The organism is Streptomyces sp. NPDC051582, assembly GCF_040681715.1.
GTDB lineage: Bacteria > Actinomycetota > Actinomycetes > Streptomycetales > Streptomycetaceae > Streptomyces.
On the sequence record NZ_JBFAZJ010000044.1, the window covers coordinates 1 to 46,667 of the forward strand.

A 46,667-nucleotide genomic window follows, 5' to 3' on the forward strand; every position below is an offset into this window, starting at 1 on the left:
TCGTCAAACTGCTCCTCGACGCACCCGACCAGGCAGCCGGCCTGACCGCCGTCAAGGCACTCGCCGGCGAACTCGCCGAAGGCATCCGCAGGGGCCGGGGGGACGCCCTCTAGCGCGCCATGATCAGGCTCATGGCCTCGTTGCGGGTCGCGGGGTCGCGCAGCTGGCCCCGGACCGCCGAGGTGATCGTCTTCGCGCCGGGCTTGCGGACCCCGCGCATGGTCATGCACATGTGCTCGCACTCGACGACCACGATGACCCCGCGCGGCTCCAGGATCTCCATCAGGGAATCCGCTATCTGCGTGGTCAGCCGCTCCTGCACCTGAGGGCGGCGGGCGAACACGTCCACGAGGCGGGCCAGCTTCGACAGCCCGGTGATCTTGCCGTCGATGGACGGGATGTAGCCGACGTGGGCCACGCCGTGGAAGGGCACCAGATGGTGCTCACAGTTGCTCATGACCTCGATGTCCTTCACCAGGACCATCTCGTCGTGTCCCAGGTCGAAGGTGGTCGTGAGGACCTCTTCGGGCTTCTGGTAGAGGCCGGCGAATATCTCCTTGTACGCGCGGGCCACGCGGGCCGGGGTTTCCAGGAGGCCTTCGCGGTCCGGGTCCTCGCCGACCGCGATCAGGAGCTCGCGGACCGCCGCCTGGGCGCGCTTCTCGTCGAACTCTCCGATCGTGCCCTCGTCACCGGTCAGGGTCACTGGGTCGGTCATCTCTTCCTCGTTCCTGTGTGCACTGGCGCCTCACGGGCACGCAAAAGTGCCGCGCCCCCCAGGCTAGAACCTGGGGGGCGCGGCATCCATTCCGGGACGGTCCGGCCGAGGGCTACTCGGCGCGGTCCTCCGGCGCGGGGTCCTTCTCCACGGACACGGCCGGCGTCGCCGCCGAGGTGCCGTTCGCCGAGTTCGTCAGCTGGAGCTCCTTGGGAGAGAGCACCGGCGGGCGGGTCGACGGGGTGCGGTGCGAGGAACCGGTCCACGCCGGGCGAGCCGGGCGCTTCACGATCGTCGAGAAGACCTCGGCGATCTCCTCCTTGCCCAGCGTCTCCTTCTCAAGGAGGGCCAGGACCAGGTTGTCGAGGACGTCGCGGTTCTCGACCAGGATCTCCCAGGCCTCGTTGTGCGCCGTCTCGATGAGCTTCTTGACCTCTTCGTCGACGAGCGCCGCGACCTCTTCCGAGTAGTCCCGCGGGTGCGACATCTCGCGGCCCAGGAACGGCTCGGTGTTGTCCCCGCCGAACTTGATCGCGCCGAGGCGCTCGGTCATGCCGTACTGGGTCACCATCGCGCGGGCCGTCGCCGTGGCCTTCTCGATGTCGTTCGCCGCACCGGTGGTCGGGTCGTGGAAGACCAGCTCCTCGGCCGCGCGCCCGCCCAGCATGTACGCCAGCTGGTCGAGCATCTCGTTGCGCGTGGTCGAGTACTTGTCCTCGTCGGGCAGGACCATGGTGTAACCCAGGGCCCGGCCGCGGGACAGGATCGTGATCTTGTGGACCGGGTCGGAGTTCGGGGAGGCCGCCGCGACCAGGGCGTGGCCGCCCTCGTGGTACGCGGTGATCTTCTTTTCCCGGTCCGACATGATCCGGGTCCGCTTCTGCGGGCCCGCCACGACGCGGTCGATGGCCTCGTCCAGCATGTAATTGTCGATCAGCTTGCGGTCCGAGCGGGCGGTGAGCAGCGCCGCCTCGTTCAGGACGTTGGACAGATCGGCACCGGTGAAGCCGGGGGTGCGGCGGGCGACGGCCGAGAGGTCGACGTCCGGAGCGACCGGCTTGCCCTTCTGGTGGACCTTGAGGATCTCCAGACGGCCCTGCATGTCCGGACGGTCGACCGCGATCTGCCGGTCGAAGCGGCCCGGGCGCAGCAGCGCCGGGTCGAGGATGTCCGGACGGTTCGTGGCGGCGATCAGGATGACGCCGCCCTTCACGTCGAAGCCGTCCATCTCGACGAGCAGCTGGTTCAGGGTCTGCTCGCGCTCGTCGTGGCCACCGCCCAGACCCGCACCGCGGTGCCGGCCGACGGCGTCGATCTCGTCGACGAAGACGATCGCCGGTGCGTTGGCCTTGGCCTGCTCGAACAGGTCGCGGACACGCGAGGCGCCGACACCGACGAACATCTCGACGAAGTCGGAACCGGAGATCGAGTAGAACGGGACTCCGGCCTCGCCCGCGACGGCGCGGGCCAGCAGGGTCTTGCCCGTTCCGGGCGGGCCGTACAGCAGCACGCCCTTGGGGATCTTGGCCCCGACGGCCTGGAACTTGGCCGGCTCCTGCAGGAACTCCTTGATCTCGTGGAGTTCCTCGACGGCCTCGTCCGAGCCCGCGACGTCGGCGAACGTCGTCTTCGGGGTGTCCTTGGTGATGAGCTTGGCCTTGGACTTCCCGAAGTTCATCACCCGGGAGCCGCCGCCCTGCATCTGATTCATCAGGAACAGGAAGACGACGACGATGAGGACGAAGGGCAGCAGGGAGAGCAGCACGCTGAGGAACGGGCTGGTCTTGTCCGGAGAGACGGTGTACCCGTCCGGGATCTGACCGGCTTCGAACTTGGTCTGGAGGTTCTGGGCGAGCTGGACGCCCTGGTCTCCGATGTAGTTGGCCTGGAACTTGGTGCCGTCGTTGTCGCCGAGCTTCTGGTCCTTCTTCAGCTCGATCTTGATCATCTGGCTGTCACCGGTGGTGAGCTTGGCGCTCTCCACCTGGCCACTGTTGATCGCCTTGATGACCTCGCTGGTCTCCACCGACTTGTAGCCGCCGCCGGAGCCGACGACGTTCATCAACACGACCACGGCGAGGACGGCCAGCACGATCCACATGACCGGCCCACGGAAGTATCGCTTCACGTCCATCCATACGGGGCGCCAGGCGCCCCGTCCCTCCTGCCCGTAGGTAAATGCTGCTGTGAGTAAAGACTGTTCTTCGGAATGTACCCCTGTATTGTCACCCGCGGCCTCGTGGGACGGCTGACAGAACTGCTTTCCCCTGCTCCAACGGCAGGAATCGTTCCAGGGTTCCCCTGGGCGGGCCCCGGTCCGGGGCCCGATCCCGGTCCCGGCGTCAGCCGCCGTAGACGTGCGGGGCGAGCGTGCCGACGAACGGCAGGTTGCGGTACTTCTCCGCGTAGTCGAGGCCGTAGCCGACGACGAACTCGTTCGGGATGTCGAAGCCGACCCACTTCACGTCGATCGCGACCTTGGCGGCGTCGGGCTTGCGCAGCAGCGTGACGACCTCCAGGGAGGCCGGCTGGCGGGAGCCCAGGTTCGACAGCAGCCAGGACAGGGTCAGACCCGAGTCGATGATGTCCTCGACGATCAGGACGTGCTTGTCCTTGATGTCGGTGTCCAGGTCCTTGAGGATCCGGACCACACCGGAGGACTGGGTCCCGGCGCCGTACGAGGACACCGCCATCCAGTCCATGGTGAGCGGAGTGGACAAGGCACGCGCCAGGTCCGCCATCACCATCACGGCGCCCTTGAGCACACCGACGATGAGCAGGTCCTTGCCCGCGTACTCCGCGTCGATCTTCGCGGCCAGCTCGGCCAGCTTCGCGTCGATCTCTTCCTTGGTGATGAGCACCGACTGGAGGTCGCTGCCCATGTCCTTCTCGTCCACCCGCATCACTTTCGTTTGCGGCCGGGGCTCCGGGGGTGCCCCCGGAGGACTCAGCCGTGTTTCAGCACCAATCAGCCCTGCCGGATGACAAGTCTGCCACCCTGCCGCTGGGCCTCGACCCGGCCGGGCAGGTTGATGGCGCCCTGGCCCCGCCATCCGGTGATGAGCCGGTCCACTTCCTCGATGTGGCGGGCGAAGAGCGAGCCCGCGGGGGAACCGGCCGCGACCACGGCCCTGCGCAGCACACGGCGGCGGACGGCCGGGGGCAGGGCGTACAGCTTGGCGCACTCCAGCTTGCCGTCCTCGTCCCGTACGCCCGCCTCGGCATCGGCGGCCCAGGAGTCGAGGGCGTCGGCGTCGTCGCGCGACAGCTGGGCGGTGCGGGCCAGCGCCTCGACCACTCCCTTGCCCAGCGCCTTTTCGAGGGCGGGCAGTCCCTCGTGGCGGAGCCGGGAGCGCGTGTAGGCCGGGTCGATGTTGTGCGGGTCGTCCCAGACCGGCAGGGACTGGACCATGCAGGCCTTGCGGGCGGTCTGCCGGTCGATCTGGAGGAAGGGGCGGCGGTAGCGGTGGCTGCGGCCCGGTCCGCCCGACACCTCGGCCATGCCGGACAGCGAGCGGATGCCGGAGCCGCGGGCGAGGCCCAGCAGGACGGTTTCGGCTTGATCGTCCCGGGTGTGGCCCAGCAGCACGGCGGCGGCGCCCAGGCGGTCGGCGGCCTCGTCGAGGGCGGCGTAGCGGGCGTCGCGCGCCGCGGCCTCGGGTCCGCCGTCGCGGCCGACGCGCACGGCGACGGACTCCACCGGGTCGAGGCGGAGCGCGGTCATGCGGGTGACGACCTCGGCGGCTCGCAGGTCGGAGCCGGCCTGGAGGCCGTGGTCGACGGTGATGCCCCCGGCCCGGATGCCCAGCTTGGGCGCCTCGAAGGCCAGGGCCGAGGCGAGGGCCATGGAGTCGGCGCCACCGGAGCAGGCGACGAGTACGAGTGGCAGGGTGGCGGCCGCCGCGACGGGTGTCCCCCCGGACGGGGTAGGGGAGTGGCCGGCGGGACGGTCGGTGAGGTCGGTGAGGACGTCGTGGAGTACGCGGCGGACCGCCAGGCGTATCGCCGCGACCGCAGGATGGGGACCCATGTCCGGTGCCCTTCGGTGGAGTTCGGATGCCTCGAAGGCTGGGGTGTGATGCTGGAACGGCTGCTGTTCGGTGCTGTTCGACGCTGCCCGGTGCCCCGGCCCCCCGTGAGGAGCCCCCCGCCGGGAGCCCCCGCGGAACGCGGGTTGTCACTCAGAGTGCGTCGATGGTGACAGAACCGAGCCGTTCCCTGAGCATCGCACGCCCTTCCACGCCTCACGGTCCCTCGGACGGGTGACGCTTCTTCCCCCAGTGGGACATGTTTACGCCCCCTGAGTCACTCCCCTTCGCTTCTATTCGCCCTTGCGGTGCACCCGCGCGACCCAGTCCGCGGGCTTGGCGATCTCCGCCTTCGTCGGCAGTGTGTTCGGTGAGGTCCAGACCCGGTTGAAGCCGTCCATGCCGACCTGGCCGACGACGGCCCGTACGAAGCGCTCGCCGTCGCGGTACTGGCGCAGCTTCGCGTCGAGCCCCAGCAGCTTGCGCAGCGCCGCGTCGAGGCGGCCCGCGCCGCTGGCCCGGCGCTGCTGGAACTTCTCGCGGATCTCGGCGACCGAGGGCACCACGGCGGGGCCGACGCCGTCCATGACGTAGTCGGCGTGGCCCTCCAGCAGGGACATGACGGCGGTCAGGCGGCCGAGCACCTCGCGCTGCTCGGGAGTCTGGACGAGCTCGACCAGGGAGCGGCCCTCGTCGCCCTGCTCGGAGTCGGGGCGGGCGCCGGCGAAGGACTGGGCGGCCTCGCGCACCCGCTCCAGGATGGTCGCCGGGTCCACCTCGGTGGCGCCGAGGAAGGTCTGGATCTCGCCCTCCAGGTGGTCGCGCAGCCACGGGACGGCCGTGAACTGCGTACGGTGCGTCTCCTCGTGCAGGCAGACCCAGAGCCGGAAGTCGTGCGGGCGCACGTCCAGCTCGCGCTCGACGTGGACGATGTTCGGGGCGACGAGCAGCAGCCGGCCGCCGCCCGGGGCCGAGCCCGGCAGATCGCGTCCGGCCGGGGCGAAGGTCTCGTACTGGCCGAGCACGCGCGAGGCCAGGAAGCTGAGCAGCATCCCCAGCTCCACGCCGGTGACCTTGCCGCCGACCGCACCGAGGACGGCGCCGCCGGGGGCGCCGGCGCGGCGGTCCTGCATCTTGCCGAGCAGCGGGGCGAGGAGCTCGCGGAAGCCGGCCACGTTGGCCCGGACCCAGCCGGACCGGTCGACGACGAGGACGGGGGTGTCGGGGACGGTGATCCCCTCGGGGATCATCCGGGTGAACTCGCGGACGTGGCGTTCGGAGGTCTTCGCATGCCCGCGCAGCTCCGCCACCACGGCGCGGGCCTCGTCGCGGCTGACCTCGGGACCCGGCCGCACCAGCCGGGTCGCGGTCGCCACCGCGAGATTCCAGTCGACCATCTCGGCACCACCGATGCTCGTCATGCGTCAACGGTACGTGGACCGGCGCCGCGGCGGAGCCCCTCGGATGCGCCCGGAGGCGGCCGGGAGGGCGCTAGGAGGCGCGGGCGACGGCCGCCGCGAGCTTGTCCAGGCCCTTCTCCGCGGCCCCGGGCTCGGGGGCGTTCGCGGTCAGGAACGCGAAGGCGAGCAGTCGCCCGGAGGAGTCGACGACCGTCCCGGCGAGGGAGTTCACGCCGGTCAGGGTGCCCGTCTTGGCGCGTACGAGCCCGGCCGCCGGGGAGGTGCCGGCGTTGCGGCCGCGCAGGGTTCCGGTGAACCCGGCGACGGGCAGTCCGGTGAGTACGGGCCGCAGCTCCGGGCGCTGCGGGTCGGCGGCCTTGGCCAGGAGTCCGGCGAGCAGCCCCGTGCTGAGCTTGTCGGCCCGGTTGAGACCGCTGCCGTCGGCGAAGCGGGAGCCGGCGGTGTCGACGCCGAGGGCGGCGAGCCGGGCGGTGACGGCCTTCTCGGCCCCCTCGAAGCCGGCCGGCTGGCCGGAGGCGAGGGCGGTCTGGCGGGCGAGGACCTCGGCGATGTCGTTGTCGCTGTTGGTCAGCATCCGCTCGACGAGTCCGGCGAGCGGGGTGGAGAGGGTGGTGGCGAGCGGCTGGGCCCCGGCGGGCGCCTTGGCCTTGGCCGGGTCGGCGGTGACCTTGATGCCGCGGTCCCCCAGCATGGCCGCGAAGGAACGGGCGGTCTCCCTGGCGGGGTCGTCGACCCGGTCGGCGGGCCCGGAGGTGGACTCGTCGGGGCGGCCCTCGTCGGCCGCGAGGGCGGTGACCGGAGCGATGTTGGGGTTCTCGCCGATCGGGTGGCGGGCCGGCCCGGTGAAGAGGGTGTCGTCGTAGCCGAGGCGCACGGAGTCGGTGCCGGCGGCCTTGAGGGCCTGGGCCGTGTCGGCGGCGAGGGCGAGCAGGCTGCCGCCGGAGCCGGCGGGACTCTTCTTCCTGGCGGTGAGGGAGGGGTCCCCGCCGCCGACCAGGACGATCTCCCCGGGGCCCGCTCCGGGGGTCACGGTGGTCCGGATGCGGTGCTCGGGGCCGAGCGCGGAGAGGGCCGCCACCGCCGTGGCGATCTTGGTGGTGGAGGCGGGGGTCATGGCTTCGCGCGCTCCGGACTCGAAGAGGACCCGGCCGGTGGCGGTGTCGATCACCGCGGCCGTACGGACGGTCCCGAGCGCGGGGTCGGCCAGCAGCGGCCGCAGCGCCTCGGCCAGCTGCCCGGAATCGGCGGCCGCGATCCCGCTGCCGGTCGTGCGCGGGGAGCCCGGGCCGATCCCGGAGAGCACCCCGGGGGCGCTGGGCGCGGCCTGGGGCAGTAGCCCGGCGGCGCGGCCGGCACCGTGATCTGCGCCACCCGCAAGGCCCCGGGAGGCGGCCCTGTCGCGCTCGGCCTTACGCTGGCCGGAGTCCCAAGGACCGGCCGCGGCCACCGCGGCCACCGACAGGGCGAGGCCGGCGACGGCCGACACCGCGATGAGCTGCCACGTCTTGACGTATGGCACCTCGGACCAGCCCCTTTCGCGATCACACATATGCGTGAGGGACACTTAACCACTGCGTCTTGCCGCGAGCATGGCACCCACCCCGCGGGGCTGGGCACGGCCCGCGTGCAGATGGACCAATTGCAGTCTCGAAGCAATGAAGCTGATCATGGAGGAGCAGGACGTGGAGTTCGACGTCACCATCGAGATCCCCAAGGGTTCGCGGAACAAGTACGAGGTGGACCACGAGACCGGCCGGATCCGTCTGGACCGTCGCCTCTTCACCTCCACCAGCTACCCGGCGGACTACGGCTTCGTCGAGAACACCCTCGGCGAGGACGGCGACCCGCTGGACGCGCTGGTCATCCTTGACGAGCCGACCTTCCCGGGCTGCCTGATCAAGTGCCGCGCGATCGGCATGTTCCGCATGACCGACGAGGCGGGCGGCGACGACAAGCTGCTCTGCGTGCCGGCCTCGGACCCGCGCGTGGAGCACCTGCGCGACATCCACCACGTGTCGGAGTTCGACCGCCTGGAGATCCAGCACTTCTTCGAGGTCTACAAGGACCTGGAGCCGGGCAAGTCGGTCGAGGGCGCCAACTGGGTCGGCCGCACCGAGGCCGAGGCCGAGATCGAGGCCTCGTACAAGCGCCTGGAGGCCCAGGGCGGCCACCACTGAGTCCTCCCGCCCCGCTGAGTGCGCTCGGCAGGTGACAGGCTCGAACGCGACGGGCGGTACCCCTTCACCGAGGGGGTGCCGCCCGTTCGTCGTCTGGTTTCGCCGAGGACGAAACGGTTCCGCATACTGATACCCGGGCTGGTCGGGGACTGGAGGACGTGTGGCGGAGGGCGAGGGATCCGGGGGCGCGGAGGACCGGAAGCCGAAATCCGACGAGGCGCGCAGCGCCTTCGCACCGCCCGCCGGCATCGATCCGGAACCGGTCGACGAGGACCAGCCGACCTCGGAGTTCGCCGTACCGGAAGGGGTTCCGGAGCCGAGCGCCGAGCCCGGGCCGGAGGGCTCCGCCTTCGCGCCCCCGGCCACGTACAGCGCCCAGCACTCGCCGCCCGCCTACACCCCCGGCGCGGGGTTCCCCGTCTCCCTGATGAAGGAATCCCCCTGGCAGGACCGCATGCGCACCATGCTGCGCATGCCGGTCGACGTCCGGCCCGTCCCGGAGGCCGTGCACAAGCACGCCGAGCACGGACCCGCCGTCGGGCGCGTACTCGACCTCACCCTGCGCATCGGCGAGCTGCTGCTCGCGGGCGGCGAGGGCGCCGAGGACGTGGAGGCGGCGATGTTCGCGGTGGCCCGCTCGTACGGGCTGGACCGCTGCGAGCCCACGGTGACCTTCACCCTGCTGTCGATCACCCACCAGCCCTCGCTCATCGACGATCCGATCTCGGCGAACCGGACCGTACGCCGCCGCGGCACCGACTACACCCGGCTGGCCGCCGTCTACCAGCTGGTGGACGACATCAGCGCGCACGAGTTCGAGCTCTCGCTGGAGGAGGCCTACCGGCGCCTCGCCGAGATCCGCCGCAACCGGCACCCGTACCCCTCCTGGGTCCTGACGGCCGCCGCCGGGCTGCTCGCCGGGGCCGCCTCCACCCTGGTCGGCGGTGGCGTGGTCGTGTTCTTCGCGGCTGCGATCGGGGCGATGCTCGGCGACCGGTTCGCCTGGCTGTGCGCCGGGCGCGGGCTGCCGGAGTTCTACCAGTTCGTGGTCGCCGCGATGCCGCCGGCCGCCATAGGCGTGGCCCTGAAGCTGACCGAGATCGACGTGCGCGCCTCCGCGGTGATCACCGGTGGGCTCTTCGCGCTGCTTCCCGGGCGGGCCCTGGTAGCGGCCGTGCAGGACGGTCTGACCGGCTTCTACATCACCGCCTCCGCCCGGCTGCTGGAGGTCATGTACCTCTTCATCGGCATCATCATGGGCGTGCTGGTCGTGCTGTACCTCGGGCTCCAGCTGGGCCCCTCGCCGAAGCCGGAGGAGGTCCTGCAGATCACCCAGCGGCCGCCGATCCAGATCGCGGCCTCGATGGTTCTGGTGTTCACGTTCGCGATCCTGCTCCAGCAGGAACGGTCCACCGTGTGGATCGTGACGCTGAACGGCGGGGTCGCCTGGGTGACCTTCGGGGCCCTGCACTACGCGGGCGGCATCCCTCCCGTGCCCTCCACGGCCATCGCCGCCGGACTGGTCGGACTCTTCGGCCAGCTCTTCTCGCGCTACCGCTTCGCCTCGGCCCTGCCGTACACGACGGCGGCCATCGGCCCGCTGCTGCCGGGCTCGGCGACGTACTACGGGCTGCTGCTGATCGCCGAGAACCGGCTGAACGAAGGCCTCGGCTCGCTCGTGAACGCCGCCGCCATCGCGCTGGCCATCGCGATCGGGGTCAACCTGGGGTCGGAGACCTCGCGGCTGTTCATGCGGATCCCGGGCGCCGCGAGCGCCGCCAAACGGCGCGCGGCGAAGCGAACCCGCGGGTTCTAGGCGGGCACCCCGCTGGCGCCCGTCTGCCCGCACCACGCGAAAGCCCCGGCCGGACCCTCTCGGGTCGCCGGGGCTTTCGGACGGGCCGTGGCGGGCCTGGAGGCCCTGGCGCGCCTGGAGGCCGGTACGGGCTCAGCGCTTGGCGTGGCGGCCGCTGCGCCGGCCCGGGGCCTGCGCGTCCTCGTCGCTCGCGGACTGCCCGCCGGAGGCGGCCAGCGCCTTCTTCTCCTTGCGGGACTTCAGCACCTCGAAGATCACCGGGATGACGGAGATCAGGACGATGACGATGAAGATCGGCTCGACGTTCTTCTTGATGACCTCGAACTGGCCGAGCTGGTAGCCCAGGATCGTGACGCCCGCGCCCCACAGGATGCCGCCGATGACGTTGAACGTCAGGAAGGTGCGGTACTTCATCGCCGTCGCGCCCGCGACCATCGGCGCGAAGGTGCGGATGATCGGCACGAAGCGCGCGAGCACGATGGCCTTGGGGCCGTGCTTCTCCATGAAGTCGTGCGCCGAGTCGAGGTTCTCCCGCTTGAAGAGCTTGGAGTTCGGCCGGTTGAAGATCTTCGGACCGAAAACCTTGCCGATCATGTAGCCGACCTGGTCACCGAGGATGGCGGAGGCCGAGATCAGGGTGCAGACCAGCCACAGCGGCTCCTTGATCGTGCCGCTCGCGGTGAACAGGCCCGCCGTGAACAGCAGCGAGTCCCCGGGCAGGAACGCGAAGAGGCCCGACTCCGCGAAAACGATGACCAGGATGCCGATCAGACCGAATTGCCCGATCAGATACTCCGGGGACAGCCACTCTGGGCCGAGCGCAAGCGTGTACACGAGTTCCGGGCTCTCCTGGATCGGGGTATCGCGAGTATCGCGGCGGGGCGTCCGAGGGGGGCTTCGGACAGGACTGCGGTTTCAATTATCAACGCACAAGACCCCCTCCCGGTTCCAGGTACCGGGAGGGGGCCGTGCGGGGAACATCCGGCGATCTAGACGCTGCGGACGGCGTTCGCGAGGATCGCGTCCCGTACGAACACCGCCAGGCCGGTCCGGATCCCGTCGTAGTAGGCGGTGAAGCGCTCGTCCGCGACGTACATCTCACCCAGGCACGTGTGCATCTCGTGCGAGCAGGTGTAGCAGTTGCGGTCGATCCACCCGCGGTGCTCCTCGGCCACGTCCATGGCCTCCTCGGACTCCGCGGCGACGCCGGATCCCAGCAGCGCGGCGAACCGCCGGTTGATCTCGTCCGCCTCGTCCTGGAAGCGCTTCCAGTCCTCCTTGGTGAAGGCGGCCGACCGACGGCCGGACTCCTTGTACGCGTCCGTGTCGCCCCAGCGCCGGTGCGCCTCGTCCGCGTACTGGTCGGGGTCGAAGTCCCCGAAGACCTCGAACTTCTCCTCGGGCGTGAGGTTGATGCCCATTCTCTCTGCCTCCATGGCGTGCTCCACGGCCTCGGCCATCTGCTGGAGCCGGGCGATCCGGTCGGACAGGAGGGCGTGCTGCCGGCGCAGGTGCTCCCTCGGGTTCGACTCCGGATCGTCCAGCAGGACCGCGACCTCTTCGAGCGGGAAGCCGAGCTCCCGGTAGAACAGGATCCGCTGCAGCCGGTCGAGGTCGGCGTCGTCGTAACGCCGGTGACCCGCGCCGCTGCGGGTGCTCGGGGAGAGCAGGCCGATCTCGTCGTAGTGGTGCAGCGTGCGCACCGTCACTCCGGCGAATCCGGCGACCTGTCCCACGGAGTAGCCCATCTTTCCCGCTCCTCTGGTCGGTACGCCCTTCACTGTGGGTCCTCACGCCACGTGAGGTGCAAGTCCGCCACGGAGGTGTCCGGCAGGGGGCGCGGCTAGCCCATGGCCTTGGTGCCGTCCAGGGACTCCCGGATCACGTCCGCGTGGCCCGCGTGCCGGGCGAACTCCTCCACCAGGTGCAGCAGCATCCATCGCATCGAGACCTTGGTGTTCTCGGGGAACCAGGGAGCCGGCGGCAGCGGGAAGGTCTCGTCCAGGCTGGGCAGCTCCCGTACGAAGGCCGCCAGCTCGGCCGTGACCTGGTCCCAGAAGGCCTGGACCGACTCGATGGTCTCGTCACCGGTGAGGCGGAAGGCATCGGCCCACGACTCGGGGCTCTGCTCCGTCTCGGCCGCCCGCCCCTGCGCCATGCGCAGCCAGCTCAGCTCGACCCCGGCGACGTGCTTGACCAGTCCGGACAGCGACAGCTCACTGGCGCTGGGCCGGCTCGCCGCCTGCTCCCCGGTCAGCCCGGCCAGCGATTCGCGGATCGCCGTGCGCTGGGATTCGACGAAGAGCAGGAGCGTGCCGCGCTCGTCGCCCAGGACCTCTTCGGAGATGTGAGCCATGACCAACCGCCTTTTCGTGGTTCTCGCTGCTGACAAGGAACACGTTATGAAGGGTTGCGGTCAGGTTCTGTCCTCGATGCGGTCCGGGTGTGGCGAAGACCCGGCCTTTAGTTGCCGGCGCCCTCGGGGCGGATCGCCGGGAGCTCCGTCTGCGGCTTGGGGAGCAGGGCCTTGGTCAGGTCCTGGCTGCCCTTCTCGTCGAGCCCGTACATCGCCTCGTAGATCTTGCGGACCGCCGGCCCGGAAGCCCCGGAGCCCGTACCGCCTTGGGAGATCGTCATGACGATCGCGTAGTCGTCGGTGTACGAGGCGAACCAGGAGGTGGTCTGCTTGCCCTGGACCTCCGCCGTACCGGTCTTCGCGTGCATCGGGATCTGCTTCTGCGGCCAGCCGCCGAACCGCCAGGCCGCGCTGCCCGTGGTGGCCACCGACGCGAGCGCGCCGTCGATGTCGTCGCGCAGCTCCTCGTCCATCGGCAGCCGGCCCTGCTCCTTCGGAGCGATCTCCTTGACCGAGGTGCCGTCGGCGCTGACGACCGCCTTGCCGATGCTCGGCTGGTGCATCATGCCCCCGTTGGCGATGCCCGCGTAGATCGACGCCATCTGGATCGGGGTGACGAGGGTGTCGCCCTGGCCGATCGAGTAGTTGATCGCGTCGCCCTCGCGCAGCTGGCTGCCCTGGCGGCAGTTCTCGTACGCGATCTTCTCGGCGTACGAGCCGTCCTTCTTGCCGTCCCGGCACCAGGCGGCCTTGTTCGCCTCGGAGAAGTCCTTCTTCCACTGGCGGTCGGGGACCCGGCCGTTCACCTCGTTCGGCAGGTCGACGCCGGTCGCCTTGCCCAGCCCGAACTCGTGCGCCGTCTTGTAGAACCAGTCGCTCGGGTCCTTCTTGGGGTTGATCCCGCCGTCCTTCTTCCACTCCTTGTCCGCGATGCCGTAGTAGACGGTGTCACAGGAGACTTCCAGGGCCCGGCCGATGGTGATGTCGCCGTAGCCCTGCGACTCGAAGTTGGTGAACGTCTGGCTGCCGACCGAGTACGAGCTGGGGCAGCCGTACCGCCCGTTGAAGGGGTACCCGGCGTTCACCGCGGCGGTCGAGGAGACCACCTTGAAGATCGAGCCGGGGGCCGCCTGCCCCTGGATCGCCCGGTTGAGCAGCGGGTAGTTGGATTCCTTGTCGGTGAGGGACGCGTAGTCCTTCGCGGAGATGCCGCCGACCCACGCGTTCGGGTCGTACGTCGGGTTGGAGGCCATCGCGACGATGCGGCCGGTCTTGGCCTCCATCACGACGACCGCGCCCGAGTCCGCCTCGTAGTTCTTGTGCGTGATCTTGTCGTAGGTCTTGCGGGCTTCGACCATCGCGTTGTTCAGCTCGCGCTCCGCGACCGCCTGCACGCGCGAGTCGATCGAGGTGACGACGTTGGAGCCGGGCGTCGGCTTGTCGGCCTGCGCCTGCCCGATGACGCGCCCGAGGTTGTCCACCTCGTAGCGGGTGACGCCCGCCTTGCCGCGCAGCTCCTTGTCGTACGTGCGCTCCAGGCCCGAGCGGCCGACCTGGTCGGAGCGCAGGTACGGGGAGTCGGTCTTCCTGGCCTTGGTGATCTCCGCGTCGGTGACGGGCGAGAGGTAGCCGAGCACCTGCGAGGTGTTGGCCCCGTCGGGTCCGGCGTAGCGGCGCAGGGCGGTCGGCTCGGCGGTGATGCCGGGGAACTGCTCGGCGTGCTCCCTTATCTCCAGCACCTGGTCCGTCGTCGCCTCGTCGGTGACGGGGATCGGCTGGTACGGGGAGCCGTTCCAGCACGGCTTGGGCGTCTTCGCGTCGCACAGCCGGACGCTGTTGACCACGTCGTCGGGGTTGAGCCCCAGGACACCGGCGAGCCGGGTCAGGACGTCCTTGCCCCGGTCCTTCATCTTGGTGAGGTCGGTACGGCTGGCGGAGACGACCATCCGCGTCTCGTTGTCGGCGAGCGGCACCCCTCGGGAGTCCAGGATCGAGCCGCGCACGGCGGGCTGGACGACCTGCTGGGTGTGGTTGTTCTTCGCCTCGTCGGTGTACTCCTGGCCATTGCGCACCTGGAGGTACCAGAGGCGCCCGCCCAGCGTGAGCAGCAAGGAGAAGACGACCACCTGGATCACGACCAGGCGGTTCTGGACCCGGGGTGTGCGCCCCGTCTCCGGAATGTTGCTCAACTCAGGTCTCCCCCGGAACGCTGCCCGCTGCCCGCCTCTGACTCGCCCGAGTCTAGAGCGACCCCGGATGGAGAACCGAGGCCGGAAGGAGAAACGAGATCAGAACGGGAAAGTCGTGCGCCCGTGCTGGACCGAGATCCACTTCTGGGTGGTGAACGCCTCGATCGTGGCGTCGCCGTTCAGCCGGCCCAGTCCCGAGGCCTTCTCCCCGCCGAACGCGGCGAGCGGCTCGTCCCCGATCGTCGAGTCGTTGACGTGGATCATCCCCGTCTCGATCCGCTGGGCGAAGCGCACGCCGCGCTCCACGTCCCGGGTGTGGACGGCGCCGCTGAGCCCGTACGGGGTCGCGTTGGTCAGGCGCACGGCCTCGTCCTCGCCGTCGAAGACCACCAGCAGGGCCACCGGACCGAAGATCTCCTGGCCGAGCAGCGGGGAGTCCTCGGGGAGGCCGGCCAGCACGGTCGGCTCGACCAGGTTGCCGCGCGTAGACCCGCGGACGAGGGCCTGCGCGCCGGAAGCGACGGCCTGGTCGACGAGCGCGGTCAGGGCATCCGCCTGGAAGGAGTTGATCAGCGGGCCGATGTGGGTGTCGGCCTCGTGGGGGTCGCCGGTCTTCAGACCCCGCACGCGGGTGGTGAACTTCTCGGTGAACTCCTCGGCGATCGAGGCGTCCACGAGGATGCGGTTGGCGGCCATGCAGACCTGGCCCTGGTAGACGAAGCGGCTGAAGACGGCCGCGTCCACCGCGTAGTCGAGGTCGGCGTCGTCGAGGACGACGAGCGCGCTGTTGCCGCTGAGCTCCAGCACGGTCCGCTTGAAGTGGCGGGCGGCCACCGAGCCCACGTGCCGGCCGACCCGGTCGGAGCCGGCGAAGGAGATGACCTTCGGGACGGGGTGGGTCAGGAGCGCGTCGCCTATCTCGGCGATGTCGGTGACCAGCACGTTGAGGAGCCCGGCCGGCAGGCCCGCGTCCTCGAAGACCTTGGCGATGAGCCCGCCGCCGACCACGGGTGCGTTCTGGTTCGGCTTGATCACCACCGCGTTGCCCAGGGCCAGGGCCGGGGCGACCGACTTCATGGTGACCAGGAACGGGAAGTTGAAGGGGCTGATCACGGTGACGACGCCGACCGGGAGGCGCTGGACCCGGTTCTCCTTGCCCTCGACCGGGGAGGCGAGGATGCGGCCCTCGGGGCGGATGGCCAGCTGGATCGACTCGCGGATGAACTCCTTGGCGAGGTGGACCTCGTACTCGGCCTTGGGACGGGTCCCGCCGAGCTCGTCGATCATCGCCTCGACGATTTCCTTCTCGCGCTCCTCGGTGATGCGCAGGGCGCGTTCCAGGACGGCGCGTCTGGCGTACGGGCTGGTGGCGGCCCACTCTCTCTGGGCGCGCTCGGCGCCGCGGTAGGCCAGGTCCACCTGCTCGACGGTGGCCACGGTGATGGCCGCGAGCTTCTCCCCGTTGTACGGGTTGACGTCGATGATGTCCCACGAACCGGTGCCGGCCAGCCATTCGCCGTCGATGTACTGGTGAGCCAGGTCGTCGAATATGGACATGCCATCCCTTACTGCGAGCGCGCACCCGTGCGCTGCACCGGAGACCGATCGGTCATCATGCACTGATCAGACGTCATACTACGTGCAAATCAAGACAGTTGGAGCAGGCCGCGGAGAAGATCCCGCGTCCGGTCGGGGTCGGGGCAGTCGGCCTGGAGTCGCTCCATCGCCCTTTCGTACTGCGCCACTTCCTCGTCTTTGTCCAGGTAGAGGGCGCTGGTGAGCTGTTCCAGATAGACGATGTCCTGGAGGTCGGACTCCGGGAAGCGCAGCAGGGTGAAGGCTCCGCTCTCGCCCGCGTGACCGCCGAAGGAGAAGGGCATCACCTGGAGCTGCACGTTGGGCCGCTGGGAGACCTCGATGAGGTGCTCCAGCTGGCCGCGCATGACGTCGCGGTCGCCGTACGGGCGGCGCAGCGCGGCCTCGTCGAGGACGGCGTGGAAGACGGGGGCGCTCTCGGAGACGAGCACCTTCTGGCGCTCCAGTCGCAGCGCGACGCGGCGGTCGATCTCGGCCTTGGTGGCGCCGGGCATGCCGCGGCTGACGACGGCCTGGGCGTACGCCTCGGTCTGCAACAGGCCGTGGACGAACTGGACTTCGTAGATACGGATGAGCGAGGCGGCGCCCTCCAGGCCGATGTACGTCTGGAACCACCCGGGCAGCACGTCGCCGTAGCTGTGCCACCAGCCGGCCGCGTTCGCCTCGCGGACGAGCCCCAGCAGGGACTCCCGCTCCGCGCCGTCCGTGACTCCGTAGAGCGTGAGGAGGTCCTCCACGTCCCTTGCCTTGAAGCTCACCCTTCCCAACTCCAAGCGGCTGATCTTCGATTCGGATGCGCGGATCGAGTAGCCGGCCGCCTCACGGGTGATGCCGCGGGATTCTCGGAGTCGCCTGAGCTGAGAGCCCAGGAGTATGCGGCGCACCACAGAACCGCTTGCTTCTGCGGTCACTAGTCCAGCCCTCCCCATCGCCATGTGTACGCGTGGTCTGCGCGTGATGTGCGTCGCCGGAGCCCCCGAACCCCAGGCCCCGCAGTCTGCCACCAAAACGCATCGGTCCGTACTCGTTCTGTAACGGAATCCCACCTGCCGTAAAAGAAGTCCGTAAGTATGCGTAGGAAGAAATGAGCAAGAACCATCACGGGAGTGGACAGGTCCGGCGCGTGCACGTGCATCTGCCCTTGCATCCAGCTTCTGCATTCGGAACGATGGTGCCGCGCACCTGCGTGCTCTTTCGCGCCGGCGCCGGACCCACCCCGCAGTTCTTTCTGGCCGGAGCGCGCCGCTCCGCCCGCGAATCCCGGGAGTGCCTCGCATGGGGACGAATGGATCGACCATGCTCGAGCCGTTACGGCAGGGGCTGCCCCCGGTCGACCCCACGGCTGTCTCCGGGTCCGCCTCCTGCGCTCTGCCCGCCCGCTTCGAGGCGGTGCGGGGCGCCCGTTCGTTCACCCGGTCGACCTTGTCGCAGTGGGGCCTCGACGAGCGCTTCGACGACGTGGCCCTGGTGGTCTCCGAGCTCGTCACGAACGCGCTGCGCCATGCCCTGCCGGGGGACGCGGGGGCGGGTGCCGGCGCGGGGGCCGGGGCGGGATCGGGTTCGGGTTCGGGTTCGGGTTCGGGTGAGCCTGAACCGACGGTCCGGCTGCACCTGATGCGGTGGAGCACCCGGCTGGTGTGCGCGGTACGGGATCCCAGCGAGGACCGGCCCGGCGGATCGTTCGCGCCGGAGCGCACCCAGGAGAACTGCGACCTGGAGTCGGGGCGCGGGCTGTTCCTCGTGGACGCCTACAGCGACAGCTGGGGCTGGCACCCGCTCGCGGGCCGGCTGACCGGCAAGGTCGTCTGGGCCCTGTTCATGCTGCACGAGTAGGACTGCGCGGGCGCCGGACACCGGCGGGATCGTCGGTGAATGACGAAAACTGGCCGGGGTTGATCATTGCGATCAGTCCCGGCCAGTGCACGTGCATGGCTTGATCGGTGCGCCGTTCCTCCGGCCGTCCCTACCGGCCGATCAGGCGATCAGGTGGTCGAACTCGCCGTCCTTGACGCCCAGCAGCAGCGCCTCTATCTCGGCCGGCGTGTAGACGAGCGCCGGCCCGTCCGGGAAGCGCGAGTTGCGCACGGCGACAGCGCCACCCGGCAGCTTGGCGAACTCCACACAGGAACCTTGCGAGTTGCTGTGTCTGCTCTTCTGCCAGGTCACTCCGTCGAGTTCTGCAGCTGCCATCCCGTTGTACGCGTGGTCCACAGGAAGCCCCCGATAGTGCAGATGTCAACTGCACCGGATCATAGCTGTGTTCATAAGCGCATGCATGGGCAGATGCACGTGCACGCGGAGGGTGCTGCCCCGATCACTGTCAGGGAAGAACTCGGGTGGATCAGGGGTGAATCGGACCCATGTAAAGCCTGGATCAAGCTTTGACCAAGGCCGGGCACCGACCCGCCCTTCAGGCCTTCTTCAGATTTGTCCGTACGTGAACGGCCCTGTTCGATGGTCGGGACCGCACCGGAATTCCCGTCACCCATAGGGGGAACGCGCATGCTCCGCAATGCCCTTGAGCCCTGGCACCTGATCCTGCTCCTCATGGTCTGCGTGCTGGTCTTCGGCTCGAAGAAGCTGCCCGACATGGCCCGCTCGGTGGGCAGGTCGATGCGCATCCTGAAGTCGGAGACGCAGGCCCTGCGCGGCGAGGGCGAGGGCGAGGGCCGGCGGGGCTGACGACACGGCCGCCCGGACCGGCGCGACCTATCGCGGGAGGGGCGGCCGCCTGGTGGCCACGTGGGCCCGATCGGCAGCGGCGGTGCCGTCCTCCCAGCCCGCGTGGTCCGTGGCACCGCGCAGCCGGGTGGTGGTGGTCCGGGGGAACATCTCGTCGGCCCGCGAGGTGACGGCGACGTCGCGGGCCACCAGGGCGGGCAGGTTGTCGGGGGCCTCGGCGACGGTGTGCTCGGCGGTCTCGGCGAGGCGCTGGCCGAGGCGGCTGGCGTACGCGAGCAGGAAGGACTGCCGGAAGGTCTTGGTCCGCTTGCGCCCGCCGGAACGCTGCGCGGCCTCGGCGCGGGTCATGGCGGCCGTGCCCTGCACGAGCAGGGAGGTGTAGAGGAGCTCGACGGCCTCCAGATCGCTCTCGAACCCCACCACGGTGGAGAACTCGAAGGCGCTGTTCCACACGGCCCGGCACCGGTTGGCCGTGGCGACGGCGTCCAGCAGCACGGCCTTGGCCTCCTCGTACGGAGCCTCGACCCCGATCCGGCAGGCGGCGGGCACCTGGGCGGGTCCCTTCCCGCTCGCCGCGAGCAGCGCCTCGTCGACGGTGTGCCGGGCCATCAGCTCCTGCGCCTTGGCGCTGAGCGCTTCCGCCTCCTCCGGGAAGTTGGTCGCCTCGGCCTTGGCCAGCAGCGCGCGGATGCGCCCGAGCATGCGGGGCTCGATGTGCGCGTGCTCCAGGGCGTCGCCGACGGGGTCCCCGGGCAGCGGCCCGACGGCCTCGATGGAGGGCAGCCGGATGAGCAGCCGGAACACTTCGAGCACGGCCGTGGCGAGGCTGAACCGATCGCTCTTCTCCCGCAGCACGAGGGCTTCCCCGTACTCCGCGTCCGCTCCCCACCACGCCTCGGCGTCGGTCCACCGCTCGGGCAGCCGGGCGTACCGGCGCGCCTCGGCGGCGATCAGGTCCCGGGTGATCCGCAGATGCCGTTCGCCGAGATCCCGCCCGACCAGCCGGAGCACGTCGGCGGGCCGCCACCCCCGCTCCCAGGCCTGGCGTACGTACGCCTCCCCGCGCCCGAGCAGCTCCCGCCCGACCCCGCCCCACTGCCCGCCGTCCCCGACGAGCACCGAAGCCCCGGCGTCCAACCCCGCGTCGCCCTGGCCGTGCAGCGCGGCCTCACAAGCCCGATCGACGATCTCTCTCACCACCCCAGCTTGCCACGCCCCCCGAACCCCACCGCGGCTCGGGGCGCGTGGGCCGGGGGCCGGGGGCCCGGCGGCCCGGCCCCGCCGGCGTGAGAGGCGCTGGGGTCCGGGGGCGAGCCCCCGACGGGGTCCGGGCTGCGCCCGGTGAACGGGAGGAGGGCGGGGCGGGGAGAAAGCCCCGCGCAGCGGCACCGCCACGCCGTCCCACCCCCCGCGCGCCGACCAACCGGCACTGTCAGCCCCCGGTGGGACACTCGCACCCATGAGCGACCGCATCCCCCACTGGGCCCTGGCCGAAGCCCCCGACGGCCTCTGGCACGCAATGCCGCTCACCCCCACCACCCCCGGCACTCCTGCACCCGCCCCCGGCACCCCCACCACCCCCACCCCCCTCACCTTCAAAGACCCCGCGGAAGCGATCCGCTCCGCTCCCGCCCCCACCCGCTGGATCTGGCGCAACACCGCCGCCGTCTACCCCCGCCTGCTCGCCGCGGGCGCCCGCGTGGAGCGCTGCCACGACATCGAAGACACCGAGCTCCTCCTCCTCGCCCACGAGGGCCGCTCCGGCGAACCCCGCTCGGCGGCAGCCGCCTGGGCCCGCCTCACCGGCGCCCCCGTACCCCCCGATCCCCCACAGCCACACCGCACCACCACCCCCACCACCCAGGACTCCCTCTTCCTCTTCGACCCCCGGCCCGCCTCCACGCCGCTCCCCCTCGACGCCCTCGTCGCCATCCACCGCGACCAGGCGGACCGCACCGCCGCCACTGCCCACCCCGACCGCATGCGCCTGCTCACCACCTCCGAGTCGGCCGCCTTCCTCATCGCCGCCGAAATGCAGCGCGCCGGCCTCCCCTGGCGCGCCGACGTCCACCGCGCCCTGCTCACCGAGCTCCTCGGCGAGCGCTACGCCGGCGGAGGCGAACCCCGCCGCCTCGCCGAGCTGGCGGAGGAGGTCTCCGCCGCGTTCGGCCGCCGCGTACGCCCCGACCTGCCGGCCGACGTCATCAAGGCCTTCGCCGAGGCCGGGATCCGGCTCAAGTCCACCCGCCGCTGGGAGATCCAGGAGCTCGACCACCCCGCCGTCGAGCCCCTCATCGCGTACAAGAAGCTGTACCGGATCTACACCGCCCACGGCTGGAGCTGGCTCCAGGACTGGGTGCGCGACGGCCGCTTCCGCGCCGAGTTCGTCCCCGGCGGCACCCTCACCGGCCGCTGGGTCACCAACGGGGGCGGCGCCCTGCAGATCCCCAAGGTGATCCGCAGAGCCGTCATCGCCGACCCCGGGTGGCGGCTCGTCGTCGCCGACGCCGACCAGATGGAGCCCCGCGTCCTGGCCGCGATCTCCCGCGACCCCGCCTTCATGGACGTCGCCGGACGCCCCGAGGACCTCTACACGGCCATCTCCCGTCAGGGCTTCTCCGGTGACCGGGACATGGCCAAACTGGCCGTCCTCGGCGCCGTGTACGGGCAGACCTCCGGCGACGGCCTGAAGAACCTGGCCGCGCTGCGCCGCCGCTTCCCGCAGGCCGTGGCGTACGTGGACGACGCCGCCAGAGCGGGCGAGGAGGGCCGCCTCGTACGGACCTGGCTGGGCCGGACCTGCCCGCCGCCGGTCGGCGCCGACGAGGACGGCGAAGCGGGCATCCCGCAGGACCGGGAGGACGGCTGGACCCCGAGCTACGCCTCCACCAACACCCGGGCCCGCGGCCGCTTCACCCGTAACTTCGTCGTCCAGGGCAGCGCCGCCGACTGGGCCCTGCTGCTCCTCGCGGCCCTGCGCCAGGCCATCGCGGCCGCCGGGATGCGGGCCGAGCTGGTGTTCTTCCAGCACGACGAGGTGATCGTGCACTGCCCGGCCGAGGAAGCCGAGGCGGTCGCCGAGGCGATCCGCACCGCCGGCGACCGCGCCGGCCGCATCGCCTTCGGCGAGACCCCGGTCCGCTTCCCGTTCACGACGGCGATCGTGGAGTGCTACGCGGAAGCGAAATGAAGAGGAAGGGGTGAAGAGGAGTCGGGGCTACCCGAGGGGGTGGAAGTAGACGTGGAACGCGTCCCGCTCGAAGCCCTCCGCCTCGTACAGCGCCTGCGCGACCTGGTTGTCGTACGCCGTCTCCAGCTGCACCCCGGACACCCCGGCCTCGCGCGCCCGGCGCAGCACCTCGCGCAGGAGCGCCCGCCCGGCGCCGGTGCGGCGGCCGGAGGGGTCGACGTACAGGTCGCTCAGGATCCACATCGGCCGCAGCGCGAGGGAGGAGAAGGTCCGGTAGACCTGCGCGAACCCGACCGTTCCGGCCCCGGGCACGTCGGCCAGGAGCACCAGCGACTCACCACCCCGGAGCCGCTGCGCGAGGTACGCCCTCGGCGCGTCCGGATCCTCGACCTTCACCTCGTAGAAGTCGAGGTAGCCCCTGAACAGCGCACCCGCGACGTCGAGATCGCCGTGACCGGCGACGCGCAGCACCACACCTTGATCGCTCATTCCCTCAGTGTGCGGTAACGGACTGGGCGGGCAGGCTGAAAACGTGGTCCGGCGTGACGACCTTGGTGATCGCCTCACCGAAGAGGGTGCTGGGCTCGGAACCCTCGTACGAGATGTCCGTGTTCAGCATCACCGTCAGCGTGGCCTTGGCCTCCGGCAGGTACACGGCCAGCGCCTGGTAGCCGGGCAGGGACCCGTTGTGGCCGATCCAGCCCTGGACGTTGAAGATGCCCAGGCCGTAGCCGGTGCCGGGCAACGCCTCGACGACCTTCAGGCGCTCGGCCTGGGTGGCGGGCTTCAGCAGCGTGCCCGTGGCCATGACCTTCGTCCAGGTCTTCAGGTCTTCGAGGTCGGAGATCATCGCTCCGGCGGCCCAGCCCCAGGAGGGGTTCCAGTCGGCCGAGTCCTCGGTCTTCCCGGAGGCGGTCTGGTCCGTGTAGCCCTGGGAGTGCGGCTTCGGGAACTCCGCGCCGACGGGGAAGAGCGTGTGGTGCAGCCCGGCCGGGCGGACGACCTTCTGGTTGATGTAGTCGTTGAGCCGCTGTCCGCTCTGCTTCTCGACCACCAGCCCGAGCAGGATCAGGTTGGTGTTGCAGTAGTAGAACTTGGCGCCGGGCTGGAACAGCACCGGGTGCTTGAAGGAGTACGCGAGCAACTCCTGCGGGGTGAAGGGCCGTCGGGGATCGCTCGTGAGGGCCTTGAAGAAACCTTCGTCCTCGGAGTAGTTGAACAGGCCGCTCCGCATATCGGCGAGCTGGCGCAGCGTGATCCGGTCCCCGTTGGGCACGCCGGCCACGTACTTGCCGATGGGGTCGTCCAGCCGGGCCTTGCCCTGGTCGACGAGCTGGAGCAGGGCGGTCACGGTGAAGGTCTTCGTGACGCTGCCGATGCGCATGTTCATGTCCGTACGGATCGGCGCACCGGTCGCCTTGTCGGCGACGCCGAAGGCCCGGACGTACGAGCCCTTGCCGGGCGCCGAGAGCGACACCATCACCCCGGGCACCTTCGCCTCGCTCATCACCTTCCGGACGGCATCGTCCAACTGCCGCGCCACGGCGGGCGTGAGCTGCGGAAACTCCTGATCGGCGGCAACGGGGGCCGAGGCCGAGGAAACGGTCCCCACCGGCATGTCCACCGCATGTCCGAGCCCGAGCGGCACCAGGACCAGCCCCACCGCGGCCACCCCCACCGCCGCTCTACGCAACCGTGTAGTCATGCCGCCCTCCTACCACGCGCAGCCCGAGGTCCAGCCTTCCCAAAGTAGCCCCACCCCCACCGCCCAGCGACCCGACGGGAATCCACCGAGAAGGGCGGTTACGGGCGGTCAGCACCCACATGCGTCGATCACTCTTCGTAGCGGACCACCTCTCGGGACAGAACCCAGAAGCGGCCCCCGGCACTCCGACCGGCAGGGGACACCAACGGGCACCACTCTCGCCCCGGCGGCCGCGCCGGTGTCGCGGAGTAGCACCCCCGCGCAGACGGGACCTGCGCACTGCGGGGCCCTCAGCTCGTCGGACCGCTGAACAGCGCGTCTTACGGTCCCTCCGGCTTGGGAAGGCCGAGCTCCTCCAGGTAGGTCAGACGCGCGTTTATGGCTGCCGAGAAATGTCGCCAGTCGAGGCTGGAGACGGGCTCGGTCGGCTTGGGGTCAGCTGCCGACGACGTCACGTAGCACACCGAGTCGTAGAGCTGCTCGGCCATGAGGCGCTCGCAGAAGATGCCGAAGCGGTCCTGATAAGAGGTGCCATGCCAGATCTCTTCAACCGGCAGGGCGCCCTTGGCAGTCCGCACAGGACGACGCGAACCTTCCTCGTCCTGCATGATGAAGAAGTAGCCGAGCCAGGGCTTCTCACCCGGATAGAGACTGGCGAGTGCCGCTCTGCGCAGATCGACGGCGCTGCCAAGCGCTTCTTCCACACGGTTGTTGTAGTTGTTGCCGAACGACGGTCCGCCGAGCGCCTTCAACTCGAAGGCCGCCACGAGGGTGTTCTCGTAGGCCACGACGACGTCCCACTGCTTCTGCGGCCTGTAGTAACCCGGCAGCTCCAGGCCCTGCGGCTTCGTGATCCGGATGCTCTCGGGCGGGTAGCCGGCGTCGAGGAAGAACTTCGCCAGGAGAGCGGCGATGGGATCGAAGTGCTTGCCGCCCCGCACGGAGCCCGCCGTACCGGCTCCGACAGCGGCCCTGATCGCAGACTGATCGATCTGTGTCTGCTTGGCGCCCCAGTACGCGGCGACGGCGTCCTCGAAGTCTTGGCGGGTGACCGTCAAGATCCGTTCCTCCTAGTCAGGCAGCTCAGCGAGCCCGTAGACGCGCAGCGCAGCCTCGGTGGCCGCCCGCACGTCGCGCTGGTCGAAGGCTTCTGCCAGAGCGACCCGATCGCTCTCGCAGATCGCTTCCGGGTCGGGCACACGAATCTTGCGGAGGTACTGCGCCTGGAAGCGAAGGGTCCCCCCACGCATCTTCACCGCGTACGCCTCCACGAATGCCTCCGCGACCTTGGACAACAACAGGCCACCGAGTACGCGCATGTCCCAGACGTCCGAGACGATGAAGTACAGGTTGTGGTGAGGGTACAGGCCGCCTTCATCGAGGACCGGATGGATCCTCAGCTTCATGTCCGGAAACAGCAGCTTCTGCCTGCGCGTCAGGCGGTGATCGACCTTGTCGATGGTCTTGTACCAGCGCTCGGGCTGCTTGACCGCGACGTACCGCTTGCGCAGGGCTTCGCCGTGTTCCTCGAAGTACGCGGAGAGGCGGGGGTACGCGTCGAGGTCGACCAGATCGCCACTGGCCGTCCAGGGGTTGACCAAGCGCATGCCGTTCCAGCTGAGCGTGCCGCTGGTGGTGTCGCGGACCATGGCCATGGGCAGCAGCCGGTCCTCCTCGACCAGATCCGCGTCCTTGGTGAGGAAGACCTTGTCGGCACCCGTGGCGATGCCGATGCCCACCTTCGTACCGGTTTCGGCGTCCTCCAGGAGCCGGAAGCGCTCGGTGAGATCTTCGAGGACCGCCAGCCTCGCGGGGGAGGCCGCGGGCCACGAGTCCTCTTCCGGGAACCAATGGGGCATGCGGGCGGCTTGGAACGAGTCCCCGTCGATCGACGTCGACCCGCCATCCGAATACCAGACGGCGAACGCCCGCGCTTGCTCGGCTCCGAAGGACCGCGTGGTGTCCGCGGCGACAGCTCCGCCCTGGGCACGGTTCGAGATGATGGTGATCGCGGGATAGGCCGACACTTGATCGTCGAACGCGTCGACGTCATGCATCACGAGGGCCAGGTCCATGCTGAACCGCTCGGTCACCAGCTGCCGGAGCTTACGGCCGTACTGGTTTCGCATCCAACGGTCGGCGCAGATGAAGCCCAGGCGTCCGTCGGGGTTGAGGCTCCGCAGCGCGACTTCGTAGAAGCCGACGTAGATGTCGGCGCGCCCGCCCATGGTGGGACAGACGCTGCGGTAGGCGGCCATGCGGTCGTCGGGTACGTCTTCGAGACGGATGTACGGAGGATTGCCGACGACGTAGTCGCCACGATGCTCCGTGTCCGGCTGCAGCAGGTAGTCGCCCTGTCCGATCCAGGCTTCCGCCACCTTCCGGACCTCCTCCGGGAGCTCTCCCGCGTCGAGCAGCTCGTTCTCGACCAGCGCACGGCTGTCACGCACGTTGCGGTCCAGGAGATCGAAGGCGCGCACGGCATCGACCGCGTCCGTGATCGGGCGCTCGTGCGCACGGCACGAGGCGCTGATCCGCGAAGCGATCGCGCCGAGGAAGGCGCCACCGCCGCAGGCGGGCTCAACGATCTTCAGGCCACAAAGGTCTTTGTCGGCCGTGTAGCCGAGGAGATCGAGAAGGAGATCGACCACCCACCGCCGCGTGAAGACCTCGCCGTGCTCGACCGCCTCGGTCGGGAGGTCCGCAAGATGCCGCAGGTCGTCGGGAAGGGGAAGAGTGGCCACCTTCCGACCTTACAAGGGTGAATTCGCAGGTCGCCCTCATCCACGAACGGGTGGGCCGGCAGACCGCCCGACTCCGCAGTCGGACCGCAAGTCCGCCGAGAAGGACTGACGGCCCCTCCGCTCACGCATCGGTATCCGGCCGCCCCGGCCACCCCTTGCGCCGAACGACCCCGGAAATAGCAAAACCCCCAGGTCACGGCGAGTGAGTCCTGGGGGTTCTACAGAGCCGCCTTCGGGATTCGAACCCGAGACCTACGCATTACGAGTGCGTTGCTCTGGCCAGCTGAGCTAAGGCGGCACCGCTGGATAGACAAGGGTTCCCTTGGAGAGGAGCTCTCATCAGCAGCGGCGCCAAGTCTACAGGCTCAATCGGGGTGCCCAGAACCGCATTGCGCGGGGGTGGGACATACCCCCCACATCGGGCTCATGTGCACTTCTTGCCGTCCTTCGGCGGGGTGCCCTGGAGGAGGTACGTGTTGATCGTCGTGTCGATGCAGGTGCTGCCGCGGCCGTATGCCGTGTGGCCGTCGCCGTCGTACGTGAGCAGGACGCCCGAGTCGAGCTGCTCGGCCAGGCCCTGGGCCCACTTGTACGGGGTCGCCGGGTCGCGGACCGTGCCGACCACCATGATCGGCGGGGCGCCCTTCGCCGTCAGGGCGCCGGCCGCGCCGGTGGCCTTGACCGGCCAGTACGCGCAGTTCAACGAGGCCCAGGCCAGGCCCGCGCCGAAGACCGGGGACGCCTTCTCGAAGGAGGGCAGGGCCGCGTCGACCGCCTCCGGGCCGACGAAGGCGGGCGGCTGGTCGAGGCAGTTCACGGCGGCGTTCGCGAACATCAGGTTCGCGTACTTCCCGTCCGGCTCGCGCTCGTAGTAGCTGTCGGCGAGACCGAGCAGGCCGGATCCGTCGCCGCTCATCGCCGACGCCAGCGCCTCGCGCAGCTGCGGCCACGCGCTCTCGTCGTACAGCGCCGCGATCACGCCGGTCGTGGCGAGGGACTCGCCCAGCGGGCGGGCCGGATCGCCGCTGGGCACCGGCTGGGCGTCGACCTTGCGGAAGAACTCCTGGAGCCGCTCCGCCACCGCCTCCGGACCGCCCTTGCCGAGCGGGCAGTCGGACTGCTTCGCGCAGTCCTTGGCGAAGGAGCGCAGCGCCGTCTCGAAGCCGCCGGTCTGGTCCCGGTTCATTTCGAGCGCCGGACGGGAGGGGTCCATCGCGCCGTCCAGGACGAGTCGGCCGACCCGGCCGGGGAAGAGGTTCGCGTACGTCGCCCCGAGCAGGGTCCCGTACGAGGCGCCGACGTACGTCAGCTTCTCGTCGCCCAGCACCGCGCGCAGCATGTCCATGTCACGGGCCGCCTCGACGGTGGAGACGTGCGGCAGGATCCGCTGCGAGCGCGTCTTGCAGCCGGCGGCGAACTCCTTGAACGCGGTCACCAGCTCGGCCCGCTCCGCCGCGTTGTCCGGCGTCTGGTCCACCTGCGTGAACTTGTCCATCTCCGGTCCGGTCAGGCACTGCACCGGGCTGCTGCGGTCCACCCCGCGCGGGTCGAAGGAGACCATGTCGTACTGGGCGCGGACGGGAGCCGGGTAGCCGACGCCCGCGTACGCCTGGAGGTACCCGATGCCGGAACCGCCCGGGCCGCCCGGGTTGACCAGGAGCGAGCCCAGCCGCTTGCCGGGGCCGGTGGCCTGGCGGCGGGCCACCGCGATGTCCACGTCCTGCCCGGATTCGGGGTGCGCGTAGTCCAGCGGAGCCTTCATCGTGGCGCACTGGAACCCCGGGACACCGCAGTCGCGCCAGCTCAGCTTCTGTTCGTAGTACGTGCGCAGCGCGGCCGGGACCGCGTCCGGAGCCGCCAACCGCGCGATGCCCCCGGCGGCGGAGGCGGCCGCTCGCGGGCCCCCCGATCCGGCCGAGGTGCACCCGGAGAGCAGCAGCCCGGCGGCTGCGATCGCGATTCCGGTGGTACGCAGCAGGCGACTGGTGTCCATCCTCGGAGCCTACGGCCTGCGGGGCGCCCCGGCCGGGCGAGCGCACGCCGACCGGCCGACCGCCGCCCGGGGGCCCGCCGCAGGCCCGCCCGGAGCCCGCACCGCCCGGCCCGGCCTTCCCGGATCGCTCATACGGGTGAGGCGGTCAACGCGCGCGGGTCACCGGGGTGCTCAGCCCGCGCGCAGGGACATCGTCATCGCCTCGACGGCGAGGAGCGGGGCCACGTTGCGGTCCAGGGCATCGCGGCAGGCGATGATCGCCTCGATCCGGCGCAGCGTGCGCTCCGGTCCGGACGCGCGGGCGATCCGTTCCAGGTCGCCCCGTATCTCCTCGTTCGCGATCGCCAGCGAAGTGCCGAGCTGGAGGGCCAGCACGTCCCGGTAGAAGCCGGTGAGATCGGTCAGCGCGAGGTCGAGGGTGTCGCGCTGGGTACGGGTGCGGCGGCGCTTCTGCCGGTCTTCGAGCTCCTTCATCACGCCCGCGGTACCACGCGGCATCCGCCCGCCCGTCCCGGCTCCGGCGCCGAGCGCGGCCCGCAGGTCCTCGGTCTCCTTCGTGTCGACCTCCTCCGCGACCTGCTTGGCGTCCTCGGCGGCGGCGTCGACCAGCTCCTGGGCGGCCTTGAGGCAGCCGCCCACGTCGTCGACGCGGAGCGGGAGCTTCAGCACGGCGGCCCGGCGGGTGCGGGCGGATTCGTCGGTGGCGAGCCGGCGGGCCCGGCCGATGTGCCCCTGCGTCGCGCGCGCGGCGGCCGCGGCGACGGCGGGCTCGATGCCGTCGCGCCGGACCAGCACATCGGCGACGGCGGCGACCGGCGGGGTGCGCAGCGTCAGATGGCGGCAGCGGGAGCGGATGGTGGGCAGCACATCCTCCAGGGAGGGAGCGCACAGCAGCCACACGGTCCGCGGCGCGGGCTCCTCCACGGCCTTGAGGAGCACGTTGCCCGCGCCCTCGGTCAGCCGGTCGGCGTCTTCCAGGACGATGACCTGCCAGCGGCCCACTGCCGGGGAGAGCTGCGCCCGGCGGACCAGGTCGCGCGTCTCCTTCACGCCGATGGACAGCAGGTCCGTGCGGACGATCTCCACATCGGCGTGCGTGCCGATCAGGGTGGTGTGGCAGCCGTCGCAGAAACCGCAGCCCGGTTCGCCCCCGAGGGCCCGGTCGGGGCTGGTGCACTGGAGGGCTGCCGCGAAGGCCCGGGCGGCGGTGGCCCGGCCGGAGCCGGGCGGGCCGGTGAACAGCCAGGCGTGGGTCATCTTGGACGCGGCGGGCTGCGCGGTCCCGGCCCCGACGGCGGTGACCAGGGCGTCGGCGTCACGGGCGGCGGCGGCCAGCTGCGCCTGCACCCGCTCCTGCCCCACCAGGTCGTCCCATACGGGCATCCCGCCCACCGCCTTTCACCGGCCGTCATCGCCTCGGCCGTCCGTACCGCTCGTCCTGCCCCTGCCCGCCCCCAGTGTGGCGTGCGCCACTGACAATCCCCGTCAGCGGCGGCGGCGCGGACCGCCTTCTTCGCCCTCGTCGTCCCGGCGCGATCCGAGCAGCTCGTCCGCGAGGGTCGGCAGGTCGTCCAGCGGGGTCTCCTCGGCCCAGGCGGGCCGCTGCCGACCCGGCCGTTCCGACCGACCAGGCCCGTCCTCCTGGCGCTGCTCGGCCGGGCGGCCGTCGGCGCCGAAGACCGGGAGCTCACGGGTCGCGTCCTCGCCGGCGTCCCGGAAGATGCCCGGCGGCACCCGGTCGGCCGGGCTCTCCTCCGGACGCCGGGCGGTCGGCCGCGTGGCGGACCGGGCCGGGCCGGACGGACCCTGACCGGCCGGAGGGCTCGTACGGGACGGCCGTACGGGCGGCAGGACCGCCGTCTCGTCGGTCGGGCCGGAAGCCGGTACGGGCGGCAGGACCGCCGTCTCGTCCGCCGGACGGGCCGGCGCAACGGCGGGCAGGACCGAGGTCTGCGCCGCCGGGTCGATCTTCGGTACCGGGACCGTCTGCGTCACGTCGTCCGGCTGGACGACCCGCTTGACCATCGGGGTCTCCACCGTCACGTCGTCCGCCAACGGCTCCTTGGTCATGGGCACCTTGGGGGCGGGAGCCGCAGGAGCCGGAGCTGCCGGTTCCGCAGTGGGCACAGGGGTCGCAGCCGGTGCCGAAGCAGCCGCCGCAGCCGAAGCCGCCGCAGCGGCCTGAGCCGCCGCCGCTGCCGCCGAGGCCTCCGCCAGCCGGCGCGCCTCCTCGGCCCTCAACAGGGCTTCCTCGGCCCGCCGCTGCTTCTCCAGCCGCCGCTCCTCGGCCTCGGCGCGCAGCCGGGCCTCCTCCTCGGCCTGCTTGCGCAGGCGCTCCTGCTCCACCGCGCGGGCCTTCTCCTCGGCCTCCGCGCGCAGCCGCTCGGCCTCGGCCCGGGCACGGGCCTCCTCCTCGGCGCGCAGCCGCTCCTCTTCCGCCCTGCGGGCGGCCTCGGCCTCGGCCCTGATCCGGGCGGCTTCCGCCTCGGCCTTCAGCCGGGCTTCCTCCTCCGCGCGCAGCCGCTCTTCCTCCGCCTTGCGCGCCGCCTCTTCCTCGGCCCTGCGCCGGGCGTCCTCCTCGGCCTTGCGCCGGGCCTCGGCCTGAGCCGCCACCTCGGCCTCCGAGAGCGGGAGCATCCGGTCCAGGCGGTGGCGCACGATGGTGGTCACGGACTGCGGGTCCTGGCCCGCGTCGACCACCAGGTAGCGCCCGGGGTCGGCCGCGGCCAGCGTCAGGAACCCGGCCCGCACCCGCTGGTGGAACTCGGCCGGCTCCGACTCCAGCCGGTCCGGGGCCTCCGTGAACCGCTCGCGCGCCGTCTCCGGCGATACGTCCAGCAGCACGGTCAGGTTCGGTACGAGCCCGTCGGTGGCCCAGCGCGAGATCCTGGCGATCTCGGTCGGGGACAGGTCGCGCCCGGCGCCCTGGTACGCGACCGAGGAGTCGACGTAGCGGTCGGAGATGACCACCGCGCCGCGCTCCAGGGCGGGTCGCACGACGGTGTCCACGTGCTCCGCGCGGTCGGCGGCGTACAGCAGCGCCTCGGCGCGGTTCGACAGTCCGGCCGAGGAGACGTCGAGCAGGATGGAACGCAGCCGCTTGCCGACCGGGGTGGCCCCCGGCTCGCGGGTCACGACGACCTCGTGGCCCTTGCCGCGTATCCAGTCCGCCAGTGCCTCGACCTGCGTGGACTTTCCGGCGCCGTCGCCGCCCTCCAGGGCGATGAAGAACCCGGCGTCGGACGCCGCCTGCACCGGCTCCCCGCCGCGCAGCGCCTCGCGCAGATCGCGGCGCAGCGGTACGCCGCTGCGGTCGTCGGCCTTGGCGAGCACCACGACGGCGACGGGCAGCAGCAGGGCGCCGACCAGCATCAGGGTGAAGGCGGCCCCGCCGTGCGCGAAGACGACGTCCCCGGCGGCCAGCCGGTGCGGGCCGATGGCCGCGGCCAGGACCGGCGCGAGGACCGCGCCGATGCCCACGGCCACGCGTACGACGGCCTGCAGGTGCTCGGTGACCCGGGCCCGGCGGAACTCCTCGGTCTCCTGGTCGAGCAGGGTGTGCCCGGTGTTGGCGGCCACGCCCGCGGCGGTGCCGGCGAGCAGCGACAGGAACAGCACGGTCGCGGTGTCCGGCACCAGCCCGGTCAGCAGCAGCGCGAGCCCGGCCACCGCGATGGCCAGGGCCAGCAGCCGGCGCCGGGACAGCGCGGGCAGCACCTTGCCGGCCTGCGCGGCGCGGATGCCGATCGCGGTGCCGCCGAGCAGCGCCAGGACGAGCAGCGAGAACGTGGCGGGACCGCCGCCCAGGTCGAAGGCGTGCAGCACCGCCACGGCCGCGGCACCGGCCACGGCTCCGGCGACGGCGGCGCAGGCGAGGACGAGCAGCGGAATGGCCCCCGTACGCCCCTTCTCCGGCCGGTCCCCCGCCTTGGGGGCGCGCAGGCCCTCCAGCGGGGACCGCGGGCGCGGGGTCTTCGCCGCGGGCAGCACCAGCGGGAGCAGCAGCGAGATGGACGCCGCGAAGAGGCCGGCGGCCACGTACGAACCCAGGGCGGCCTGGTTCTCCGCGAACCAGTCGACGCCCAGCCCGAGGGCCTTGCCGACCAGGGTCGCGACGAGCAGGACGGCGGCGGCGACGGGCAGCGCGGCGAAGGACGTGCGCAGGTTCAGCCGGCGCAGGGCGTCGAGGTGGTCCGGCAGCGGGCGTACGGTCGCGCCCTCCGGCGGCGGCGAGGGCAGCAGGGCGGGCGCCGCGCTGTCCTTGGCCAGGGTCCACAGCCGCTCGGCGACGCCGGAGACGAAGACGGTGGCCAGCAGCGCGGTCAGCGCGTGGGCCGGGATCCAGTCGAGCCAGAGCGGGGCGACGACGAACAGGCCGAGCCGGATCCCGTCGGCGCCGATCATCGTCCAGCGGCGGTCCAGCTTGCCGCCGCCCTCCTTCGGGGCGAGGAGCTTGGCCAGCGGACCGAGCAGGACGGCGCCGAAGATCAGGGTCGCGAGGATCCGGACCCCGAAGACGGCGGCGATGGTGAGGGCCCAGCCCTGGTAGCCGCTGCCGAAGGTCTCTTCGGAGACGGCGCTCTGGAAGGCCAGCAGCACCAGCACCAGCAGGGCGAGGGCGTCTCCGATGCCGCTCACCAGCTGGGCGCTCCACAACCGACGCAGTCTGGGGGTGCGCAGCAAGGCGCGCACCGCGCGCTCGCGGGAATCCGCGGCGAGGGCTTCGTCGTAGGTGGGGTTCGCGGGGGCGGTCACGACCGTTGGCTGCTCGGCTCGCGTCATCCGCCCAGCCTATCCGCTGTGCTCGGCAGCTGCGGAGCCCTGTGGACAACCATCGGGTGTGACCCCGGCCCCACCGCGTCGCGCAGGCCTCGGGCCCCACCCGTCGCGCAGGCCTCGGGCCCCACCTCGATGCGCAGGCCTCGGGCCCCACCGCCACGCCCCCCTGCCCCACCGCCGCGCAAAAACCCCGGGCCCGTGCGATCCGCACGGGCCCGGGGGGTGGTGGTGTCAGTCGTCCGACGAGGGAGCCGACGCGGCCGCCTTCTTGGCGACCGTCTTCTTCGCCGTCGCCGTCGTCTTCTTCGCGGCGGTCTTCTTGGCCGTCGTCGTCTTCTTCGCCGCGGCCTTCGTCGCCGTGGCCTTCTTCGCGGGCGCCTTCTTGGCCGGTGCCTTCTTCGCCGTCTTCTTGGCCGGGCCCTTCGCGCGCTTCTCCGCCAGCAGCTCGTAGCCGCGCTCCGGCGTGATCGTCTCGACGTCGTCGTCCCGCCGCAGCGTCGCGTTCGTCTCGCCGTCCGTCACGTACGGCCCGAAGCGGCCGTCCTTGACGACCACCGGCTTCTCGCTGACCGGGTCCGTGCCCAGCTCCTTCAGCGGCGGCTTCGCCGCGGCGCGCCCGCGCTGCTTCGGCTGGGCGTAGATCGCGAGGGCCTCGTCCAGGGTGATCGAGAACAGCTGGTCCTCGGTCTCCAGCGACCGCGAGTCCGTGCCCTTCTTCAGGTACGGGCCGTAGCGGCCGTTCTGGGCCGTGATCTCCACGCCCTCCGCGTCCGCGCCGACCACGCGCGGCAGCGACATCAGCTTCAGCGCCTCGTCCAGCGTGACCGTGTCGAGGCTCATCGACTTGAACAGCGAGGCCGTCCGCGGCTTCACCGCGTTCTTGCCCGTCTTCGGGGTGCCCTCGGGGAGGATCTCCGTCACGTACGGCCCGTAACGACCGTCCTTCGCGACGATTTCGTTCCCGCTCACCGGGTCCTTGCCCAGCTCGAACTCGCCGCTCGGCTTCGCGAAGAGCTCCTCCGCGTACTCGGTCGTCAGCTCGTCCGGCGCCAGGTCGTCCGGCACGTCGGCCCGCTGGTGGCCTTCCGCGTCCTTCTCGCCGCGCTCCACGTACGGCCCGTAGCGGCCGACGCGCAGCACGATGCCCTCGCCGACCGGGAAGGAGGAGATCTCCCGGGCGTCGATCGCACCGAGGTCCGTGACCAGCTCCTTCAGGCCGCCGAGGTGGTCGCCGTCGGCCGGTACGACCTCCGACGCGTCCTCGGAGCCGAAGTAGAAACGCTTCAGCCACGGCACGGACTGGGCCTCGCCCCGCGCGATGCGGTCGAGGTCGTCCTCCATCTTGGCCGTGAAGTCGTAGTCGACGAGCCGCCCGAAGTGCGTCTCCAGCAGGTTGACCACGGCGAAGGACAGGAAGGACGGCACGAGCGCCGTGCCCTTCTTGAAGACGTACCCGCGGTCCAGGATCGTGCCGATGATCGACGCGTACGTCGACGGGCGGCCGATCTCCCGCTCCTCCAGCTCCTTGACCAGCGAGGCCTCGGTGTAGCGGGCCGGCGGCTTGGTCGAGTGGCCGTCCGACGTGATCTCCACGGCCGACAGCGCGTCGCCCTCCGCGACCTGCGGCAGCCGCTTCTCGCGGTCGTCGAGCTCGGCGTTCGGGTCGTCCGCGCCCTCGACGTACGCCTTCATGAAGCCGTGGAAGGTGATCGTCTTGCCGGAGGCGGAGAACTCGGCGTCCCGGCCGTCCGACGCGCGGCCGCCGATCTTGACGGTGACCGAGTTGCCGACCGCGTCCTTCATCTGGGAGGCGACGGTCCGCTTCCAGATGAGCTCGTACAGGCGGAACTGGTCGCCGGTCAGACCCGTCTCGGCCGGGGTGCGGAAACGATCACCCGAAGGGCGAATCGCCTCGTGCGCCTCCTGCGCGTTCTTGACCTTGCCCGCGTAGACGCGCGGCTTCTCCGGCAGGTAGTCGGCCCCGTAGAGCTGCGTGACCTGCGCCCGCGCCGCCGACACCGCGGTGTCGGAGAGCGTGGTGGAGTCCGTACGCATGTAGGTGATGAAGCCGTTCTCGTACAGCTTCTGCGCCACCTGCATCGTCGCCTTCGCGCCGAAGCCCAGCTTGCGCGAGGCCTCCTGCTGGAGCGTCGTCGTACGGAACGGGGCGTACGGGGAGCGGCGGTACGGCTTCGACTCGACCGAGCGGACGGCGAACGAGGTGTCCGCCAGCGCAGCGGCCAGCGCCCGTGCGTTCGCCTCGTCGAGGTGCAGCACCTCGCTCTTGAGCTGCCCGTTCGAGCCGAAGTCGCGGCCCTGCGCGACGCGCTTGCCGTCCACCGTGTTCAGGCGGGCGACCAGGGTCGAGGGGTCGGAGGCGTCACCGGCGCGGCCGGTGGAGAAGGTTCCGGTCAGGTCCCAGTACTCGGCGGAGCGGAAGGCGATGCGCTCGCGCTCCCGCTCGACGACGAGGCGGGTGGCCACCGACTGGACGCGGCCCGCCGACAGCTTCGGCATGACCTTCTTCCACAGGACCGGCGAGACCTCGTAGCCGTAGAGGCGGTCGAGGATGCGGCGGGTCTCCTGGGCGTCGACCATGCGCTGGTTCAGCTCGCGCGGGTTGGCGACGGCGTCGCGGATCGCGTCCTTGGTGATCTCGTGGAAGACCATCCGGTGGACGGGGACCTTGGGCTTGAGCACTTCCTGCAGGTGCCACGCGATGGCTTCGCCCTCGCGGTCCTCATCGGTGGCGAGGAAGAGTTCGTCGGACTCGGCCAGCAGCTCCTTGAGCTTCCTGACCTGGGCCTTCTTATCGGCATTGACGACGTAGATCGGCGCGAAGTCGTGTTCGACGTCCACGCCGAGACGGCGGACCTCGCCGGTGTACTTGTCGGGAACCTCGGCCGCGCCGCTGGGGAGGTCGCGGATGTGCCCGACGCTCGCCTCGACGACGTATCCCGGGCCGAGGTAGCCCTTGATCGTCTTCGCCTTGGCAGGGGACTCGACGATGACGAGTCGGCGGCCGCCCTTTGCGGTCTCGCTAGTCGGGGACAACTTGGCTCTTCTCTCCGGTCGGCACTCGGTCGCGGTACGGCGACGCTGCGGAGTGTGACGGTACAACCCGCCCCCGTGTCAAACGGCGGAAGCCCGCAACGGCCACTCGAACGGTAACCCGACAAGTGCCATTTCTGCCGCCCGGATACCGCGCCGGACCCGTAGCGATCACCGGGCCGGGTGGCCAGGGGGCCGTCTGGCCCCGCCCCCGCACCCCGTCCGGCGTCCCGTTCACGACGCGGATCCGGGCGGGTCGGCGCGCCGGTGACCGGGTCGGGAGGAGTCGGGACCGAGTCGGTCCCCGGGCCGCGACCGGGCCGGGACCGGGCCGGTGATCAGGCTCCGATCAGGCGCACACCCTCGGCCACCGGCGCCCGGCGCGCCGCGAACGCCCCCGTGCAGCCCGGCAGATCCGCTGCGGACAGCGGGAACCCGGCCGCCGAGAGGATCTCCGGACCGCTCTCCATGCCGTTCCCCCCTTACTCCCACCTGCTCCCGGACCGCTCGGCGGGCCCCGTACGGATCCCCCCGGATCCCGCCGGCCGCGGCGCGTGCGCACCCCTGGGCGGGAGCCCGCCGCGCGCCCTGCGGCGGCCCGCGAACCCCGGGTTACCCGATGGTTTCGGCCACGCTCGCCACGGCCCCGTCAGCCCTCGGCCGGCTCCAGGAACCCCTGCTCGACCAGGACCCTGATCGCCTCCGGAGTCCGGTCCCGCAGCACCACGGGATCCTCCTGCACCAGGTGCGCGATCGCGTCCAGGATCCGGCCCGCCGTGAGTGAGCCGTCGCACACTCCCGCGAAGCCCGCCCCGACCGTGTCGACCTTGGTCGCCCGCCGCATCCCGCGGTTCTGCCGCAGGACCACGTGCTCCGGATCCTCCGCGCCGGGCGCGCCGACCTGCTCCTGTACGACCTCCGCCGCCAGCACGAAGCGCGCCTCCAGCAGGGCCGCGTCGTCGTGGTCGCGCAGGTAGTCCTGGCGGACGAAGTGGGCCACGACGGCGTCGCCGAGCGGCTGCTCCACCGAGTGCGGCCACTCCTCGACCACGATCGACGGCTCGGCCGCGCCGCTGCGCCGCAGGGTGATCCAGCCGAAGCCGACGGCCTTGGTCTTGCGCGCCTCGAACTCGTCCAGCCAGTCCTCGTACCGCCGCGCGTACTCGGCCGGGTCGGTGCGGTGGTCGCCCGCGTCGCGCAGCCACAGCTCCGCGTACTGCGTGACGTCCTGCACGTCACGCTGCACGATCCACGCGTCACAGCCGCGCGGCACCCAGGCGCGGACCCGGTCGTGCCAGTCCTCGCCCTCCACGTGCTGCCAGTTGCCGAGGAACTGCGCGTACCCGCCCGGGTTGAGGTGCTCGCCCGCCTCCTGGACGAGGGTCCGGCACAGGTCGTCGCCGCCCATCCCGCCGTCGCGGTACGTCAGCCGGGCGCCGGGGGAGATCACGAACGGCGGGTTCGACACGATCAGGTCGTACGTGGCCCCGCCGACCGGCTCGAACAGCGACCCCTGGAGCAGCTCGGCCTCCTGGGCGCCGGACAGCGCCAGGGTCAGCCGGGTGAAGTCCAGGGCCCGGGGGTTGACGTCGGTCGCGGTGACCCGGGTGGCGTGCTGGGCGGCGTGCAGGGCCTGGATGCCGGATCCGGTACCGAGGTCGAGGGCGCTGCCGACCGGGGTGCGGACGGTGATCCCGGCCAGGGTGGTGGAGGCCCCGCCGACTCCGAGGACGACGCCCTCCTCGCGGCTGCCGATCCCGCCGGCCCCGCCGACGGCGCAGCCGAGGTCGGAGACGATGAACCAGTCCTCGCCGTCCGGGCCGCCGTACGGGCGCACGTCGACGGTGGCGTGCACCTCATCGCCCTCGCGGCGCAGCCAGCCGTCCGCCAGCGCGGTCTCGACGGGCAGCGCCCGGGCGGCGTTCACGTACGGCTCCGGCTGCTGGAGCAGGAACAGCCGGACCAGGCTCGCGAGCGGGCCGTCGCCGCCGCCGCGCGTGGCGCGCAGGGCGGGGACCGTCTCACTGCGGGCCAGCGCGGCGTAGGCGGGGGCGCCGAGCAGGTCGAGCAGGCCGTCGGCGGTGAAGCCGGCGGCGAGCAGGGCCGTGCGGAGTTCGGCGGCGCGGTCGGGCGAGGGAAGGCTGGTGGTACTCACCGGTCCATTGTGTCGGCTGCCGCCCCCGATGCGTATGCCGCGCGGCCGCTGACGCCGCTGATGCCGACGATGCGTGCGCCGGCGGCCGCGGGCCACCTCACTTCGGCGACGCCGCGGGAGCCGCGACCTGGCAGCCCTTCTGGCCGTTCATCGCCTTGTCCAGACCGCCCGCCTTGAGCGTGCTGAGCGCGTTCTTGCCGCCCTGGGTGGCCGCGTCGAGTCCGCCCGCCACCTCCTTGAGGCCGTCGGCGAACTTCGTCTGGTCCTTCGGGTCCAGACCCTCCATCTTCGTCTTCAGGTCGGCGTAGCCCTTGGAGGACTCCTCGAAGCCCTTGATCGCCGTGGCCTGCGTCGTCTGACCGTCCTTGACCGGCGGAACTCCGGCCCCCTGCAGGGCGGTTCCCATCGCCTGGTACGACGCGGACATGGTCCCGAACGCCGCCGAGTCGGTCGTCTGCACCTCTTCGGGCTTGCTGCTCTCGGTCGCCACCCGCTTGATGTCCGCGTTGGCGGTCTCGATCTTCTTCAGCTCGGGCTGCCACTTGTCGCAGACCTTCTTGGCCCAGGCGTTGGCCTTCTCGTCCCCGTCGTCGCCGCCGCAACCGGACAGCACGAGCATCAGTACCGCACCGCCGGACACCGCGGCCGCAAACTTCTTGTTCACCGGATTGGTCCCTTCGAAGGCTCTCGGCCCGGAAGATACACGCCCGCCATCCGAGCACGCAGAAAGGCGGACAGACGGCGCGTCAGTCCGCGCCGCCTGTCCGCCGTTCGGTCGTATCTTCGAGTCCTTGGGCCGACCGGGCCCGCGGACCCCTCCGAGGGTCACCGCTCGGGTCAGGAAACCACCGCGGGATCGGCCTGCTGGGCCGTCCGCTCGGCGGGCGCGCCGTCACCCTCGGCGTCGTCCCCGACCGCGATGCCGCGGCGCTTGGAGACGTACACCGCGCCGATGATGACGGCGATGGCCAGGACCGCGACGATCGCGCGCACGGTCGCGCTCGTGTCGGGGCCGTAGCTGAACTGCACGACCGCCGGGGCGATCAGCAGCGCCACCAGGTTCATGACCTTGAGCAGCGGGTTGATCGCGGGACCCGCGGTGTCCTTGAACGGGTCGCCGACCGTGTCGCCGATGACGGTCGCGGCGTGGGCCTCGCTGCCCTTGCCGCCGTGGTGGCCGTCCTCGACGAGCTTCTTCGCGTTGTCCCACGCGCCACCGGAGTTGGCGAGGAAGACGGCCATCAGGGTGCCGGTGCCGATGGCGCCCGCGAGGAACGAGCCGAGCGCACCGACGCCGAGCGAGAACCCGACCGCGATCGGGGTGAGGACGGCGAGCAGGCCGGGCGTGGCGAGCTCGCGCAGCGCGTCCTTGGTGCAGATGTCCACGACGCGCCCGTACTCGGGCTTCTCGGAGTAGTCCATGATCCCGGGGTGCTCGCGGAACTGGCGGCGCACCTCGTAGACGACGGCGCCCGCGGAGCGGGAGACGGCGTTGATGGCGAGGCCGGAGAACAGGAACACGACCGCCGCGCCCAGGATCAGGCCGACCAGGTTGTTGGGCTGGGCGATGTCCAGGCTGAGGTTCATCTCCCCGGCCTTGGCTCCGACCTCCTTGATCGCGCCCGCGATGGCGTCGCTGTACGAGCCGAACAGCGCGGCAGCGGCCAGCACGGCGGTGGCGATCGCGATGCCCTTGGTGATGGCCTTGGTGGTGTTGCCGACGGCGTCCAGGTCGGTCAGGACCTGTGCACCGGCGCCCTCGACGTCGCCGGACATCTCGGCGATGCCCTGGGCGTTGTCGGAGACGGGCCCGAAGGTGTCCATGGCGACGATGACGCCGACGGTGGTGAGCAGGCCGGTGCCGGCCAGGGCCACCGCGAAGAGCGCGAGCATGATCGACGTACCGCCGAGCAGGAACGCCCCGTACACGCCGAGGCCGATGAGCAGCGCCGTGTAGACGGCGGACTCCAGGCCGATGGAGATGCCGGCGAGGATGACGGTGGCCGCGCCGGTCAGGGAGGACTTGCCGATGTCCCGGACGGGACGGCGGCTGGTCTCGGTGAAGTAGCCGGTCAGCTGCTGGATCAGGGCCGCGAGCACGATGCCGATCGCCACGGCGACGAGGGCCAGGATGCGCGGGTCGCCCTCGTGGTTGGTGATCGTGGCGTTCTCGACGCCGACCAGGTCCTTGTAGCTGGAGGGGAGGTAGACGAAGACGGCGATCGCGACCAGGACCATCGAGATCACGGCGGAGATGAAGAAGCCGCGGTTGATGGCGGTCATTCCGCTGCGGTCGGAGCGGCGCGGGGAGACCGCGAAGATGCCGATCATGGCGGTGACCACGCCGATCGCGGGGACGATCAGCGGGAAGGCCAGGCCGAGGTCGCCGAAGGCCGCCTTGCCGAGGATCAGCGCGGCCACGAGGGTGACGGCGTACGACTCGAAGAGGTCGGCCGCCATGCCGGCGCAGTCGCCGACGTTGTCGCCCACGTTGTCGGCGATGGTCGCGGCATTGCGCGGGTCGTCCTCCGGAATGCCCTGCTCGACCTTGCCGACCAGGTCGGCGCCGACGTCGGCGGCCTTGGTGAAGATGCCGCCGCCGACGCGCATGAACATCGCGATCAGGGCGGCGCCGAGGCCGAAGCCCTCCAGGACCTTGGGGGCGTCGGCGGCGTAGACCAGGACGACGCAGGAGGCGCCGAGCAGGCCCAGGCCGACGGTGAACATCCCGACGACGCCGCCGGTGCGGAATGCGATCCGCATGGCCTTGTGCGAGACGTCGGTGAGGTCCTTGGCGGGCTCGCCCTCGGCGGGGGTGGCCTCGCGCGCGGCGGCGGCGACGCGCACGTTGGCGCGGACCGCGAGGCGCATGCCGATGTAGCCGGTGGCCGCCGAGAAGAGGGCGCCCACGAGGAAGAAGGCGGAACGCCCCGCCCGCTGGCTCCAGTCGTCGGCGGGGAGCAGGAAGAGCAGGAAGAACACGACGACGGCGAAGATCCCGAGGGTGCGCAGCTGCCGGCCGAGGTAGGCGTTGGCGCCTTCCTGGACGGCGGCGGCGATTTTCTTCATGCTGTCGGTTCCCTCGTCGGCGGCGAGTACCTGGCGGACCAGGATCTGCGCGACGACGAGTGCGGCAAGTGCCACGGCCGCGATCACCATGACGATGAGCCGATTGTCATCGGTGAGTACGGCTGCTGCCAGATCGGAGTTTCCGACCGGCGCGTTGGGGGTGAAGAGCCCCGTCATTCGTCCTCCTTGACGTGATGAGCTCAAGATGTGGACGGATTGTAGGGAGGTCTCCGCGATCAAAACAGTGCGCAGGAAACGGAATTGGCCTGCTCTTGCTCCTCAGCAATAGATCGCGTCACTCCATTACCCCCGAAAGAGGTAATGGGACAAAGGCATTGACGCCTGATCATCGATCTAGGAAATACCGTGAGATATGAAAAAAGGCCCTGCTCAGCAGGGCCTTGATGAAGATCGGAAGAATCTCCGGAGCATGGGATTCGCGGGACCGGCGGGATGTGCGCAGCCGATGGGAGTGCCCGGCCGGGCGAGACCGGCGGGAACGGCGAGACCGGCCGGACTGCGAGACCGGCCGGACTGCGGGACGGCGGGGCTACGGGTGATCCGACGCGCCGGACACGGGCCAGCTCATCCGGATGGTCCCGCCCCCCTCGCCGCTCGTCACCTCGACGTCGTCGACGAGCCCGCTGATCACCGCGAGGCCCATCTCGTCCTCGGTCTCGGTGTCCGGGTCCAGGGTGGCGTCGATGCCGGACACGGCGCCCTCCGGGCCGCCGGCCGGTCCGGGCACCTCGTCGCCGACCTCGATGGAGAACAGCTTCTCCTCCTCGGTCAGGACCACCCGGACGGGCGCGGTCAGCCCGTTGCTGAGGTGCAGACCGACGGCGCGCGAGCAGGCCTCGCCCACGGCGAGGCGGACCTCGTCGAGCACGGCTTCGTCCACGCCGGCCCGGCGCGCCACGGCGGCCGCGACGAGGCGGGCCGTCCGGACGTGTTCGGGCTGGGCGCTGAAGCGCAGTTCAACGGTGGCCATGCGCGTCCCCCTCGGACTACGGGCGTGCCTTACAGGGACCCGGACCGCTGTCGGCCCGCGCCCCCGCTCCTCTTCGGCTCCCCCCGCGGCGCCTTACGGCGCCGGGAGGGGGAGACCGTCAGTCGGTGGCTGCGACGGCGTCTTCCACGGTCGTGTGGATCGGGAACACCTTCGTCAGGCCGGTGATGCGGAAAATCTTCAGGATGCGCTCCTGGTTGCACACCAGACGCAGCGAGCCCTCGTGCGCACGGACGCGCTTGAGACCTCCCACCAGCACACCAAGCCCGGTGGAGTCGAGGAAGTCCACTCGCTCCATGTCGACAACCAGGTGGTAGCTGCCGTCATTCACCAACTCGACCAACTGCTCGCGCAGCTTGGGCGCGGTATACACATCAATCTCGCCACCGACCTCCACGACCGTACGGTCGCCGACAGTGCGAGTCGACAGGGACAGGTCCACGGATCCTCCAGCACCTTGCTATCGAGCGGCGCCCCCCAGGGGCCTCCCCACCCGTAGGCAGGGGAGGGATTGGCTGCCGCGATGGCATTCAATCACTTACCGGCAGGCGCGCACGACGCCTTCCGACCATTGTCCCGCACGCCGGTGACACACTCGGTTCCAATGGCCAATACTCACCGTCCCGGTCGGCCCACGGCACCCGAGGACCCTCGACCCACTCCCGGCACGGTCCTGGACCGGCTCTCACGGGGGCCTTCTAGAGCTGCGCGCATCACCCATACGGAGCACTTGCCCCCTCGGGAGGGTCGTCATGCAGTCTGGCCCGACCGCATCCGAACGGATGTCGTGGCCGCGATCCAGGCAGCGGGCATCGAACATCCGTGGGAGCACCAGGCGGCGGCCGCCGAGCACGCCCTGGACGGCGAGTCGGTGGTCGTCGCCACCGGCACCGCCTCCGGCAAGTCGCTGGCCTACCTCGCTCCCGTCCTCTCCGCGCTCGCGGACGGCGCCGAGGCCGCGAACGGGCGGGGTGCGACCGCGCTCTACCTGGCTCCGACCAAGGCCCTGGCCGCCGACCAGCGGCGCGCCGTACGGGAGCTGGCAGCTCCCCTCGGCAACGCGGTCCGGCCCGCCGTCTACGACGGCGACACGCCGGTCGAGGAACGCGAATGGGTGCGCCAGTACGCGAACTACGTGCTCACCAACCCCGACATGCTGCACCGGGGGATCCTGCCCGCCCACCCCCGCTGGTCCTCCTTCCTGCGCGCGCTGCGCTATGTGGTCATCGACGAGTGCCACACCTACCGGGGCGTATTCGGCTCCCACGTGGCCCAAGTGCTGCGCCGCCTGCGGCGGCTGTGCGCCCGCTACGGCGCCGATCCGGTCTTCCTGCTGGCCTCGGCCACCGCGAGCGACCCGGCGGCCGCCGCGTCCCGGCTGACGGGCATGCCGGTCCTGGAGGTCGCCGACGACGCCTCCCCGCGCGGCGAGGTCGTCTTCGCCCTGTGGGAGCCGCCGCTGACCGAGCTGCGGGGCGAGAAGGGCGCCCCGGTGCGCCGCACCGCCACCGCCGAGACCGCCGACCTGCTGACCGACCTGGTCGTCCAGGGGGTCCGTACGGTCGCCTTCGTCCGCTCCCGGCGTGGCGCGGAGCTGATCTCGGTGATCGCCCAGGAGCGGCTGGCCGAGGTGGACCGGTCACTGCCCCGGCGCGTCGCGGCCTACCGGGGCGGCTACCTGCCCGAGGAGCGCCGGGCGCTGGAGCGGGCCCTGCACTCCGGCGAGCTGCTCGGCCTGGCCGCCACCACCGCCCTGGAGCTGGGCGTGGACGTCTCGGGCCTGGACGCCGTCCTGATCACCGGGTACCCGGGCACCCGGGCCTCCCTGTGGCAGCAGGCGGGCCGCGCCGGGCGCTCGGGCCAGGGCGCCCTGGCCGTGCTCATCGCCCGGGACGACCCGCTGGACACGTATCTCGTCCACCATCCGGAGGCCCTGTTCCGCCGGCCGGTCGAGGCCACGGTGCTGGATCCGGACAACCCCTACGTCCTGGCCCCGCACCTGTGCGCGGCCGCCGCCGAGCTCCCGCTGACGGAGGTGGACCTCGCCCTGTTCGGCCCGGCGGCCGCGGAGCTGATCCCGCAGCTGGAGACGGCCAAACTGCTGCGCCGCCGGGCGTCGGGCTGGCACTGGACCCGCCGGGAACGGGCCTCGGACCTGACCGACATCCGCGGGGAGGGCGGGCGCCCGGTGCAGATCGTCGAGGCGGCCACGGGACGCCTGCTGGGCACGGTCGACGAATCGGCGGCCCACACCGCCGTCCACGACGGGGCCGTCCACCTCCACCAGGGCCGCACGTATCTGGTGAAGCACCTGGACCTGGAGGACTCGGTCGCGCTGGTCGAGGAGTCCAGCCCGCCGTTCTCGACCACCGCGCGCGACACCACCTCCATCTCCGTCCTGGAGACCGAGACCGAGATCCCCTGGGGCCCGGCGCGGCTCTGCTTCGGTTCGGTCGAGGTGACCAACCAGGTCGTCTCGTACCTGCGCCGCAAACTGATCACCGGCGAGGTGCTCGGCGAGGCCAAGCTGGACCTGCCGCCCCGCACCCTGCGCACCCGGGCCGTGTGGTGGACCGTGACCGAGGACCAGCTCGACGAGGCCCGGATCAACCCGGAGATCCTCGGCGGCGCCCTGCACGCGGCCGAGCACGCCTCCATCGGCCTGCTCCCGCTGTTCGCCACCTGCGACCGCTGGGACATCGGCGGGGTCTCCGTCCCGCTGCATCCCGACACGCTCCTCCCCACCGTGTTCGTCTACGACGGCCACCCCGGCGGCGCCGGATTCTCGGAGCGGGCCTTCCACACGGCCCGCGCCTGGCTGACGGCGACCCGCGACGCCATCGCCGCCTGCGAATGCGAGGGCGGCTGCCCGTCCTGCATCCAGTCCCCCAAGTGCGGCAACGGCAACGACCCCCTCCACAAGCGCGGCGCGATCCGCCTCCTCACCCGCCTCCTGGCCGAGGCCCCGCCCGCCTGACGCCCGTACGAGAACCCCGGGCCGGCCGGTGCCGGACACGGCCGGGTCCACGCGGCCGGCGCCCGCCCGGCCCGTACGGGTGCCCGCCCGGCCCGTACGCGTCCCGGACCACCCGGGATCGGGCACGGACGGGCCCGCTCGGGCGCCGATCGTCGGGGTGAAGGGGCCCGTCGCGGGGCGGGCCGCCACCTCGGCGACCTCGCCCCGGACGGTGCAGGCGGTCACCGCCGCGCCCTGGGCCCCCGCGACCCGGCGCGCCGCGGCGCAGGCGGCCTCCGGGCCGTGGGTCCAGGTCGCGGCCGCCGCGAGGGCGGCCAGGTCGGCGGCGGCCGCCGCCCGGTGCCGGGCCACGACCGCCTGGCCGAGCAGCAGCACCCCGCCGAACACCGCCCCGAGCACCGTCGCCACCAGCGCCGCCCACACCGTCGCCGAACCCCGGTCCCGGCTCACGGCGGCGGCCCCACGCCGTCCTCGGCCAAGGCCACCGCCTCAGCGCCGAGCCGCACCGGCAGCCCGCCCGGGCCCGGCGCCGGCGCCGAGACCCGGACCCGCCACAGGTCCCCGTCCCGCTCCAGGCCCACGTGAGCCCCCGGCGGGGCGGCCGCCCGCGCCGCCGCCTCCGCCACGCCCGCCGGCTCGGAGCGGGCCGCCGCCCGGGCTCCGGCCCGAGCCGCGTCCACGCACCGGATCTGCCCGGCCGCCGCCATCAGCGCCCACACCAGCAGCGCCGCGAAGAGCACCAGTGCGGGAATCACCAGGGCCGCCTCCGCCGTCACATATCCCCGGTCGCCCGGTCCCCGGCTCTTTTCCTCAGAACGGCACATCGAGCGCCTTCCCGATGGTCGACTGAAGTGCCGTCGAGACCACGTCACTCGTCACCACCTTGTACAGAACGGCCGCGAATGCACAGGCCGCGATCGTTATCTCTAGTCCTCTACAGATCTCTGGCACATGAGTGCTGAGCTTCGTTTCCCATGCCTCTGAAAGGTATCTACTAGGTGTCTGGAACCTC

General features: G+C 71.3%; 36 protein-coding genes, 1 tRNA gene and 1 pseudogene. 6 read left to right on the forward strand and 32 right to left on the reverse strand.

All coding sequences use genetic code 11. From position 1 onward, the window contains the following. Positions 1-109: 109 nt before the first annotated feature. From folE to dacB, 6 genes are all read right to left on the reverse strand, one after another. Complete coding sequence (folE, locus tag AB0M92_RS35515) at positions 110-718, reverse strand: GTP cyclohydrolase I FolE (protein ID WP_229337459.1); 609 nt, start codon at positions 716-718, stop codon at positions 110-112. 112 nt (positions 719-830) lie between these two features. Then, positions 831-2,852, reverse strand: coding sequence for an ATP-dependent zinc metalloprotease FtsH (ftsH, locus tag AB0M92_RS35520; protein ID WP_366106485.1), 2,022 nt, complete (start codon positions 2,850-2,852; stop codon positions 831-833). Positions 2,853-3,060: 208 nt separating this feature from the next. Continuing rightward, the gene (gene hpt / locus AB0M92_RS35525) at positions 3,061-3,621 is read right to left on the reverse strand and encodes a hypoxanthine phosphoribosyltransferase (protein ID WP_030158549.1); all 561 of its coding nucleotides are present in this window, start codon (positions 3,619-3,621) and stop codon (positions 3,061-3,063) included. A gap of 65 nt (positions 3,622-3,686) precedes the next feature. Continuing rightward, positions 3,687-4,748, reverse strand: coding sequence for a tRNA lysidine(34) synthetase TilS (tilS, locus tag AB0M92_RS35530; RefSeq protein ID WP_366106486.1), 1,062 nt, complete (start codon positions 4,746-4,748; stop codon positions 3,687-3,689). 291 nt (positions 4,749-5,039) lie between these two features. Further along, the gene (locus AB0M92_RS35535) at positions 5,040-6,167 is read right to left on the reverse strand and encodes a zinc-dependent metalloprotease (protein ID WP_366106487.1); all 1,128 of its coding nucleotides are present in this window, start codon (positions 6,165-6,167) and stop codon (positions 5,040-5,042) included. 70 nt (positions 6,168-6,237) lie between these two features. Continuing rightward, entirely contained in the window at positions 6,238-7,686 is a 1,449-nt protein-coding gene (dacB, locus tag AB0M92_RS35540) for a D-alanyl-D-alanine carboxypeptidase/D-alanyl-D-alanine-endopeptidase (protein ID WP_366106488.1), read from the reverse strand. A gap of 163 nt (positions 7,687-7,849) precedes the next feature. Here dacB and AB0M92_RS35545 point away from each other — a divergent pair, with 163 nt between their 5' ends. Both AB0M92_RS35545 and AB0M92_RS35550 read left to right on the forward strand, forming a co-directional pair. Further along, a complete protein-coding gene (locus AB0M92_RS35545) occupies positions 7,850-8,344 on the forward strand; it encodes an inorganic diphosphatase (protein WP_008742522.1) in 495 nt (164 codons plus the stop codon). Between the two features lie 160 nt (positions 8,345-8,504). Continuing rightward, the gene (locus tag AB0M92_RS35550) at positions 8,505-10,160 is read left to right on the forward strand and encodes a threonine/serine exporter family protein (RefSeq protein ID WP_366106489.1); all 1,656 of its coding nucleotides are present in this window, start codon (positions 8,505-8,507) and stop codon (positions 10,158-10,160) included. A gap of 132 nt (positions 10,161-10,292) precedes the next feature. On the opposite strand, the gene AB0M92_RS35555 is transcribed toward AB0M92_RS35550, so the two are convergent. The 6 genes from AB0M92_RS35555 to AB0M92_RS35580 form a co-directional block, all read right to left on the reverse strand. Beyond that, positions 10,293-10,994: a VTT domain-containing protein gene (locus AB0M92_RS35555; RefSeq protein ID WP_366106490.1), complete on the reverse strand. Its 702-nt coding sequence runs from the start codon at positions 10,992-10,994 to the stop codon at positions 10,293-10,295. Positions 10,995-11,149: 155 nt separating this feature from the next. Beyond that, complete coding sequence (locus AB0M92_RS35560; protein WP_366106491.1) at positions 11,150-11,908, reverse strand: MerR family transcriptional regulator; 759 nt, start codon at positions 11,906-11,908, stop codon at positions 11,150-11,152. A gap of 95 nt (positions 11,909-12,003) precedes the next feature. After that, entirely contained in the window at positions 12,004-12,516 is a 513-nt protein-coding gene (locus AB0M92_RS35565) for a DinB family protein (protein ID WP_366106492.1), read from the reverse strand. A gap of 107 nt (positions 12,517-12,623) precedes the next feature. Then, on the reverse strand, positions 12,624-14,705 hold the full coding sequence (mrdA, locus tag AB0M92_RS35570) for a penicillin-binding protein 2 (RefSeq protein ID WP_366106493.1): 2,082 nt from the start codon (positions 14,703-14,705) through the stop codon (positions 12,624-12,626). A gap of 99 nt (positions 14,706-14,804) precedes the next feature. After that, a complete protein-coding gene (locus AB0M92_RS35575) occupies positions 14,805-16,262 on the reverse strand; it encodes an aldehyde dehydrogenase family protein (RefSeq protein ID WP_366106494.1) in 1,458 nt (485 codons plus the stop codon). Between the two features lie 89 nt (positions 16,263-16,351). After that, positions 16,352-17,230: a helix-turn-helix transcriptional regulator gene (locus AB0M92_RS35580; RefSeq protein WP_053691382.1), complete on the reverse strand. Its 879-nt coding sequence runs from the start codon at positions 17,228-17,230 to the stop codon at positions 16,352-16,354. Positions 17,231-17,576: 346 nt separating this feature from the next. On the opposite strand from AB0M92_RS35580, the gene AB0M92_RS35585 reads away from it, so the two are divergent. Further along, positions 17,577-18,134: an ATP-binding protein gene (locus AB0M92_RS35585; protein WP_366106496.1), complete on the forward strand. Its 558-nt coding sequence runs from the start codon at positions 17,577-17,579 to the stop codon at positions 18,132-18,134. A 141-nt stretch (positions 18,135-18,275) separates the two neighbouring features. On the opposite strand, the gene AB0M92_RS35590 is transcribed toward AB0M92_RS35585, so the two are convergent. After that, positions 18,276-18,491, reverse strand: a complete 216-nt coding sequence (locus AB0M92_RS35590; protein ID WP_051696354.1) for a DUF397 domain-containing protein — start codon at positions 18,489-18,491, stop codon at positions 18,276-18,278. 312 nt (positions 18,492-18,803) lie between these two features. Here AB0M92_RS35590 and tatA point away from each other — a divergent pair, with 312 nt between their 5' ends. Next, entirely contained in the window at positions 18,804-18,983 is a 180-nt protein-coding gene (gene tatA / locus AB0M92_RS35595; protein WP_366106497.1) for a Sec-independent protein translocase subunit TatA, read from the forward strand. Between the two features lie 27 nt (positions 18,984-19,010). On the opposite strand, the gene AB0M92_RS35600 is transcribed toward tatA, so the two are convergent. Further along, complete coding sequence (locus AB0M92_RS35600) at positions 19,011-20,180, reverse strand: DUF2786 domain-containing protein (protein ID WP_366106498.1); 1,170 nt, start codon at positions 20,178-20,180, stop codon at positions 19,011-19,013. Between the two features lie 262 nt (positions 20,181-20,442). Between AB0M92_RS35600 and AB0M92_RS35605 the strand changes: the two genes are divergently transcribed. Then, on the forward strand, positions 20,443-22,173 hold the full coding sequence (locus tag AB0M92_RS35605; protein WP_366106499.1) for a bifunctional 3'-5' exonuclease/DNA polymerase: 1,731 nt from the start codon (positions 20,443-20,445) through the stop codon (positions 22,171-22,173). A gap of 27 nt (positions 22,174-22,200) precedes the next feature. Here AB0M92_RS35605 and AB0M92_RS35610 read toward each other — a convergent pair whose 3' ends face one another. From AB0M92_RS35610 to bldG, 15 genes are all read right to left on the reverse strand, one after another. Next, the gene (locus tag AB0M92_RS35610; protein WP_366106500.1) at positions 22,201-22,662 is read right to left on the reverse strand and encodes a GNAT family N-acetyltransferase; all 462 of its coding nucleotides are present in this window, start codon (positions 22,660-22,662) and stop codon (positions 22,201-22,203) included. 4 nt (positions 22,663-22,666) lie between these two features. Further along, positions 22,667-23,878: a serine hydrolase domain-containing protein gene (locus tag AB0M92_RS35615; protein WP_366106501.1), complete on the reverse strand. Its 1,212-nt coding sequence runs from the start codon at positions 23,876-23,878 to the stop codon at positions 22,667-22,669. A gap of 320 nt (positions 23,879-24,198) precedes the next feature. Beyond that, entirely contained in the window at positions 24,199-24,936 is a 738-nt protein-coding gene (locus tag AB0M92_RS35620; protein ID WP_366106502.1) for a PaeR7I family type II restriction endonuclease, read from the reverse strand. Between the two features lie 12 nt (positions 24,937-24,948). Continuing rightward, on the reverse strand, positions 24,949-26,622 hold the full coding sequence (locus AB0M92_RS35625) for an Eco57I restriction-modification methylase domain-containing protein (protein WP_366106503.1): 1,674 nt from the start codon (positions 26,620-26,622) through the stop codon (positions 24,949-24,951). A gap of 224 nt (positions 26,623-26,846) precedes the next feature. Continuing rightward, positions 26,847-26,920: transfer RNA gene (locus AB0M92_RS35630), tRNA-Thr, on the reverse strand. A gap of 126 nt (positions 26,921-27,046) precedes the next feature. Beyond that, positions 27,047-28,615, reverse strand: coding sequence for an alpha/beta hydrolase (locus AB0M92_RS35635; protein WP_366106504.1), 1,569 nt, complete (start codon positions 28,613-28,615; stop codon positions 27,047-27,049). Between the two features lie 171 nt (positions 28,616-28,786). Continuing rightward, a complete protein-coding gene (locus tag AB0M92_RS35640) occupies positions 28,787-29,998 on the reverse strand; it encodes a DNA polymerase III subunit delta' (RefSeq protein ID WP_366106505.1) in 1,212 nt (403 codons plus the stop codon). Positions 29,999-30,100: 102 nt separating this feature from the next. Continuing rightward, positions 30,101-33,397, reverse strand: a complete 3,297-nt coding sequence (gene tmk / locus AB0M92_RS35645; RefSeq protein ID WP_366106506.1) for a dTMP kinase — start codon at positions 33,395-33,397, stop codon at positions 30,101-30,103. A 228-nt stretch (positions 33,398-33,625) separates the two neighbouring features. Next, positions 33,626-36,448, reverse strand: a complete 2,823-nt coding sequence (gene topA / locus AB0M92_RS35650; protein WP_366106507.1) for a type I DNA topoisomerase — start codon at positions 36,446-36,448, stop codon at positions 33,626-33,628. Between the two features lie 335 nt (positions 36,449-36,783). Then, on the reverse strand, positions 36,784-36,915 hold the full coding sequence (locus tag AB0M92_RS35655; protein ID WP_366106508.1) for a hypothetical protein: 132 nt from the start codon (positions 36,913-36,915) through the stop codon (positions 36,784-36,786). Between the two features lie 179 nt (positions 36,916-37,094). After that, complete coding sequence (locus AB0M92_RS35660) at positions 37,095-38,600, reverse strand: class I SAM-dependent methyltransferase (RefSeq protein ID WP_366106509.1); 1,506 nt, start codon at positions 38,598-38,600, stop codon at positions 37,095-37,097. A 97-nt stretch (positions 38,601-38,697) separates the two neighbouring features. Continuing rightward, complete coding sequence (locus AB0M92_RS35665; protein ID WP_366106511.1) at positions 38,698-39,264, reverse strand: small secreted protein; 567 nt, start codon at positions 39,262-39,264, stop codon at positions 38,698-38,700. 173 nt (positions 39,265-39,437) lie between these two features. Continuing rightward, positions 39,438-41,846 (reverse strand): sodium-translocating pyrophosphatase, encoded by a 2,409-nt coding sequence (locus AB0M92_RS35670; protein ID WP_366106512.1) that lies wholly within the window; start codon positions 41,844-41,846, stop codon positions 39,438-39,440. A 373-nt stretch (positions 41,847-42,219) separates the two neighbouring features. Next, complete coding sequence (locus AB0M92_RS35675) at positions 42,220-42,660, reverse strand: ATP-binding protein (protein ID WP_366106513.1); 441 nt, start codon at positions 42,658-42,660, stop codon at positions 42,220-42,222. A 118-nt stretch (positions 42,661-42,778) separates the two neighbouring features. Continuing rightward, positions 42,779-43,120, reverse strand: a complete 342-nt coding sequence (gene bldG / locus AB0M92_RS35680; protein WP_030152678.1) for an anti-sigma factor antagonist BldG — start codon at positions 43,118-43,120, stop codon at positions 42,779-42,781. Between the two features lie 81 nt (positions 43,121-43,201). On the opposite strand from bldG, the gene AB0M92_RS35685 reads away from it, so the two are divergent. Next, positions 43,202-45,655 (forward strand): DEAD/DEAH box helicase, encoded by a 2,454-nt coding sequence (locus AB0M92_RS35685; protein ID WP_366106514.1) that lies wholly within the window; start codon positions 43,202-43,204, stop codon positions 45,653-45,655. A gap of 189 nt (positions 45,656-45,844) precedes the next feature. On the opposite strand, the pseudogene AB0M92_RS35690 reads toward AB0M92_RS35685, so the two are convergent. The 3 genes and pseudogenes from AB0M92_RS35690 to AB0M92_RS35700 form a co-directional block, all read right to left on the reverse strand. Then, positions 45,845-46,105: pseudogene (locus tag AB0M92_RS35690) on the reverse strand (Rv3654c family TadE-like protein); the annotation flags it as partial. Then, complete coding sequence (locus AB0M92_RS35695; protein WP_366106515.1) at positions 46,102-46,479, reverse strand: TadE family type IV pilus minor pilin; 378 nt, start codon at positions 46,477-46,479, stop codon at positions 46,102-46,104. The gene AB0M92_RS35695 and the pseudogene AB0M92_RS35690, both read right to left, overlap by 4 nt. After that, positions 46,466-46,606: a DUF4244 domain-containing protein gene (locus AB0M92_RS35700; RefSeq protein ID WP_366106516.1), complete on the reverse strand. Its 141-nt coding sequence runs from the start codon at positions 46,604-46,606 to the stop codon at positions 46,466-46,468. The genes AB0M92_RS35695 and AB0M92_RS35700 overlap by 14 nt, the downstream gene beginning before the upstream one ends. Between the last annotated feature and the right edge of the window lie 61 nt (positions 46,607-46,667).

Bases quoted from the DNA above. Each gene is read 5' to 3' on its own strand.
- folE (WP_229337459.1), bottom strand. From the start codon at position 718: ATGACCGACCCAGTGACCCTGACCGGTGACGAGGGCACGATCGGAGAG.
- AB0M92_RS35590 (WP_051696354.1), bottom strand. From the start codon at position 18,491: ATGGCAGCTGCAGAACTCGACGGAGTGACCTGGCAGAAGAGCAGACAC.
- tilS (WP_366106486.1), bottom strand. From the start codon at position 4,748: ATGGGTCCCCATCCTGCGGTCGCGGCGATACGCCTGGCGGTCCGCCGC.
- AB0M92_RS35655 (WP_366106508.1), bottom strand. From the start codon at position 36,915: ATGGAGAGCGGTCCGGAGATCCTCTCGGCGGCCGGGTTCCCGCTGTCC.
- AB0M92_RS35575 (WP_366106494.1), bottom strand. From the start codon at position 16,262: ATGTCCATATTCGACGACCTGGCTCACCAGTACATCGACGGCGAATGG.
- AB0M92_RS35605 (WP_366106499.1), top strand. From the start codon at position 20,443: ATGAGCGACCGCATCCCCCACTGGGCCCTGGCCGAAGCCCCCGACGGC.
- ftsH (WP_366106485.1), bottom strand. From the start codon at position 2,852: ATGGACGTGAAGCGATACTTCCGTGGGCCGGTCATGTGGATCGTGCTG.
- AB0M92_RS35580 (WP_053691382.1), bottom strand. From the start codon at position 17,230: ATGGGGAGGGCTGGACTAGTGACCGCAGAAGCAAGCGGTTCTGTGGTG.
- hpt (WP_030158549.1), bottom strand. From the start codon at position 3,621: ATGCGGGTGGACGAGAAGGACATGGGCAGCGACCTCCAGTCGGTGCTC.
- AB0M92_RS35670 (WP_366106512.1), bottom strand. From the start codon at position 41,846: ATGACGGGGCTCTTCACCCCCAACGCGCCGGTCGGAAACTCCGATCTG.
- AB0M92_RS35640 (WP_366106505.1), bottom strand. From the start codon at position 29,998: ATGCCCGTATGGGACGACCTGGTGGGGCAGGAGCGGGTGCAGGCGCAG.
- AB0M92_RS35565 (WP_366106492.1), bottom strand. From the start codon at position 12,516: ATGGCTCACATCTCCGAAGAGGTCCTGGGCGACGAGCGCGGCACGCTC.
- AB0M92_RS35615 (WP_366106501.1), bottom strand. From the start codon at position 23,878: ATGACTACACGGTTGCGTAGAGCGGCGGTGGGGGTGGCCGCGGTGGGG.
- AB0M92_RS35585 (WP_366106496.1), top strand. From the start codon at position 17,577: ATGGGGACGAATGGATCGACCATGCTCGAGCCGTTACGGCAGGGGCTG.
- AB0M92_RS35675 (WP_366106513.1), bottom strand. From the start codon at position 42,660: ATGGCCACCGTTGAACTGCGCTTCAGCGCCCAGCCCGAACACGTCCGG.
- AB0M92_RS35535 (WP_366106487.1), bottom strand. From the start codon at position 6,167: ATGACGAGCATCGGTGGTGCCGAGATGGTCGACTGGAATCTCGCGGTG.
- AB0M92_RS35560 (WP_366106491.1), bottom strand. From the start codon at position 11,908: ATGGGCTACTCCGTGGGACAGGTCGCCGGATTCGCCGGAGTGACGGTG.
- AB0M92_RS35635 (WP_366106504.1), bottom strand. From the start codon at position 28,615: ATGGACACCAGTCGCCTGCTGCGTACCACCGGAATCGCGATCGCAGCC.
- tmk (WP_366106506.1), bottom strand. From the start codon at position 33,397: ATGACGCGAGCCGAGCAGCCAACGGTCGTGACCGCCCCCGCGAACCCC.
- AB0M92_RS35610 (WP_366106500.1), bottom strand. From the start codon at position 22,662: ATGAGCGATCAAGGTGTGGTGCTGCGCGTCGCCGGTCACGGCGATCTC.
- AB0M92_RS35695 (WP_366106515.1), bottom strand. From the start codon at position 46,479: ATGTGCCGTTCTGAGGAAAAGAGCCGGGGACCGGGCGACCGGGGATAT.
- tatA (WP_366106497.1), top strand. From the start codon at position 18,804: ATGCTCCGCAATGCCCTTGAGCCCTGGCACCTGATCCTGCTCCTCATG.
- AB0M92_RS35685 (WP_366106514.1), top strand. From the start codon at position 43,202: ATGGCATTCAATCACTTACCGGCAGGCGCGCACGACGCCTTCCGACCA.